The organism is Pantoea sp. X-Soil-MYKO-1785 (assembly GCF_059730675.1).
The window spans coordinates 4,063,821-4,121,491 of the sequence record NZ_AP036000.1; the positions used below are offsets into that span (position 1 = coordinate 4,063,821).

Consider the following 57,671-nt stretch of genomic DNA (forward strand, 5'->3'; position numbering starts at 1 on the left):
GGCGATATCCACCGGGCGGCCCAGCGTACGCGCCGCATCCAGCGCAGCGTGCACCTTCACAATCATGCCATCGGTAATAATCCCCTGGGCGATCAGCTGTTCAGCTTTGTCGGCGGTCATCTCTTCGATTCGCTGACCTTTGCCGTCGAGAATACCGCTGACGTCCGACAGCAAGACTAAATCAGCACCGAGGGTCGACGCCAGCGCGGTCGCAGCCTGATCGGCGTTGACGTTCATCAGTTCGCCGTCATCAGTAATCCCGATAGAACTAACCACCGGCATATAACCGGCGGCCAGCAGGGTTTTCATCAGCGCCGGGTTACCCGGCATAGCGTGACCCACGTGGCCCAGTTCTTCATCAAACGGGGTGACGTTAACCATGCCGGCATCGCCAAGACAGAGGCCAACCGCGTTGATGCCGGTTTTTTTCGCCCACGCCAGCAGGGTTTTGTTGGCGGTGCCGGCCAGCGCACCGGTAATAATGTCGATCTGATCGGCTGGCGTGACGCGCAGGCCGTTCTTTTTCTTCACCGGCAGCGCCAGCTTTTTCATCAGCTCATCCACCAGGCAACCGCCACCGTGGACAATAATCAGCGGACGCTGATGGGCGCTGCGATAGGTCAGCAGCGCATCAAACAGACGGGCCAGCGCTTCTTCGCTGTCTAACAGCACACCGCCCAGCTTGATAATCAATGGATTGGTCATGGTTTACTCGTCCGTTAAGTCAGTGACGTGGTTTCAGGGAAGCCAAAGCGGATGTTCAGACACTGGACGGCCTGCGACGCGGCACCTTTCAGCAGGTTATCTTCGGCGGCCACCACAATCAGATGCTCGTCCTGGACCTCGAAACCAATGTCGCAATAAGGCAGGCCCACCACCGCTTTCAGTGCCGGAACGCCCTGCTCGTAGAGCCGGACCAGTGGCTTATCGTGATACGCGCGCTGGAACACTGCCGCCACGTCTTCGCGGCTCACGCCCGGATTTAACCGGCAGGTTATCGTTGCCAGAATGCCGCGCGGGAAGTTGCCCAGATGCGGCGTGAAGATCACCGGCGTGCCAAGATGCGCCACGATTTCCGGATGATGACGATGGTTGAACAGACCGTAAGGCTGCAGGCTGACTTCGCAGAAGCTGGTGCCGACGCTGGCTTTACGCCCTGCGCCGCTTACGCCGCTGGTGGCGTTGATCACCGGCCACTGTGCCGTATTCAGCAGGTCTGCCTCTACCAGCGGTTTCAGCGCCAGCTGGGCCGCCGTCGGGTAACAACCCGGCACGGCCACCAGCTGCGCCTGCTTAATCTGCTGATGCTGATATTCCGCCAGGCCATACACCGCTTTATCCAGCCAGTCGCCATGCTGATGGGTGAAGCCGTAGAAGCGGGTATAAAACGCCGGGTCATTGACGCGAAAAGCACCGGACAGGTCGAATACCACACAACCGGCCTTAAGAAATTCCGGTGCCAGATCGTGGCTGACTTCATGGGCCGTCGCCAGAAAGACCGCATCCACTTTATCTGCCCATTCCGCCGCATGGCTCAACGGCTGCAGCGGCAGATCCACCACCCCTTTCAGCTGCGGATGCAGATCGGACAAGCGCTTACCCGCATCGGGACTTTGCGCCGAAACCGCTAAAGCGGTTATGTTGATATCTGGATGGCGATTCAGGAAGGTGGCGAGCTCTACGCCAGCGTAACCACTGGCACCCACGATCAGCGTATTCAACATCAGGCTGTAACCCTTTTTACAGTCACACGTTCCGGGTCGCGGCCTTGCCCCGTTGCCCACAATGTCGTTTGCAGCGATTTAAGGTTCACATGCAGACGACGTTAATGTATTTTTATTCACTATTAATGCATGAATATTGATACATCCTAACTCAAGGACCGTCAACAGTGAAGACAAAATTACCGCCTTTTATCGAACTCTACCGCCAGTTGATCGCCACACCGTCAATCAGCGCAACCGATGCCGCACTGGACCAGAGTAATGAAACTTTAATCAATTTGCTGGCTGGCTGGTTTCGCGACCTTGGCTTCAGCGTTGAAGTGCAGCCGGTGCCCGGCACCCGGCATAAATTTAATATGCTGGCCCGCACCGGTGACGGCGCAGGCGGGCTGTTATTAGCCGGTCATACTGACACCGTGCCGTTCGACGATGGCCGCTGGACCCGCGATCCCTTTACCCTGACCGAGCACGACAACAAGCTCTACGGCCTCGGCACCGCCGACATGAAAGGCTTCTTCGCCTTTATTCTCGATACGCTGCGGGATGTGGATGTGACAACGCTGAGCAAGCCGCTCTACATTCTCGCCACCGCTGATGAAGAGACCACCATGGCCGGCGCTAAATATTTTTCTGAATCGACGCAGCTGCGTCCGGATTGCGCCATCATTGGCGAACCGACCTCACTCAAGCCGGTTCGGGCGCACAAAGGGCACCTGTCAAACGCGATCCGTATTGAAGGTAAGTCGGGCCACTCCAGCGATCCGGCGCGTGGTGTTAACGCGATTGAACTGATGCATGAATCGATCACCCATCTGATGCAGTTGCGCAATACGCTGAAAGAGCGCTATCACCACGATGGCTTCGCCATTCCTTATCCCACCATGAACTTTGGCCATATTCACGGTGGCGATGCGGCTAACCGCATCTGCGCCTGCTGTGAACTGCATATGGATATCCGGCCGTTGCCAGGCTTATCGCTCAGCGATCTGGATGGACTGCTGAACGACGCGCTGGCACCGGTCAGTGCGCGCTGGCCTGGTCGTGTGACGGTCGCAGAGCTGCATCCGCCGATTCCCGGCTATGAATGTCCGGCGAACCATGAACTGGTCAGCGTGGTCGAGAAACTGCTCGGCACGCCAACCGAAGTGGTGAACTACTGCACCGAAGCGCCGTTTATTCAGCAGCTCTGCCCGACGCTGGTACTGGGTCCAGGCTCGATCAATCAGGCGCACCAGCCGGACGAATTTATTGATACCGCATTTATTAAGCCGACGCGGGCGCTTATCAGTCAGGTTGTGCAGCATTTTTGTCACTGATTAACAGCAAATGGGGCATTTCACTGTGATATCAGTAAAATGCCCGGTCATTCTGCGGGATTTAACAATAAGAATAACTTATCCCGCTCTGCTCTGAATAAATTCGATGAATTTCGGTTAGTTAGCCGCATGTTCGCGCCACTTTAACGCAATTGACGTGGACCGGTTTACGTGGCTAGATAAAAGACGATGTTATGCCCACCGGGTGACTATCCAGATATTTTCAGATTGCAGACAGGCGGCAACTGAGCAAATTCCCCGTACATTACCGGGAAGATAAAGTTGCTGCTATTTCTGCTGCCTGAAAAGGGTCGGGTATAGAAGTTTTTCAAGACGATAAGGGTGTCAGGGTCCAATGAACGAACAATATTCCGCAATGCGAAGTAATGTCAGTATGCTCGGCAAACTGCTCGGGGATACGATTAAGGATGCGCTGGGCGAGAACATCCTCGACCGGGTGGAAACCATCCGTAAGCTCTCCAAGTCATCCCGTGCAGGCAATGACACTCATCGTAAGGAACTGCTTAATACGCTGCAAAACCTCTCCAATGACGAGTTACTGCCGGTGGCCCGCGCATTTAGCCAGTTTCTCAACCTCACCAACGTGGCTGAGCAGTATCAGACCATTTCGCACAGCGGTGAAGGCGCAAACCATCCTGAACTGCTGAAAAAGACCTTCGAGACCCTGAAACAGCAGAAAAATATCAGCGAAGCCGCAATCCGCGAGGCGATTGAGTCGCTGTCGCTGGAGCTGGTGCTGACTGCGCACCCGACCGAAATCACCCGCCGCACGCTGATTCACAAGCTGGTGGAGGTCAATAGTTGCCTCAAGCAACTCGATCACAGTGACATTTCCGACTACGAACGTAACCAGATTATGCGCCGTCTGCGCCAGCTGGTGGCGCAGGCCTGGCACACCGATGAAATCCGCAAATATCGTCCGACCCCGATTGATGAAGCCAAATGGGGCTTTGCGGTGGTCGAAAACAGCTTATGGGAAGGCGTTCCGGCCTTTCTGCGCGAGCTGAACGAGCAGGTCGAAGACGCCTTCGGCATTAAGCTGCCGGTCGATTTCGTGCCGGTGCAGTTCACCTCATGGATGGGCGGCGATCGTGACGGCAACCCTAACGTCACGGCCGCCATTACCCGCCACGCGATGCAACTGAGCCGCTGGAAAGCGGCCGATCTGTTCCTGCGCGACATCGGCGTGCTGATCTCTGAGCTGTCGATGTCTGAGTGCAGCGAAGAAGTGCGCCGACTGAGCGGCGATCCGGACGCGCTGGAACCTTACCGGATGATCCTGAAACGTCTGCGCAGTCAGCTGATGACCACGCAGGCATTCCTTGAGCGTCGTCTGAAAGGCGAGCGTCTGCCGCGTCCGGCAGATCTGCTGGTCTCAAACGATCAGCTATGGGATCCGCTGTATGCCATTTATCAGTCGCTGCAGCAGTGCGGCATGGGCATCATCGCTAACGGCCAGCTGCTGGATACGCTGCGCCGCGTGAAATGCTTTGGCGTGCCGCTGGTGCGTATCGACCTGCGCCAGGAGAGCACCCGCCATACCGAAGCGATTGCGGAAGTGACCCGCTATCTCGGCCTCGGCGATTATGAAAGCTGGTCCGAAGCGGACAAACAGGCCTTCCTGATCCGCGAACTGAATTCAAAACGTCCACTGCTGCCGCGCAGCTGGGAACCCAGCGATGAGACGCGCGAAGTGCTGGAAACCTGCCGCGTTGCGGCTGAAGCCCCACAGGGCTCGATCGCCGCTTACGTGATCTCAATGGCGAAAACGCCGTCTGACGTGCTGGCGGTCCATCTGCTACTGAAAGAGGCGGGCATCAACTATGCCATGCCGGTGGCACCGCTGTTTGAAACGCTCGACGACCTGAATAATGCCAACGACGTGATGAGCCAGCTGCTGAGCATTGACTGGTATCGCGGCTTTATTCAGGGCAAACAGATGGTGATGATTGGCTATTCTGACTCGGCGAAAGATGCCGGCGTCATGGCTGCCAGCTGGGCGCAGTATCAGGCGCAGGATGCGCTGATCAAAACCTGTGAAAAGGCCGGGATTTCGCTGACCCTGTTCCACGGACGCGGCGGCACCATCGGCCGTGGCGGCGCACCGGCACATGCGGCTCTGCTGTCACAGCCACCGGGCAGCCTGCGTGGCGGCCTGCGCGTCACCGAACAGGGCGAGATGATTCGCTTCAAATATGGTTTGCCGGAAGTCACCATCGCCAGCCTGTCGCTCTATACCGGCGCGATTCTTGAAGCGAACCTGATGCCGCCACCGGAGCCGAAACGCGAATGGCGCGACATCATGGATCAGCTCTCTGCCGACTCCTGTGCGATGTATCGTGGCTATGTGCGTGAAAATGAAGATTTTGTACCCTACTTCCGTTCAGCGACGCCGGAGCAGGAGCTGGGCAAACTGCCGTTGGGTTCACGTCCGGCTAAACGTCGTCCGACCGGCGGCGTAGAGTCGCTGCGTGCGATTCCATGGATTTTCGCCTGGACGCAAAACCGTCTGATGCTCCCTGCCTGGCTGGGTGCTGGTGCGGCGCTGCAACAGGCGATGGCGGCGGGCCATCAGGATCAGCTGGAAGCGATGTGTCGCGACTGGCCGTTCTTCTCCACCCGCCTTGGCATGCTGGAGATGGTGTTCTCGAAAGCCGACCTGTGGCTGGCGGAATATTACGATCAGCGGCTGGTCGAAAAGTCACTCTGGCCGCTGGGCAAACAGCTGCGCGACCAGCTGGATGCGGACATCAAAGCAGTACTGACCATTGCTAACGACTCTCACCTGATGGCCGATCAGCCGTGGATTGCTGAGTCGATTGCGTTGCGTAACGTCTATACCGATCCTCTTAACGTGCTGCAGGCGGAACTGCTGCATCGTTCGCGCGCTCAGGAAGCCCGCGGTGATGAGCCGGATGCTCGCGTTGAGCAGGCATTAATGGTGACCATTGCGGGTGTGGCAGCCGGCATGCGCAATACCGGTTAAGCCGGTGCCGGCGTGGCACTCGCGCCGGGTAGTAATAATAAAAAAGTCGGGATAATCCCGACTTTTTTATTGGCTGAAGCGGACGAATCAGGCCGCCGCGGCGGCAGGACGCACCCCAAGGGTGTGGCAGATGGCATAGCTCATTTCGGCACGGTTCAGGGTGTAGAAGTGGAAATCTTTTACCCCTTCACGCGACAGAATCTTCACCATATCCATCGCGATGTTGGCGCCAACCATTTTGCGCGTCTCGGCGTCATCATCCAGCCCGGCAAACATCGCATTCATCCAGCCCGGCACGCGTACATTGGTCAGCGTGGCGAAGCGTTGCAGCTGTTTAAAGTTCGAGACCGGCAGAATACCGGGCACGATCTCTACGTCGATACCGGTCGACACGCAGCGATCGCGGAAGCGTAAATAGCTTTCGACGTCGAAAAAGAACTGGGTGATCGCCCGGTTCGCGCCTGCATCGATTTTGCGCTTCAGGTTAATCAGATCGGCCTGCGCGCTTTTGGCTTCCGGATGGACTTCCGGATAAGCCGCAACCGAAACATCAAAATCACCGACCTCTTTCAGCAGCGAGACCAGATCGCAGCCGTACATGTCTGGCTTACCGCCGCCTGGTGGCAGGTCACCGCGCAGCGCCACGATATGACGGATGCCGTTGTTCCAGTAATCCTGCGCGATGGTGCGTAACTCTTCCCGCGTGGCATCGACACAGGTCAGGTGTGGCGCGGCTTCCAGACCGGTACGATCTTTGATGCCTTTAATAATGCTGTGGGTACGATCGCGCTCGCCAGAGTTCGCGCCGTAGGTGACAGAGACGAATTTTGGTTTCAGGCTGCTCAGACGATCGATTGAGGACCACAGCGTCGCTTCCATTTCGCTGGTACGAGGCGGAAAGAATTCAAATGAGACGTTAATTTGCCCGTTCAGCTCGGCCAGGCTCTGGTTTAGCGCTTCGCGCTGATTGGCATGAAAGAAACTCATCCTGCATCCTCATCGATCACATCGGTTAACTGTTGACCTGCAAACATCCATACGTTTAGACGTCCAGATGTTCAAAATGACCGAATCCTTCTTCAGCGTCAACTAAAAAATGATCAACAACGGTGATAAATTTTCATTCAACCTGAAGGAAATTCATAATGGGCGAGGACGGAGAGAAAGCAGGCGCCGAAGCGCCTGAGAAGAAAGGATTACAGCAGTTGCGCCAGGCGATTGATATCTGACTGAATTGCGCCTGCGGTGACATCACGTCCCGCACCCGGACCGCGGATCACCAGCGGATTATCCCGGTACCAGCGGCTTTCAATGGCAAAAACGTTATCGCACGGCAACAACGCGGCGAGAGGATGCTCCGGACGCACGGCTTCGACACCGACGCGCGCTTTGCCGTTGCCATCAAAACGGGCAACGTAGCGCAGCAGCAGGCCCAGCTCCTGCGCGGCTTCCAGCCGTTGCAGCATCTGCTCATTCAGCTCTTCACCATTTTCAAAGAAATGGTCGATCGAACCCTGCTGGCAGTTATCCGGCACCAGCGATTCAACCCGAACCTGATCCGGCTCGATGTCATATCCCGCTTCACGCGCTAGAATCACCAGCTTACGCATCACGTCCTGTCCGGAGAGATCAACCCGCGGATCGGGCTCGGTTAAGCCCTGCTGCCACGCCTGGTCCACCAGCTCGGTGAACGGTACCGTGCCGTCAAACTGCAGGAACAGCCACGACAGCGTGCCAGAGAAGATGCCGCTGATCGCCAGGATAGTGTCGCCGCTGTCGCGCAGATCGCGCACCGTATAGTTAATCGGCAGGCCTGCACCCACTGTGGCGTTATATAACCAGTGACGGCCGGTTTTGGTAAACGCATCACGGATTTGCCGCCACGTCTGGCTGTCCGACGCACCCGCCACCTTATTGGCGCTGATGACGTGGAAACCGTGGCTGGCAAAATCAAGATACTGCTGCGCCAGCGGCGTACTGGCCGTGACGTCCAGTACCACTAAGTCGTCAAACGGGTGCGCCCGCATCCACAGAAACAGCGACTCTTCATCACGTTCCACCGCTTCATCATCAAAGAAGGCCAGCGCCCGGCTGGCGTCCAGTCCGTCATAGCTCAGCAGGCTGCGGCGGCTGTCCGCCACACCGGCCAGCACAAATTCAAATCCGGTGCGGGCCGACAGGTTTTCGTGGTCACGGGCGAACAGTTCCAGCCAGCGTGAACCGATATTACCTTTACCAAACAGCATCAGGCCGATGCGCTTTTCCGCCCGGAACAGCGACTGGTGTAATCCCTGAATCAGGTGCCGGGTCGGCCCGACGCGCAGCACCGCCACCACGCTGATGTGCTCTTCTGACTGCCAGATAAACTCAACCGGCTGGTCTTTTAACTGCTGCCAGAAACGGTGAGTATGCAGCGGATTGCGGGTGACGCCCGCGCCCACCAGCGCCACCAGCGCCAGCCCGTCACGCAGCTGCAGATGGCCCGGCAGACCGGCATCCTGCAGCAGCGAAAAGGCGCTGTTGACCACTTCAGAGGTATAGCAGAGCTGCAGCAGCTGCCGATCGGGATGCACGCCCATCGCCAGCGGACGCAGCTGGGCGCGTTTCAGCAGCAGATCGATCTCTTTATGCTGCAGGCTGAAATCGTGCTGTTCCGGCAGCTGAATCTCTATCAGGCAAACGTCATCGTGACTGGTGACGATACGGGCGCCGGTACCGGAAGCCAGTACGCGCTCAATACGGGTTGATCCCTGCTCCGGCTGGTAGCTGCAGCGCAGTTGCAGATCAATGTCGCTGCCCGAGACCGGCTGCAGCGTACGGGTATGCAGCACCGGCGCGGCCAGGCGCGCCAGTTCACTGGCTTCATCCAGCCTTAACAGCGGCAGCAGGCAGGCATCGGAAACCTTACGGGGATCGGCACTGTAAACGCCGGCCACATCGCTCCAGATGGTGACGCGACCGACGCCAGCCAGCGCGCCAATCTGCGTCGCCGAATAGTCGGAACCGTTACGTCCAAGCAGCACCGTTTCACCGGCGTCGTTACGGCTGATGAAGCCGGTCACTACGATGCGCTGGTGCGGATGCTGTGCCAGCAGAGTTTGCAGTAGCGGCCACGACTTGCCTTCATCCACCTGGGGTTGTGCCGCCCGTTCAGCACGCAGAAAATCGCGCGCGTCCAGCCAGCAGGCCTGCATATCACGCTGGCTCAGCACCGCCGCCATCAGACGGGCCGACCAGATTTCACCGTGCCCGACCACTTCGGCATACACCGCGTCGGTCAGCGTGCCATCCAGCAGGGCGGCCAGTTTTTCCAGATCGCGGATGAACGCTGAGACTAACGGTTCAGCGATCTCAGCAGGCAGCAGCGCGCTAATCAGCTCGCTTTGATAACGCCGTAAAGCCTGTTGCACCTGGTGCGCAGACAGCCGATCGCTCTGGCTGAGCTTAAGCCAGCTAATCAGCTGGTTGGTGGTCGAGCCTGCCGCTGACACCACCATCATGTCGCCCGGCTGGCTGTAGTCCGCCATAATGCTGGCTACACGCTGGTAGCAGCGCGCATCCGCCAGGCTACTGCCGCCAAATTTATGCAACTGCCTGATATCCGGCGTTCCCGCGCCTGCTGAAATCGTCATGCTTAATCCTCGGCTGCGATCCGGAATGCATTATCCAGATCGGCAATTAAATCTTCGTGATCTTCGATGCCGACAGAAACACGCAGCAGCGTGTCGGAGATGCCGGCGGCGGCCCGCGCTTCTGCCGACATTCCCGCATGCGTCATGGTCGCGGTGTGGGAAATCAGACTCTCCACCCCGCCCAGTGATTCCGCCAGCGTAAATAGCCGCAGCGCTTTCAGGAAGCGGCGCAGCAAAGCCTCATCACCGTCGACCTCGAAGCTCAGCATCGCGCCAAAGCCGCGCTGCTGGCGCGCGGCATACTCGTGTCCGGCGTTTTCCGGCAGCGAAGGATGATACAACTTTTTCACCAGTTTCTGTTGCTTCAGATAATCAACAATGGCTAATGCATTGCGCTGCGCGGCAGCCATGCGTGGCGCTAAAGTCCGGATACCGCGCAGCAGCAGATAGCTGTCAAATGCCGAACCGGTGACGCCAATATTGTTGGCCCACCACGCCAGGTCGGTCGCCAGCTGAGGATCTTTAGCGATGACCGTGCCCGCCACCACATCGGAATGACCGTTGAGGTATTTGGTGCAGGAGTGAATGACCAAATCCGCGCCCAGCGCCAGCGGATTCTGTAACGCCGGACTCATAAAGGTGTTATCCACCACGCTCAGGGCGCCGGCAGCGCGGGCATCCGCGCAAATAGCGCTGATGTCGACCACGCGCAACAGGGGATTGCTGGGGCTTTCAATCAGCACCAGCTTCGGCTTTTCATCCAGCGCCGCCTGCAGTGCATTCGGGTCACCCTGATCGACAAACTTCACCCGATAAGCGCCGCGCTTGCTCAGGCTGTCAAACAGCCGGTAGCTGCCGCCATAGCAGTCGTGTGGTGCCACCAGCAGATCGCCAGGCTTCAGAAACACCGTTGTCACCAGGTGAATCGCCGACATCCCGGTATTGGTTAATACCGCACCCGCCCCGCCTTCCAGTTCGGCCAGCGTCCGCTGCACTACATCACGGGTCGGATTGCCGCGACGTGAATAGTCATGTGCGCGTGGCTCATTGAAATCCAGGAAGTTATAGGTGCTGGAAAGGTGAATCGGTGGGACAACGCAGCCATATTGCTCGTCATCATTCAAACCGCTGCGGACTGCGATGGTTGCCTGTTTGCGCGTCATAGGGCTTATTGTTCCTGAAGTGTGAAATGTTGAGGCACAGGATATCACCCTCTAATTAGACGTCAATACATCTGGACATCTAAATGTCTTTGCGTATAGATTGAGCAGAAACGCAATAACCGCTAAAATTATGCGTCATCGCCTGGCGCTCAGCCGACAATTCAGACGCTGTGAGCGAAGAAAACCCGCCATATCAGGGGTCAGGCAGGGAAAAATCAGGCATAATTCGCTGATTTCCTCACTTTTAACGTTTATTAATTAAGGTATCCCATGGCTGAATGGAACGGCGAATATATCAGCCCGTACGCCGAGCACGGTAAGAAGAGCGAGCAGGTCAAGAAGATTACGGTTTCTATCCCATTGAGTGTGCTGAAGATTTTAACGGATGAGCGGACCCGTCGTCAGGTCAACAACCTGCGTCACGCCACCAACAGTGAGCTACTGTGTGAAGCGTTTTTGCATGCTTTTACCGGCCAGCCACTGCCAGATGATGTCGATCTGCGTAAAGAGCGCAGCGATGAGATTCCGGAAGAAGCGAAAAAAATCATGCGTGACATGGGTATCGATCCTGATACCTGGGAATATTAATCCGTCAGGCCTGTTTCGCTTAACATTGCTATGTTTCAGATGAGCAGACGCCACACAGCTGCTGCTCATCTGACCTTTCTGTGCGCTAATGCCTCTTTATCCTTCCTCCTCTGCGGTGATTTTTATCTCTGCCAGAATAATTTATTAAGATAATTATTAATATCCATTCTATTTTTAGCAGGGGAATTTCATTCCCGTATGAGAGTCTATTCAAGGCGTTAATGGAGGAATTACTATTGTTCCCGATTAGCTGACTCCGTAAGATTTCCGCAAAAGCAATTATTTGCAGGAAGCATGATGGCAGTCAAATGTATAACAAAAAAACCAAAGACATTCTTATTAATTATTAACCTGTTTTCTCTGGCGATCTTTTCCTTTTCTGACCGGGCGAGTGCAGCGCTGCCTGTGGCAGAAAAGAATAGCGAAACGCATGCATTTTTGCAGGATCAAATACGCAAAGAGAAATTAATCCCTAAACCGGGAAAAAGTGCGTCTGAACAAAAACGTATTAAGCATAAAGAGATCGCTTTTCCAGATGAATCGAACTGCTACACAATCGAGAAGGTTTATTTAAGTCCGGATAACGAAAAACTTAACCTTGAAAAATTAAAATATTTCACCTCGCAGGCAGAAGGTAAATGTCTGGGTATTGCGGGCATAAGTCTGCTGGCAAAAACATTGCAAAACGAAATCATCAGGCTGGGATATATCACTACGCGGGTTGATTTACCTAATCAGAATCTGTCAGATCATGCATTAACCTTTGAAATCAATGCCGGTAAAATTGGCAATATCGTGGTTAATAAAGCAAGTGGCGATTATATCAATCTCAGAAACACCCTGCCGCTGAAAGCGGGCGACATTCTCGAACTTAGCGATCTCGAACAAGGTAGTTTTAACCTGCAGCGAGTTCCGGGCTCGAGGGTAAAGATTAATTTATTACCGGGCAGCAATAAAGGTGAAAGTGATATTTATATCCAGCGCGAGCAGGATAAATACTGGCAGGTGGGAGCATGGATCAATGATGCGGGTTCGGTTGCAACCGGCCGTTACCAGGCTGGAGGGGCACTTTATTTAAATAATTTGACGTCTTTAAGCGACACATTATATGTCTCCTATGGCCAGGACATTGCGCCGAGGCATACGGTAAAAGGGAACAGTAATAAATCAATAGGCTATTCCCTGCCATGGGGTTACTGGTGGCTCGATCTGTACGCCAGTCAGAGTCAGTATCAGCAATACATGACCGGTAACTGGGCCAACTGGCGGCTGAATAATAAAAACAGCTACTACAGCGCGCAACTTAATCGCCTGATCTCACGCACCGAGCATCAGACCACCACCGCTGGCCTGCAAATATTTAATACCGAATCACGCTATGCGCTCAATGATTTCAATCTCGCCAGCATGCATAAAAAAAATGCGGGATGGAAAGCCGTATTGCAACATCAGCTCAGTTACGATAATGCCAGCCTTGCGACCAGCCTGAGTTATCAAAAGAAGATGCCATGGTTTGGTAGTCATCAGACTGTTGAGCAGGAATATAAGCTTATTGATAACCAGGGCAGGATTGTCACCCTTGACCTGGAAGGCTCACTAAACTTTCCTTTTTACGGTAACTGGCTGAACTATTCACCCCATTTTAGCCTGCAGTATTCGCCCGATAACCTCTCTTCGCTTAACCGTTTTTCGCTGGCAAACCGCTGGACGGTGCGCGGCTTCGATGGCGAAAATTCGCTGCAGGATAATAAAGGATGGTTCTGGCGCAACGATATTAGCTGGATTGTCCCCGGCAAAGCCGTGCAACCTTATCTCGGTGTGGATGCAGGTCAGATTTATGGGCATTACAGTCAACAATATTACACAGGAAAAACGGTTATCGGCAGCGTTGTCGGTGTACGGGGTAAATACCGGCAAACTTACCTTGACCTTTTTTCCGGCACACCACTTAAAAAGCCACAGGGCTTTCACACCGATCCTCTTACGCTGGGTTTCTCTCTGCAATGGAAATACTGAGAAAACGAGGATTATTTTACATAACCACAGTACACAGCGTTAAAAACATCAATACTTTAAGGGATAAAAATGAAAAAGCATAAAATGAATCTATTATTTCTGGCGACTCTGGCCACGCTCAGCTGCCAGCCAGCCTTTGCTGCACTTGACAGTTACACCCATGCAAACGGTTCAACGGTGGTTAACATTAATAAAGCCGATGCAAATGGTCTTTCGCATAATATGTACCAGAGTTTCAATGTACCCTCTCAGGGCATGATCATTAACAACAGTACAACAGATTTAATCCGTGAAAGCGGTAATATTGCGCATAACAGTAATCTGGAAGGTCCTGCCAGCCTGATTCTTAATGAAGTCATTTCAAAAAACCCGTCTTTTCTCAACGGTTATATAGAAGTTGCTGGTCAAAAAGCGGATGTCATTATCGCCAACCCTAACGGCATTAGCTGTTCTGGCTGTGGCTTTATTAATACCGGTCGGGCCACGCTCACCACCGGCACGCCAAAATTCTCTGACGGCGTATTAACCGGCTTTAAAGTAGAACAAGGTTCGATTAATGTTAGTGGTAATGGCCTGAAAGGAGCCGACTATACCGATCTGCTGGCACAAAAAATTAATGTTATGGGGCAGATTGAAACCAGCCAGTTGAACGCGATTGCAGGTAGCTATGATTACGATATCGTGTCGGGACAGGTAACTGTAAACGGAAACAGCCAGCGTTACGATAACAGTATCGATGTAAGCGCGCTGGGAGGCGTAACGGCGGGGGTTATTCAACTGCAAACCACTGAGGCGGGAGCAGGAGTAAATAATAGTGGCATACTTAACGCCAACAGCCTTTATATTTCGTCTAATGGGGCGTTAACTAATAATGGCACCGTTGAAAGTGGCCTTATCAGTGCGTCTGCCAGCAACGGAATGATAAATAAAGGTGATTTGTCTTCTGATCAGACAATATTAAAGATAAAAGGCGCGTTCCATAATGAGGGGGCGATTAAAATCACTGCTAATGCCACCATTGCGACAGTGGGAAATTTTTATAATAGCGAAAAGGCGACAATCAGTACCTCAGGCAATATAAAGATCGCTTCTTTATCGGGTGATATTGAGAATAGAGGTAAAATTACAGCGGAGAATAATCTGGTAATAGAGACAGGTTATGGCCCGGTTGACGGCGTAACCAAAGCCCTCTACCAAACCCAGGTGCTCAACTCAGGGTCATTGCAGGCAGGTGCAATCAGTGTGAATGCGGTTAAGGAAATAAACCTCCTGTCAGGCGGCGATGTCACCTCGCAAAGTCTGGCTTATCTTTCTGCTAAAAAGTTCTCTAATGCTGCAAATCTGACCGCTCAGAATGCCATTATTATGGCGGGAGAAGTCCGCAATGAAGGGGTTATGCAGACTACCGGTCTATTAAGTGTATCTGGTGATAAAGGAATCACTAATACCGGCACCCTGAAAGCAGAAACCTTAGCACTGGCAACCGATGAGAAAATCAGTAATTCATCCTGTGTATGGTGGATATTCTGTACTTCAGGCACCATGACGGCGGATAACATCATCATTAATGCGCCTAAGATTGCCAGTATCCGCGATCTGGATGGTAACTATATGACACCATCACTTGAACTGAATAAACCTGTGGCGCCCTCAGTACCGGGCACCGGTCTGTAATAAAAGCATGCGCCTGTAAGCAAACGACATAAAAAAACCCAGCCGAAGCTGGGTTTTTTCTTGCCGCCGAACCCGCAGGTTCAGGTGCCTTTTAATCTTATTTTTTAGCGCCTGGCACGCTGAAACGCTTGTTAAAGCGGTCAACACGGCCACCAGTTGCCACTTCACGCTGCTTACCGGTGTAGAACGGGTGGCATTTACCACATACGTCCAGGTTCAGTTCGTGAGTCAGTGTCGAACGGGTGTGAATCTCGTTGCCGCAGGTACATTTGATAGTAACTGCTTCGTATTTCGGGTGAATACCTTGTTTCATGGGAAACCTCATATAAGGCCGTGTCGCTCTCCGTACCAGGTCGTAACCCGCACAGCACCACACGCGGTTGAACAATAAAGGGTGGACTCCGGCAAGATCTTTCTCACCGAAGGCGCAACATTATACAGCTAACTTCTGATTGCTGCAAATATATGCTGAGATACCCGCCACCGGGGCCAGCGTGTACACTATCTTCCCCCGATGATTGAGCCGGAAAGAGATTGCTATGCCCGTTGTTCAGGTTGCCCTGCCCGTCCCCTTGCCCCGTCTGTTTGACTATCTGCCCCCGGTCGGTGCGCAGCCGGTGATTGGCGGTCGCGTGAGCGTGCCGTTCGGCAACCGCAAAATGATCGGCATTGTCGTTGCGCTGCGTGACAACAGCGATCTGCCGGAAGCGCAACTGAAACGCGTTGCGGAGGTGCTGGACAGTGAATCACTCTATCCGCCGTCGTTGTGGCGCATCCTCAACTGGGCGGCCAGCTATTATCATTCCCCGCTCGGTGAAGTGCTGAGCCATGCGATACCGGTGCTGCTGCGTCAGGGTAAACCGGCGCAGGACAATCCATTATGGCAATGGGTGATCACCGAGCAGGGCCGCGCCACGGCACCCGAAAGCTTAAAACGCGCGCCGAAACAGCAGCAGGCGCTGGCCGCCCTGCGTCAGCGGCCGCTCTATCGTCATCAGGTCAGCGAACACGATCTGACGGATGCGGCAATGCAGGCGCTACGGGCTAAAGGTCTGTGTGAGCTGCATGAACATCAGCCGCAGATGCATGACTGGCGCACCACCTTCGCGATTAAAGGCGAACGCCTGCGGCTGAATACCGATCAGGCGATGGCGGTTGGCGCAATCCGGGCAGAAGATGAACAGTATGCCGCATGGCTGCTGGCGGGCATCACCGGCTCCGGCAAAACCGAGGTTTATCTCAGCGTGCTGGAAAATGTGTTGTCACGCGGCATGCAGGCGCTGGTGCTGGTACCCGAAATTGGCTTAACCCCGCAAACCATCGCCCGTTTCCGTGAGCGCTTCGATGCGCCGATCGATGTGCTCCACTCTGCCTTAAATGACAGTGAGCGGCTGGCGGTATGGCTGCGCGCGCGACGGGGCGAAACGGCCATCGTGATCGGCACCCGCTCGGCGCTGTTTACTCCGCTGGCGCGCCCCGGGGTGATCATTATTGATGAAGAGCACGACAGCTCCTATAAACAGCAGGAAGGCTGGCGCTACCAGGCACGCGATCTGGCGGTATTCCGCGCGCATGAAGAGAACATCCCGATAGTGATGGGATCGGCGACGCCGGCACTGGAGACGCTGCATAACGTCCGCAGCGGTAAATATCGTCAGCTCGACCTGACGAAACGCGCCGGTAATGCCCGACCGGCACTGCAACAGTTGATCGATCTGAAGGGCGTGCAGCTGACCGGCGGCCTGGCACCGGCGCTGATCGGCAAAATGCGCCAGCATCTGCAGGCTGACAATCAGGTGCTGCTGTTTCTGAATCGCCGTGGCTTTTCGCCGGCCCTGCTATGCCACGATTGTGGCTGGATTGCCGAATGTTCGCGCTGTGACCGCTACTACACGCTGCATCAGCACCACCGCCAGCTGCGCTGCCACCATTGCGACAGCCAGCGACCGCTGCCTAATCAGTGTCCGCAATGTGGCTCGACCCATTTGCTGCCGGTGGGTGTCGGTACTGAACAGCTGGAGCAGCAGCTCGGCTCGCTGTTTCCCGGCATCCCGGTATCGCGCATCGACCGCGATACCACCAGCCGCAAAGGTGCGCTGGAGCAGCATCTGGCCGATGTTCATCGCGGCGGCGCTCGCATACTGGTCGGTACCCAGATGCTGGCAAAAGGCCACCACTTCCCCGACGTCACGCTGGTCTCGCTGCTGGATGTGGATGGTGCGCTGTTCTCCGCTGATTTCCGTGCAGCTGAACGGTTTGCCCAGCTTTACACTCAGGTTGCCGGTCGCGCCGGTCGCGCCGGTAAACAGGGCGAAGTGCTGCTGCAGACCCACCATCCTGAACATCCGCTGTTGCAGACCCTGCTGCATAAAGGTTATTTCGCCTTTGCCCAGCAGGCGCTGCTGGAGCGCCAGGCGGTGTTCCTGCCGCCATGGAGCCGCCACGCGCTGTTCCGGGCGGAAGATATGGATAATCAGCAAGCGGCGGAATTCCTGCAGCAGCTGCGAAATCTGCTGGAGTCGAGCCCGCTCAATGACAGCGCGATGTGGTTTATGGGCCCCCTGCCTGCCCTGCAGCCAAAACGCAGCGGCCGCTGGCGCTGGCAGCTGCTGGTCCAGCATCCTTCGCGTCAGCGTCTGCAACAGTTACTGAGCAGTTCATTGCCGCTGGTTTCCACCCTGCCCGCCGCGCGCAAAGTAAAATGGACGCTGGATATCGATCCCACCGAGAGCTGATGCGCGTGACACTGCGAGCCAGATCGAAAAAAGTCGCATAAGTCACAATTTTTATGCAAATTAAGTAACAACCAGCCGGGCAATCGTTAACAATGTTGCCCGGCTTGCTTTTAGGTCAGGCAAAACAGAATTGAACGCGCCATAACGCGTCAGGAGCATGTGTTGGAGCAGAATCAACAACCGCCCGCCGCCACTATGAAAGACGTAGCGGAAAAAGCGGGCGTCTCGACCGCCACCGTTTCGCGTGCGCTGATGAACCCGGAGAAAGTCTCTGCCGCCACCCGGCAGAAAGTTGAGCAGGCGGTTGCGGCGGTGGGATATGCGCCGCATGGGCTGACCCGCAACGCGCGCCGCAACGATACCCAGACCATTCTGGTGATTGTTCCCGACATCTGCGATCCCTTCTTCAGCGAAATCATTCGCGGCGCCGAAGTCACGGCAGCCGAAGAGGGTTATCTGGTCCTGATTGGCGACTGCGCACACCAGAATCAGCAGGAAAGAACCTTTCTGAACCTGATGCTGACGCGGCAGATCGATGGCATGGTGCTGCTGGGATCCCAGCTCCCTTTTGATGCCAGCGTCGACGAACAGCGCAATCTGCCACCGATGGTGATGGCGAATGAGTTTGCGCCGGAAATGTCACTGCCCACCGTACACATCGACAACCTGACCGCCGCGTTTGAAGCAGTCAACCATCTGCTGCAGCTGGGACACCGGCAAATCGCCTGTATTGCCGGGCCGGAAGAGATGCCGCTCTGTCAGTATCGCCTGCAGGGTTATGTCCAGGCGATGCGCCGCAGCGGGTTAACCGTTGATCCCACCTATATTGTACGGGGCGATTTTACCTTTGAAGCGGGCGTGGCGGCGATGAAGCAGCTGCTGTCGCTGCCACAGCCGCCGCGCGCCCTGTTCTGCCACAGTGATATTATGGCGCTCGGGGCGATGAATCAGGCCAGACGCAGCGGACTGCGGATACCCGAAGATCTGTCGGTGGTCGGGTTTGATGATATTGAGCTGTCGCGTTACTGCGAGCCGCCGTTGACCACCGTGACGCAACCGCGTTATCAGATCGGCCGGGAAGCGATGTTACTGCTACTGGATGAGCTGCAGGGCAAACGCGTCAGCAGTGGATCGCGGCTGCTGGATGCCGGGCTAACCATTCGTGGCAGCACGGCGCCAGCAAAAAAGCGTGAAAAATAAGCGAAATCTGGCATTTTTTTCAGTAGATTCTTAAGGCGAACACTGCTGGTCAAAGTTCCGACCCTTAAGTAACATGGCGGACTCCTTGCCGGGCGCATAAGAACCATCGATTCGCCCATTTGGCACTATTTTTTGAAGGGTATCAGAACGAGAGTGGCACAAAAAGATTATGTAGGCCGCGGGCGTTCAACAGGGACGCGTCGCAAAAAAAGCCCCAGCCGTGGCAAGAAGAGTAAAGGCGGTTCGGGAACATCAAAATTGATGATTGTACTGGCGGTTGCGGTGTTGGTGACCTTTGCCGGTGGTTTATGGTTCCTGGCGCATCACAAGAAAGAGGACGTGCCGGTCATTACGGATCATAAAGCCAACGGTAATGGCTTACCGCCTAAGCCAGAAGAGCGCTGGAAGTACATCAAAGAGCTGGAAAATCGTCAGGTCACCGTGCCGACGCCTATCGAGCCCTCTTCAGGCGGCGAAGTGAAATCGCAGACTCAGCTGACCGACGAGCAACGCCAGTTGCTGGAGCAGATGCAGGCCGACATGCGTCAGCAGCCAACGCAGCTGAACGAAGTGCCGTGGAACGAGCAGACGCCGGCCCAGCGTCAGCAGACGCTGCAACATCAGCAGCAGTTGCAGCAACTGCAACGCCAACAGCAGCAGGTACAGCAGCAGCAACAACGCCAGCAGTTGCAGGCGCAGCAACAGCAGCAACGTCAGCAACAATTGCAGCAGCAACAACAGCGTCAGCAGCAGCAAAACGTACAGCGCCAGACGCAGCCTGCACCGATTACGCGTGAACCGGTGTCACAACCGAAACCGCAGGAAACCGCGAAAGCCAAACCCGCCGAGAAAGCCTCTTCTCAGCGCTGGATGGTGCAGTGTGGCTCCTTCAAAGGCACTGACCAGGCGGAATCGGTACGTGCTGGCTTAGCCTTCGAAGGTTTTGAAAGCCGGATTACTACCGGCGGCGGCTGGAATCGTGTGGTTATCGGCCCTTATAAAGACCGCGCCACCGCCGACAGCACTCTGAAACGCCTGCGCAGTTCCGGTCACTCCAGCTGTATTCCGCTCGCCGTCGGGGGTTGAAACCCGTCAAACCCGCCCCATATCTGTTTGCATGAACCTCCGCGCCCGGTGCGCGGAGCCTTTTTCCGAATGCAACAAGGGGTCTGCCCGTGACAACAATAGTAAGTGTACGACGCAACGGCCAGGTAGTGATTGGCGGTGATGGCCAGGCTACGCTCGGCAATACCGTGATGAAAGGCAACGTTAAAAAAGTGCGTCGTTTATACAACGATAAAGTGATCGCCGGGTTTGCTGGCGGCACTGCAGATGCCTTCACCCTGTTTGAACTCTTCGAACGTAAACTGGAAATGCATCAGGGTCACCTGGTGAAAGCCGCGGTTGAGCTGGCCAAAGACTGGCGTACTGACCGCATGCTGCGCCGCCTTGAAGCATTACTGGCGGTCGCCGATGAGTCAGCGTCGCTGATCATCAGCGGCAACGGTGATGTCATCCAGCCTGAAAATGATCTGATCGCCATCGGTTCCGGTGGTCCTTTCGCCCAGGCAGCCGCCCGTGCGCTGCTGGAAAATACTGAGATGGGTGCACGCGACATCGTTGAAAAATCGCTGAACATCGCGGGTGATATCTGCATCTACACTAACCATAACGTTAATTTCGAAGAATTACCGTCCAAGGCGTAAGGATTAAAACATGTCTGAGATGACTCCGCGCGAAATCGTCAGCGAGCTGAACCGTTTTATCATTGGCCAGGATAGCGCTAAGCGCGCCGTGGCTATCGCGCTGCGTAACCGCTGGCGCCGCATGCAGCTTGACGAAGAGCTGCGCCATGAAGTAACACCGAAAAACATTCTGATGATCGGTCCGACCGGTGTCGGTAAAACCGAGATCGCCCGTCGACTGGCTAAACTGGCGAATGCGCCATTTATTAAAGTTGAAGCGACCAAATTCACCGAAGTGGGTTACGTCGGTAAAGAAGTAGACTCGATCATCCGCGACCTGACCGACTCTGCGATTAAAATGGTCCGCAGTCAGGCGATTGAAAAGAACAAATACCGCGCCGAAGAGATGGCGGAAGAGCGCATCCTTGATGTGCTGATCCCACCGGCGAAAAATAACTGGGGCCAGCCAGAACAGGCACCCGAGCCATCAGCCGCCCGCCAGTCTTTCCGCAAAAAACTGCGTGAAGGCCAGCTGGACGACAAAGAAATTGAGATCGACCTGGCCGCCAGCGGTCCGGGTGTTGAGATCATGGCACCTCCAGGCATGGAAGAGATGACCAGCCAGCTGCAGTCGATGTTCCAGAACCTCGGCGGCCAGAAACAGAAGCCACGCAAGCTGAAGATTAAAGAAGCGATGAAGCTGCTGGTGGAAGAAGAAGCGGCCAAACTGGTCAATCCGGAAGAGCTGAAGCAGGAAGCGATTGAGGCGGTCGAGCAGCACGGTATCGTGTTTATCGATGAGATCGACAAAATCTGTAAGCGCGGCGGCCAGAATGCCGGCGGCCCGGATGTGTCACGTGAAGGGGTTCAGCGCGACCTGCTGCCGCTGGTTGAAGGCTGTACCGTTTCGACTAAACACGGCATGGTGAAAACTGACCACATTCTGTTTATCGCCTCTGGCGCTTTCCAGGTGGCCAGTCCGTCCGATCTGATCCCGGAACTGCAGGGCCGTCTGCCGATTCGTGTTGAACTACAGGCGCTGACCGTGAACGATTTCGAGCGCATTCTGACTGAACCGAACGCGTCGGTCACCGTGCAGTATAAAGCGTTGATGAACACCGAAGGCGTTAACATCGACTTCACCGCCGACGGTATCCGTCGTATCGCTGAAGCGGCCTGGCAGGTGAACGAGACCACCGAAAACATCGGTGCGCGTCGTCTGCATACCGTGCTGGAGCGTCTGATGGAAGATATCTCTTATGACGCCAGCGATCGCCACGGCGAGTCCGTCACCATTGATGCTGACTATGTCGGTAAACATCTGGATGAACTGGTGGCCGACGAAGACCTGAGCCGCTTTATCCTCTAATCGGGTCGATCACTACTTTTCTCAAGCCCAGCCATCCGGTTGGGCTTTTTTATGCATGCTCTTGATGCAACGCTGCTTTTTTCCACTGATGATTTTGCCAACAATCAGCATAAAGCGATATACTTACCGCTCCTGTGGCAAACAGACGAAACCCTTATGAAATACGATACATCTGAACTCTGCGATATCTACCATGAAGAAGTGAATGTTGTTGAACCGCTTTTTTCAAACTTTGGTGGGCGCACTTCATTCGGTGGTCAGATTACCACAGTGAAATGCTTTGAAGACAACGGCTTACTTTATGACCTGCTGGAAGAAAATGGCCGGGGCCGGGTGCTGGTGATTGACGGCGGCGGCTCGGTGCGTCGGGCGCTGGTCGATGCCCAGCTGGCGCGCCTGGCGGCCACTAACGAGTGGGAAGGCCTGGTGATTTACGGTTCAGTTCGTCAGGTTGATGAGCTGGAAGAGCTGGAGATCGGCATTCAGGCGATCGCGGCGATTCCGGCTGGTGCAGCGGGTGAAGGGATTGGTGAAAGCGATGTGCGCGTCAATTTTGGCGGCGTCACCTTCTTTTCCGGCGACCATCTCTATGCCGATAACACCGGTATTATCCTGTCAGAAGACGCGCTGGACCTCGAATAACGCCAGCCATGAAAAACGGGTGCCTGAGCACCCGTTTTCACGTCAGCTGAGGCTTCAAACCTCTTCCATTTTTCCCAGCAATGCACGCAGACGTTCCTGCCACACGTGTTGCTCTTCTTTCAGGTGCTGATTTTCACGCATCAGCGCATCGTGGTTGCCCGCGACTTGTTGCGCATCGTTACGCAGCGCGTTGTTCTGCTCTTTCAGCTCTTCGATTTCCATCTGCAACAGGGTGATGGTATCAATCGCCTGCTGTACTTTCGCTTCCAGTTTCTCAAACACTTCAAATGACATCTTTCTGACCTCTCCTAAATTCCTGCAAGGCGTTGATGATGCCAGCGTAAGCCAGCAACGTTGTCCCGATTGTATGTAGCCTCACCCCGCAAGTCCAGCAACGCGGGCGCGCCGGGCGCAGTCTGTAACACTTTTCAGCCAATCCCTAAGATTCCGCTGCGCTTAGCGCGGCTCTGCTTTTGCCGTCCGTATTGGCCGCGGCAGTAAGTGCCGAATGATGATTTAAGAAAGTCAGAATACGCGAAAACGCGCATTTTTATGACGCAGTACACAAAAAACGATTTCGCTATTTCTCGTTTATGTTCGTTAACGATAAATTTACATCAGCCCTACAATAAAGCTGGGTGACTCATGGACTGAGAACAAAAACTGATAAAATTTAACCTCGCTTCAGGAACAATTATTATGAGTCAGACAACTAACACGCTCAAAGGTCAGTGTATTGCCGAATTTCTGGGGACCGGCTTGATCATTTTCTTTGGTGCAGGCTGTGTAGCTGCGCTGAAACTCGCCGGTGCCGCCTTCGGACAGTGGGAAATCTGTATTATCTGGGGCCTGGGTGTTTCCATGGCTGCCTACCTTACTGCCGGCATTTCAGGTGCGCATCTGAATCCGGCTATCACCGTTGCGCTTTGCCTGTTCGCCAATTTTGAAGGGCGTAAAGTCGTTCCCTACATCGTGTCGCAGGTTGCCGGCGCTTTCTGCGCTGCCGCACTGGTGTACGGTCTCTACTACAGCCTGTTTATCGACTACGAGCAGAGTCATCAGATGGTACGCGGCACGGTTGAAAGTCTCGACCTGGCCGGCATCTTCTCTACCTACCCTAACCCGCACATCGGTGTTGGTCAGGCTTTCCTGGTTGAGATGGTGATCACTGCAGTATTAATGGCGGTCATTATGGGCCTGACGGATGACGGCAACGGCATTCCACGCGGTCCGCTGGCCCCCCTGCTGATCGGCCTGCTGGTAGCGATTATCGGCGGCGCGATGGGTCCACTGACCGGCTTCGCCCTGAACCCGGCTCGTGATTTCGGACCGAAGATCTTCGCATGGCTGGCAGGCTGGGGTAACGTGGCCTTTACCGGCGGTCGTGACATCCCTTACTTCCTCGTGCCGATTTTTGGCCCGCTGGTTGGTGCCTGCCTGGGAGCCGTGGCTTATCGCGTACTGATTGCCCGTTATCTGCCAGGTGCAGCTCAGGAACCGGCCAGTGTTCCAGCAGAAAAACCGGTTGCGCGCACTCAGCAGCGTAAAGCGTAAGTTTCACCTTTTATCATCAGGACAGAATTTATGACTACCACCGATAAAAAATATATTGTCGCGCTCGATCAGGGCACAACCAGTTCACGTGCGGTGATCCTCGATCACGACGCCAACATTGTGGCGGTATCGCAGCGTGAATTCACCCAGATCTACCCGAAAGCGGGCTGGGTTGAGCATGATCCGATGGATATCTGGGCGTCACAAAGCTCGACGCTGGTTGAAGTTCTGGCGCACGCCGACATTCGTTCCGATGAGATCGCAGCCATTGGTATCACCAACCAGCGTGAAACCGCCATCGTCTGGGACAAAGAGACCGGCAAGCCAATCTATAACGCCATCGTCTGGCAGGATCCACGTACCGCTGATTACTGCCACAAGCTGAAGAAAGAGGGTCTGGAAGAGTATATCCAGCACACCACCGGTCTGGTGATTAACCCGTACTTCTCCGGTACCAAAGTGAAGTGGATCCTTGACCATGTGGAAGGCGCGCGTGAGCGTGCAAAACGTGGCGAACTGCTGTTCGGTACCGTTGATACCTGGCTGGTATGGAAAATGACCCAGGGCCGGGTGCATATCACCGATTACACCAACGCCTCACGTACCATGATGTTCAACATCCACAAGCTGGAGTGGGATCAGCGTATGCTGGATATCCTTGATATCCCGCGTGAAATGCTGCCGGAAGTGAAATCATCGTCAGAAGTTTATGGCCAGACCAACATCGGCGGTAAAGGCGGTACGCGTATTCCTATCGCCGGGATTGCCGGTGATCAGCAGGCCGCGCTGTATGGCCAGCTGTGCGTTCAGCCTGGCATGGCGAAAAACACCTACGGTACCGGCTGCTTTATGCTGATGAACACCGGCACCGAAGCGGTTACCTCCACCCACGGCCTGCTGACCACCATCGCCTGCGGTCCACGCGGTGAAGTGAACTATGCGCTGGAAGGCGCGGTATTTATCGGCGGCGCCTCCATTCAGTGGCTGCGTGATGAGATGAAGCTGATCAGCGATGCGGCTGACTCTGAATACTTCGCTATGAAGGTGAAAGATACCAACGGCGTTTACATGGTACCGGCCTTTACCGGCCTGGGTGCGCCTTACTGGGATCCGTATGCCCGCGGCGCTATCTTCGGCCTGACGCGTGGTGCCAATGCCAACCACATCATCCGTGCGACGCTGGAGTCTATCGCCTATCAGACCCGCGATGTGCTGGAAGCGATGCAGAACGATGCCAATACTCGTCTGCAGGCGCTGCGCGTCGATGGGGGTGCAGTTGCCAATAACTTCCTGATGCAGTTCCAGTCTGACATTCTCGGCACCCGCGTTGAGCGGCCGGAAGTACGTGAAGTTACGGCGCTGGGTTCCGCCTATCTGGCAGGTCTGGCAGTCGGCTTCTGGCAGGATCTGGATGAAGTCCGCTCTAAAGCGGTGATTGAGCGTGAGTTCCGCCCAAGTCTGGAAACCACCGAGCGTAACTACCGTTATGCTGGCTGGAAGAAAGCCGTTGCCCGTGCGCAGGCATGGGAAGAACAAGAGTAAGATCAACGCCCGCGACCGTTGCTGTCGCGGGCCTTTTCCCCGCCGCACTCCCCCGCTGTGTTACACTGCCTGCCTGTTTTTTGTCAGGTAGATGCCATGAAACGAGAACTTGCGATTGAATTTTCCCGCGTAACCGAGGCTGCCGCGCTGGCAGGCTATCATTGGTTAGGACGCGGCGATAAAAATGCGGCCGATGGCGCCGCTGTCCATGCCATGCGCCACGTACTGAACTCGATTGAAATCGACGGTCAGATTGTGATCGGTGAAGGCGAAATTGATGAAGCGCCGATGCTCTACATCGGTGAAAAAGTCGGTACCGGGCGCGGCGATGCGGTCGATATCGCGGTCGATCCGATCGAGGGTACCCGCATGACCGCTCTCGGCCAGGCGAACGCCCTGGCGGTAATGGCCGTCGGCGACAAGGGCAGCTTTCTTCATGCACCCGATATGTACATGGAAAAGCTGATTGTCGGTCCGGCTGCGCGTGGGCAGATCAATCTCGACCTGCCGCTGGAAACTAACCTGCGAAATATTGCCGCGGCGATGAATAAACCGCTGGCACAGTTAACCGTGTCGATTCTGGCGAAGCCGCGGCATGACGCGGTCATCAGCGAGCTGCAACAGCTTGGCGTGCGGGTGTTTACCTTCCCGGATGGCGATGTTGCGGCCTCAATCCTGACCTGCATGCCGGACAGCGAAGTGGATGTGATGTATGGCATCGGCGGCGCACCGGAAGGTGTGGTTTCAGCGGCGGTGATCCGCGCGCTCGACGGCGATATGCAGGGCCGGTTACTGCCGCGCCATCAGGTTAAAGGCGACAGCGAAGAGAACCGGCGGCTGGGCGAACAGGAGCTACAGCGCTGTGCTGAGATGGGTATTGAAGCGGGTAAAGTGCTGCCGCTGGATGAGATGGCGCGCAACGACAATGTGGTGTTTGCCGCCACCGGCATTACCAGCGGCGACCTGCTGAAGGGCATCACGCGTCAGGGCAATATCGCCACCAGTGAAACCCTGCTGATTCGCGGTAAGTCACGCACCATTCGCCGCATCCAGTCGATTCACTACCTCGACCGTAAAGATCCGGCACTCCATCCGTTTATCCTGTAACCGGCTGGTTGCCGCGCTCCGGCTGACGTGAGAGCGGCAACCAACACAGCAGCATCACCAGCGCAGTAAAGAACATCAGCATCCCGAGGCTGAACTGATCGTGCTGCGGCATCAGCGCCGACAGCCACGCCACCAGACCGGATCCGAGATTCTGCATCCCGCCAATCAGTGCGCCCGCGCTGCCAGCCAGCCAAGCGTAAGGTTCCATTGCGCCCGAGGTTGCCAGCGGGAACAGCATGCCGGCACCAAAGAAAAACAGCGCCGCCGGCACCAGCAGCGTCCAGATATTCATCACGCCAAACCAGGCCGGGATCCACATCAGCACGCCAGCCAGCAGGCAGCTATTAACGCCCCACCACATCAGGCTGTGCCACGAGCCCTGCTCGCGTCCGGCGAACCAGGCACCGAAAAAGGCCGCCGGAATCGGCAAAATAAACAGAATGCTGACGGTCAGACTGTTCAGGCCGAGGACGCCGCCCAGCAGTACGCCACAGCTCGATTCAAACACCGCAATCCCCGCCAGCGCGCCAATCAGCAGCACAAGGTAGCGGACGAAACTGGCGTCGCTGAGCAAACGGACATAGCGCTTAAAGAACGGCGTCACTTCCGCACTGTAAGGGCGGGTTTCCGGCAGCCAGCGCGCCATAGAGGCGGTGACGGCCAGGCACAGCAGCAGCAGGAAGGCGAAACAGGCGTGCCAGCCAAACAGCTGGGTCAGCAGAGCGCCAATCACCGGTGCCAGCAGCGGGCTGACCAGAATCCCCATATTAAGCAGGCTGTTGGCCCGGCGCAGCGCGTGTCCCTCGTAGAGATCGCGCGGCATGGTACGGGCCATTACGCCCGCAACGCCGGTTCCCAGTCCCTGCACCGCGCTGCCGAGCACCAGCATATTGAGTGACGAGGCCATCAATGCAGTGATCGCGCCGATCATGAAGATCATCATGCCCGCCAGGATCACCGGCCGGCGTCCGACGCTGTCCGACAGCGGACCGTAGATCAGCTGCGATCCGCCGTAGGTCATCAGATAGGCTGCCATCACTCGTTGCAATGCGCCATCACGTACGTTTAGCGCGTCAGCCATGGCGGCCATCGCGGGCACATAGATGGTCTGCGCCATCTGCCCGACGGCTACCAGCACAATCAGCATCACCAGCAAGCGGCGATTTTCCAGTTTATTCATCATGTTCGTATAACGTATCTTTCTGAGAAAAGAGGCTAAAACAGCCGTTAACCGGCTGAGTGTTTCGATATGGCGTGAAAAATATCAGGATTAAATGACAAAGCGAGCGGCAGCATAAAAGGGCCGGACTTGCGCCCGTCAAGTTTATGAACCAGCTTGTAAAGGTAACGCAACAGTTTGTCGATTAGAGCTTTTGTCCGGGCGCAGGCTAGCAATCTCGCGGCGCAGTCGCGAAAATAGCCATCTGCCTGAATATTCAACAACCAGGGAGTGATTATGGCCGAGTGGGTCAATGCTCAAGTGAAGGAAGTCAAAAACTGGACGGATGCGCTGTTCAGCCTTCGGGTTCAGGCGCCAGTCGATCCGTTTATCGCCGGGCAGTTTGCCAAGCTGGCGCTAGAGATCGATGGCGAACGTGTCCAGCGTGCTTACTCCTACGTTAATGCGCCAAAAGATGACCTGCTGGAGTTCTATCTGGTCACGGTCCCGGAAGGCAAGCTCAGCCCGCATTTACAGGCGCTGCGCCCGGGCGATCAGGTAATGGTCACCAAAGAGGCGGCCGGTTTCTTCGTGCTGGATGAGGTTCCGGACTGTCGGACCTTATGGATGCTGGCGACCGGCACCGCCATCGGTCCTTATCTTTCTATGCTCCAGCAGGGCGAAGGCCTGGACCGGTTTGAAAATATCGTGCTGGTGCATGCGGCGCGTTATGCTGCCGACCTGAGTTTTTTGCCGCTGATGCAGCAGTTACAGCAGGTTTATCACGGCAAGCTGCATATCCAGACGGTGGTCAGCCGCGAACAGATCGCCGGTTCACTCACCGGTCGGGTGCCTGCGCTGATTGAAAATGGCGAACTGGAACGCGCAGTGGGATTACCGCTCGATGCCGACAGCAGCCACGTGATGCTGTGCGGCAACCCGCAGATGGTGCGTGATACCCAGCAATTGCTTAAGGAGACGCGCGAGATGCGCAAACACCTGAAGCGCAAACCGGGCCACATCACCAGCGAACATTACTGGTGAGCCGCCTGCCAGTAACGCACAGGCTGCGCCGCGGCACCAAACCGGTTATCGCCGGCGGTGCCGCGAAACACGCCGATATCGAGTAGCAGTCCAGCCAGTATCACAAATGGAATGGCCCGTCCCACCAGCCACGGCAGGATGCCGTTTAACATGCTCCAGTTTCCCGCCACCAACAACCAGGCTGCAATCAGTAAAAATCCCCAGTAGCCGCGACGATTACGATCGTGCAGACGCTTTACCAGCACCGCGCTGGCGGGCCACAGCAGGCATACCACGCCGAATGCGGCCATTTGCGTATCCAGCCACTCATTCGCCGCTAAAACGAATAATAAGGTGGTCGTCAACAGCCAGACCGCCTGCCAGATCCAGAAGTCACGTCGCCCCAGCCGGCCACGATAAGAAAAACACCATTGTTGTAATGTCATGCATTATTGTCCCAGCAGAAATTAAAGCCGCCGCGCTTTTGACCTCGCGGATAAAAACCGTTCTAATTTGGGCATGAGTTTACTGGTTAGGGTCGACAAAATGAAGAATTTGCCTGGCGCACTGCTGTTATCGCTTGCGCTGACGGTTCCGGCATTTGCCGCCGATCCGCAACCGCAGGAGCGGGCCGACGCACCGCCCGCTGCGCCTTACCTGCTGGCGGGTGCGCCCACCTTTGACATGACAATCGGCCAGTTTCGCGAAAAGTACAATCTGGCGAATCCGGCTCTGCCGCTGCTGGAGTATCGTGCCATTGATAATCGCGGTGACAAAAGCAATCTGACGCGCGCCGCCAGCAAAATTAACGAAACCCTGTATGCCTCGACGGCACTGGAGCCGGGTACCGGAAAAATCAAAACTCTGCAGATTACCTGGCTGCCGCTGCCCGGTCCGGATCAGAGTGCGTCACAGGAGAAAGCGCTGGCCTATATGACCGCTTCGCTGCGGTTCTTCGTCCCGGGATTGAGCGCTGAAGAGGGGCGTAAAAAGCTGGATGAATTGCTGAAAGAAGGTAAGGGATCACCCTACTATGCTCACGTCGAAGGCGCGTTGCGTTTTGTGGTGGCTGACAACGGCGACAAGGGATTAACCTTTGCGATTGAACCGGTCAAACTGGCGCTCGCGACCCCCTGATGATGTGGGCAAAAATGACGAAAAGCAAAGCCATCGCCACATTTGATCTCTATACTGTCTGGCAGACAACGCTGCCAGCTGGCAGCGATTTTTCATGTATCGCGTTATGCGGAGGATAGAATGCGACATCCACTGGTTATGGGTAACTGGAAGTTGAATGGCAGCAAGCAGATGACAGCCGAACTGATCGACGGTCTGCGCAAGGAACTGTCCGGCGTTGATGGGTGTGGCGTAGCCATTGCACCGCCAACCGTCTATCTCGAGCAGGCGAAACATGCCATCTCTGGTAGCCACATCGCACTGGGTGCGCAGAACGTAGACGTTAACCTGTCTGGCGCCTTTACCGGTGAAGTTTCTGCCGAGATGCTGAAAGATATCGGTGCAAAATATATCATCATCGGTCACTCCGAACGCCGTACCTACCATAAAGAAAGCGACGAATTCATTGCGAAGAAATACGCGGTGCTGAAGTCTGTGGGTCTGGTACCGGTGCTGTGCATTGGCGAAACCGAAGCAGAAAACGAAGCGGGTAAAACTGAAGAAGTCTGCGCGCGTCAGCTGGATGCCGTGCTGGAAACGCAGGGTGCCGAAGCGTTCAAAGACGCGGTCATCGCTTACGAGCCAGTCTGGGCTATCGGTACCGGTAAATCAGCGACCCCTGCGCAGGCGCAGGCGGTGCATAAATTTATTCGTGATCATATCGCGAAGAAAGATGCGGCGATCGCTGAACAGGTCATCATTCAGTACGGCGGTTCAGTTAACGATAAAAATGCCGCTGAGCTGTTCACCCAGCCCGACATTGATGGCGCGCTGGTTGGCGGTGCGTCACTGAAAGCCGATGCGTTTGCCGTGATTGTTAAAGCGGCAGCAGCGGCGAAAAATGCCTAAGCGCTAATGCGCACCCTGAAGGCGGCTTATTAAGCCGCCTTTTTTATTGGCGCGATCAGCTGACATTGATGATCCTGCACCTCTTCCGCTGAACCACGGTTCAGCAGCAGCCAGTTGCGCTCAATCGCCATCAACACCAGCCGCCCGTCAGATAAAGGCGCCAGCGCCAGCCCATATTTCCCCATCGCCGTACGTGCCTGTGGCACCTCATCCGCCAGACGGATGAAAACGCTTTGCTGTGCCAGCTCTGCGGGCGACAGCGCGCGCAGCCAGTAGCGATGGTTACGCAGCGTGGTCGTCTGCCACCGTGCCGTAAGCTGCGGCATCAGCTGATCAAGCTGCTGACGCACATCCGGCCGTAAACAGGAGAGATGGATATGCAGCTGGTTCTGGCTGCGGCCGTACTGTGCGTTGATCGCCAGCGAAAGCACCCGATCGTCAATCGGCGCGCCATGCCGTTGCGCCAGTAACTGGCGTTCATGCCAGGCGAAAGAAAAATAGTTGGGCGTGGTGGTCTTCAACAGCTGCGGGCTTTCAATGCCACTGATTTTATCGAGTGGGATCAGCAGATATTGCAGCGGGCCGTTAATATCTTTCAGCGTGGCGTAGCGATGCTGCAGATCAACCCGCTGGCAGGGAGCCGGCTCGCCATGGCGCAGCTGATTGGGCAGGCACTTTTCGCTGACGATTTGCCACAGCGCATCGGCGTTTTTTTTGAAATGAAGGGCAGCGACCAGCATGCCCGCAATCACCAGTATCAGCAAAAACGCAATCAGAGCGACTGCGCGACGACGTGGCTGCATAACAACGCTTCCTGTGGGATTCAGCAGCCTGCATCCTCGCCTGGCGATCAGGGAATGTCACGGAGAATTCTGTGCGGGAGTAAGAAATGGTGATGAGCGGGGGAAGAACTGTGAAGCGGCCAGCACAGGGCGTGCTGGCCGCACCCGATTAGGGTTTCATGACCTGGTCGTAGCTGCCGCCATCGGCGAAGTGCGCTTTTTGTGCCTGGGTCCAGCCGCCGAATTTATCCTGAATGGTAAACAGCTTCACTGGCGCAAAGGTGCTGGCGAATTTTTTCGCTACTTCAGCATCACGCGGACGATAGTAGTTCTGTGCGGCGATGGTCTGGCCTTCTGGCGAGTAGAGATACTTGAGGTAGGCATCCGCCACCTTGCGTGTGCCCTTCTCATCCACTACTTTGTCGACGACCGATACGGTGGGTTCGGCCAGAATGGATTCGCTCGGGGTCACAATCTCAAACTTGTCTTTACCCAGCTTGTTAACCGCCAGATACGCTTCGTTTTCCCAGGCGATCAGCACATCACCGATACCGCGCTCAACAAAGGTATTGGTTGCGCCGCGCGCGCCGGAATCCTGCACTTCGACGTTTTTGAACAGCGCCCGGACGTAGGCCAGCGCTTTGGCCTGATCGCCGTTATTGTGGTCCAGTGCCCAGCCCCAGGCGGCCAGATAGTTCCAGCGTGCGCCACCCGAGGTTTTCGGGTTCGGGGTAATTACCGATACGCCCGGTTTGATCAGATCGCTCCAGTCATGAATGCCTTTGGGATTACCTTTGCGTACCAGGAAGACGATGGTCGAGGTGTAGGGTGCGGAGTTTTCGGGTAGGCGCTGAAGCCAGTTTTTGTCGATACGGCCACGCTCAGCAATCGCATCCACATCTGACTGCAACGCCAGAGTAACGACGTCGGCACGAATACCGTTGATGACCGAGGTAGCCTGCTTACCGGAACCGCCATGAGACTGACGGACCACAACGTTATCGCCGGTTTCCTGTTTGTAGTGCGCACTGAACGCTTTGTTGTATTGCTCATACAACTCGCGTGTCGGATCGTAGGAAACGTTTAATAACTGGATGTCTTTCGCCAGCACGCTGGTTGAGGCCAGCAACAGGGTAATTCCGATACTCCACTTGTTCATTACGCACTCTCCCAATATCGTTATGGGCTAAGCGTGACATAAACCATTACAGAGCTAAAAGAATTAAAAATAAGCTGTTATAACCATGCGGAATATACAGACAGGCAGGTTGGGCGTGCAATGCTGCACGCCCGGAGAAGAGATTAGTAGAGCTGTTTAGCGGTATCCAGCCAGTCGCGCTTGAACGGACGCTTCATATTTTCAATCGCGTCGATGATGTCGTGATGCACCATCTTCTCGTTTTGAATGCCGACGCAACGTCCGCCATAACCCTGCATCAGCAGCTCAATCGAGTAGGCACCCATGCGTGACGCCAGAATACGGTCATAAGCACAAGGCGCACCGCCACGCTGAATGTGACCCAGCACGGTTGAGCGGGTTTCGCGCTTGGTTTCGGTTTCGATGAAGCGCGCCAAATCGTCGATATCGCAGATATGTTCGGTAATCGCCACGATAGCGTGCTTTTTACCTTTGGCAATGCCAGCTTTGATTTCCGCCACCAGCTCTTCGCGGGTGTATGGGATCTCCGGCAACACGATGAATTCGCAGCCGCCGGCAATCGCCGCAGCCAGCGTCAGGTCACCGCAATAGCGGCCCATAACTTCAACAATCGAAATACGCTGATGTGATGATGAGGTATCACGCAGACGGTCAATCGCTTCTACCACGGTTTCCAGCGCGGTGAAATAGCCAATGGTGTAATCGGTACCGGCTACGTCGTTATCGATGGTGCCGGGTAAACCGATGCAGGGAAAGCCCATCTCGGTCAGGCGCTTAGCGCCCATATAAGAACCGTCACCACCAATAACCACCAGCGCATCGATGCCACGCTTTTTCATGTTTTCAATCGCGACCTGACGCACATCTTCATTACGGAATTCAGGAAAGCGTGCAGAACCGAGGAAGGTGCCGCCGCGGTTGATCATATCGGAGACGCTATAGCGATCGAGGTTGATCATGCGATCTTCATACAAACCCAGATAACCGTCATAGATCCCAAAAACTTCCAGTCCTTCACTCAGCGCGGAACGTACCACTCCACGAATAGCTGCGTTCATGCCTGGGGCGTCGCCGCCGCTGGTCAATACACCAATTTTTTTGATCATGACAACCTCTGGATTGTTCAAAACTAAGGGTTAATCCTGCCTGTCGATCGCTGCTGAACATCATTCTTGCGATTCGCGCGATACGTGATGGCAGATAGTATATCAAAGGCTTGCTGCTGAATTGATTCAGGTCAGACAACTTTTCACTATTTTTTGCAGCAATGTTAGCGTTACGTCATGCCTTTCGTATCAGTTTGATTCATTTAAGTTAAAAACCTAAAGAATCTTCTCTCTCGAACGGTACCACAGAACAGGGATCCTGATGGATAATTACGTCCGAACCGGGAAATTCTTTGCGTAATGCTTTCTCAACCTGGTCCGCAACACGGTGTGCCTGTACCAGCGGCAGCTGATCTTCTAACTCCAGATGCAGCTGGATAAATTTGGTAGGCCCGGACTGGCGGGTGCGCAGATCGTGTACTCCCTGAACCCGTGGCCACTGCGTCGCTATCGTCAGAATTCTCTGTCGTTCCTCTTCCGGCAGCGCCCGATCCAGCAGTGCCTGAACCGCCTCATATCCCATCCGCAGCGCGCTGTAGAGAATGAACACGCCAATACCCAGCGCAAACAGCGCGTCCGCCCGGGCAAAGCCATAGCCGCTCAGCACCAGCGCGATCAGGATAGCACCGTTCATAATCACATCTGACTGATAGTGCAGCATATCGGCCCGGATTGCCTGGCTGCGGGTTTTGCGCACCACCCAGCGTTGAAATGCCACCAGAATCAGGGTCGAGGTCAGTGCCACCACAGTGACCACAATGCCGACGCCGGGCGCATGGAGTACGTTGGGGGAAGCGAGATGTTGCAGACCGGTCAGAAACAGAAATAGCGCGGAGCCTGAGATAAACATGCTTTGCGCCAGCGCCGCCAGCGACTCCGCTTTGCCATGTCCGAAGGTGTGGTTTTCATCCGCCGGTTGCAGCGCATAACGCACCACCAGCAGGTTGGTCAGCGAGGCGGCGATATCGACCAGTGAATCGACCAGCGCAGCCAGCAAGCTCACTGAACCGGTGTACCACCAGGCGAAAATCTTCACGATTAACAGCGCAGACGCAAGGATAGTCGCGGCCAGTGCAGCACGCTTTACCAATCGGCCATATGAGGGTTGCATGCCAGGTTCCGTATGCAGCATCAAGGGTGATGCGCACCCAAATGAAAGAGTGGCTAAAGTTTAACACTGCTGTCAGCAGACCGCTTAATTGTGATCAAAGAGAGGAAGATCAGTCGGCGAGAGAACGTCATGATAAAAACAAGCCCCGACCACAGCAGGAGGACGGGGCAAAGTGCTTACTACATCAGTGCCAGCCTTATTTCATCTGCCAGCCGTGTCAGAGTGCAGGACAGCAATTACTTTTTGCCGCCTTTTTTCCCTGCTTCTGATGCTTTTTCACGATCGTTTTTGAAATTTCCGCCGCCGCTGTTCTGGCCGCCTTTTTTACCGGCTTCAGATGCTTTTTGCGGATTTTCTGCGAAATTACCTGAACCACCACGATGCTCTGCCATAACTTACTCCGTTAATAGATTCATTCAGGACGACATAATGTGGTTGTTGCTCCCTGAGACTTCGCGAAGACACTGCACTTCCCTGCAGTGACAGGATTAAGTGTAGAAGCTGGACCTGATCCAGCAAGCGCAACGCGGGGAACGCAGGCCGTTGAAAAGCCGGGTTAATCGGGCATAACTTGAAATAAAAGTTTTATATTTCAACGGATTACTAATTTAACCGCCGCGCAAATCGTTTCCGGTGCGCTTAAGCACAGTCATCATGCTTAAAGGCGCATAAACGGTGATGAGTGGTAGCTCAGGCTGGATAAGCGTTAATGAAAGGGCATTTTTATTGCGGAGTGAGTATTACTGTCAAAACAAAATAACCCGTAAAAAGATAAAAACCCCGCTTTTGCGAAGGCGCGTTTTACCCGTCAACAGGGAACTGAAGCCCAGTGTCTCTTCCTACCGACCACACTCTGATTACTTCATAAAGCTTGATGTCGCGTCATGAATTTCTTAAATGTGTGATTCAGAATAACGTGGCGTTAATCCCCTGATAAAAAAAACCCCCGCATCATGCGGGGGAAGACAGGGATGGTGTCTATGGCAAGGAAAACAGGGATACTATGTTACTGGTTACTGCTGGTACTACTCACTGCTTGCAGTGATGATGCTGACTGCAAATTCGATAAATGACGCAGCTCATTCAGTCGCTGCTGGTAGTTCTTCTGCAACGTGGCCTGCTGGGCCGGCGTTAGCAGATGAAACATTTGATTCTGTACACGCGCCATCTCGACCTGTTGTTCAACCTGAACTCTGGCGATGGTTTCCGCCTTCTCGCGGATGGCCGTTTCGTTAAATTTGTCTGCAGTCACTAACTCATGCAGAGCGGCGATATCATCAAGACGGACCGCCGGGCGTTCGTGTCGGGCCTGTTGCATCAGGTCACGCATCTGCTGACGCTGCTGTTCGGTCAACTCGATGCCCTCGAACATGTGGCTTTGTGGATTTTGCGTCATACTGCCTGTCGGCAATCCGCCATGATGCATCTCGTCAATCGTCGTCGTATCTTTTGCACCTGCGCTGGCGAGACTGAGAGCCATCGCTGAGGCAAGGACGACGGCGGTTAATGTGCGCATCGTTTACTCCAGTTCGTTCCGTTTTGCGATTCAACGAGAGCCAGTGTACGGCGATAGCTGCAAACATCCGTCAGGGGGTGTAAAACTACGTAAAGCGATGGATAGGTGCGCCAGGAACACGGTATTTTGCCTGCGGAGGGCTACAAAAATGAATAAAATCCTGTTGGTAGATGATGACCGCGAATTAACTTCGCTTTTAAAAGAACTGTTAGAAATGGAAGGGTTTGAAGTGGTGGTAGCCAGCGACGGTGAACAAGCGCTGAACGTGCTTGATAACTCCGTTGATCTGCTGTTACTGGATGTGATGATGCCGAAGAAGAACGGTATCGACACCCTGAAGGAGCTGCGACAGCAGCACCAGACACCGGTCATCATGCTGACCGCACGCGGTAGCGAGCTGGATCGCGTACTGGGTCTCGAACTGGGTGCGGATGACTACCTGCCTAAACCGTTTAACGATCGTGAGCTGGTGGCCCGTATCCGTGCCATTCTGCGCCGCTCTAACTGGAGTGAACAGCAACAGCAGCAGGACAACAGCTCACCGACGCTGGAAGTCGATTGCCTGCGGCTTAATCCGGGTCGCCAGGAGGCCAGCTTTGATGACGTGACGCTGGATCTGACCGGCACCGAATTCACCCTGCTCTATCTGCTGGCACAGCATCTGGGTCAGGTGGTGTCGCGTGAACATCTGAGCCAGGAAGTACTGGGTAAACGCCTGACGCCATTTGACCGGGCAATTGATATGCATATCTCTAACCTGCGCCGTAAGCTTCCTGAGCGTCGTGACGGTCACCCATGGTTTAAAACCTTACGCGGCCGGGGCTATCTGATGGTTTCGGCATCATGATTGGCAGTCTGACCACCCGCATCTTTGCCATCTTCTGGTTAACCCTGGCGTTGGTGTTGATGCTGGTGCTGATGGTCCCCAAACTCGATTCCCGACAGATGACCTCGCTGCTTGAAAGTGAACAGCGGCAGGGCATCATGATCGAGCAGCATGTTGAAGCCGAGCTGTCACAGGATCCGCCTAACGATCTGATGTGGTGGCGCCGGTTATTCCGTGCAGTAGAAAAATGGGCGCCGCCGGGTCAGCGGCTATTGTTAGTGACCAGCGAAGGCCGGGTAATCGGCGCGCAGCATAATGAAATGCAGGTTATTCGTAATTTTATCGGCCAGTCCGATAATGCGGATCATCCGCAGAAGAAGAAGTATGGTCGGGTTGAGCTGGTGGGGCCGTTTGCGGTTCGGGACGGTGAAGATAACTACCAGCTCTATATGATCCGTCCTGCCAACAGTTCCCAGCTCGATTTCATCAACCTGCTGTTTGATCGCCCCTTATTGCTGCTGATCGTAACAATGTTGATCAGTTCACCCCTGCTATTATGGCTGGCCTGGAGCCTGGCGCGTCCGGCCCGTAAGCTGAAATATGCTGCCGATGAAGTCGCCAGCGGTAACCTGCGTCAGCATCCGGAACTGGAGTCGGGCCCGCAGGAGTTCCTGGCTGCCGGCTCCAGCTTTAATCAGATGGTCAGTGCGCTGGAACGGATGATGACCGGTCAGCAACGTCTGCTGTCAGATATCAGCCATGAGCTGCGTACACCACTTACCCGACTGCAGCTGGCAACGGCGTTGCTGCGTCGTCGTCAGGGCGAGGGCAAAGAGCTGGAGCGCATTGAGATGGAAGCGCAGCGTCTGGATGGCATGATTAACGACCTGCTGGTGCTGTCGCGAACCCAGCATAAAAATGCGCTGGTCAGTGAGGCAATGAAGGCGAACCAGTTGTGGAACGGAGTGCTGGAAGATGCCCGCTTCGAAGCCGAGCAGATGGGCAAGAAGATGGACATCCCGTATCCGCCGGGTCCGTGGCCGCTCTACGGCAATCCGCACGCGCTGGAAAGTGCGCTGGAGAATATCGTGCGTAACGCGCTGCGCTATTCAAACAGCCACATCAGCGTCAGCTTCTCCGTCGATATCGCCGGCATTACGGTCCATGTCGATGATGATGGTCCTGGCGTCAGCCCGGAAGATCGCGAACAGATATTCCGGCCGTTTTATCGCACTGATGAAGCGCGCGATCGCGAATCGGGCGGCACCGGCCTTGGTCTGGCCATCGTCGAAACCGCCGTGCAGCAACATCGCGGCTGGGTTAAGGCCGATGACAGCCCGCTTGGCGGCCTGCGCCTGACGATCTGGTTGCCGCTCTACTCCTCCGGTCGACAATAATTTGCTATGCTTCGGCCCTCGTTATCGGGGGCCTTATGCTTAACATAGTGTTGTTTGAACCAGAAATCCCGCCGAATACCGGCAATATCATTCGCCTGTGCGCCAATACCGGCTTTCAGCTCCACCTGATTGAGCCGCTCGGTTTTGCCTGGGATGATAAACGCTTACGCCGCGCCGGACTGGATTATCACGAATTTACCGCCATCAAATTCCACGCAGACTATGCGTCATTTCTGGCGGCAGAGTCGCCCGCGCGGCTGTTTGCTTTGACCACTAAAGGCACGCCAGCGCACAGCGCGGTGCAGTATCAGGCCGGGGATTATTTGCTGTTTGGTCCGGAGAGCCGCGGACTGCCGGCTGAGATTTTGCAGGCCTTACCGCCACAGCAGAAGATTCGTATACCGATGCAGGCCGAAAGCCGCAGTATGAATCTGTCGAATGCGGTCTCGGTGGTGGTGTATGAAGCGTGGCGCCAGCTTGATTACGCTGGCGCACTGACTAAAGACTAGATGCCGTCGCCAAACTGAAAGCCCGCCAGGCTGCCATTGAAATGCTGATCCATATCCATTGACGGCTTATCACTGCCGGGCTTGCCGACGATACGCGCAGGCACGCCTGCGGCGGTGGTATGCGGCGGCACAGGCTGCAGGACCACCGAGCCGGCGCCGATTTTTGCTCCGCGTCCGACCTCAATGTTGCCGAGGATTTTCGCCCCGGCACCAATCATCACCCCTTCACGGATTTTTGGATGGCGATCGCCGCTGGTTTTGCCGGTCCCGCCAAGCGTAACCGACTGCAAAATTGAGACATCGTTCTCAACCACTGCCGTTTCGCCAATCACAATCCCGGTCGCATGGTCGAGCATGATGCCGTGACCGATGTTGGCGGCCGGATGGATATCAACCGCAAACGAGACGGAAATTTCATTCTGCAGGTAAACCGCCAGCGCACGACGTCCCTCGTTCCACAACCAGTGGCCGATACGGTACGCCTGTAAGGCGTGGAAGCCTTTAAGATAGAGCAGCGGCGTGGAGTATTTATCCACTGCCGGATCGCGCTGACGGACCGCCTGAATATCGTAAGCGGCTGACAGGATCATCGTAGGGTCTTCGCGATAGGCCTCTTCGACTATCTCACGGATAGCGATTGCCGGCATAATCGGGTTGGCCAGCTTATTAGCCAGCATATAACTCAAAGCACTACCGAGATTTTCATGCTTAAGCAATGTCGCGTGGTAAAAGCTGGCCAGCATCGGCTCACAATCAGCCAGGGCTCGCGCTTCTGCTTTGATATTATTCCAGACCAGTTCTAACTCATCAGACGACATTGCTGTTTTCTCCCGATAAAAAAAGCGCCTGAATGGGCGCTACAGGTGATGACGCTACGCTTCCTGCTTTAGCTATTGCTGTTTTCGTCCTTCCTTGTCCGCCCCAGCAGGCTTAATGCTGCATCCCGCGCGGGTTTTTCGCAATACAGCACCTGATAAATCTGCTCGGTGATCGGCATTTCTACGCCGACTCGCGCGGCTAACGCTCTGACTTCCTTGGTATTTCGGTAGCCTTCTACAACTTGTCCGATAATGCGTTGTGCGCTATCTACATCCTCGCCCTGGCCCAGCATCATGCCAAAACGACGGTTGCGCGACTGATTATCGGTACAGGTCAGGACCAAATCACCCAATCCCGCCATGCCCATAAAGGTAGTGGGATCGGCACCTAGCGCCGCGCCGAGACGACTCATCTCCGCCAGCCCGCGCGTAATTAATGCGGTACGTGCATTGGCACCGAAACCGATGCCATCGGAGATACCGGCACCGATAGCAATTACGTTTTTAACCGCCCCGCCCAGCTGTACGCCGATAAAGTCAGGGTTGTTGTAAACGCGGAAACTTTTGCCGCAGTGCAGCTTCTGCTGCAAATCGTCAGCAAACCGGGCATCGGTCGCTGCCAGTGCAATCGCGGTCGGTAAACCTGCCGCCAGCTCTTTTGCAAAGGTCGGGCCGGAGATCACCGCCAGCGGTATCGCCTCGCCAACGATCTCACGCGCCACATCCTGCAGCAGACGTCCGGTCTCTTTTTCCAGCCCTTTGGTCGCCCAGACAATGCGCGAATCGGCGCGTAATTCCGGCTTGATCTGTTGCAGCACATCACCAAATACGTGACTCGGCACCACAATCAACAGATCGCGGCTGGCCGCAATGGCTTTCGCCAGGTCAGGCTCAAGAGAGAGATTATCGGGGAACGGCACATCGGGCAGGAAAGCGGTATTACAGCGGTCAGACTGAAGTTGCGCCAGGTGCGCCGGGTTATGTCCCCACAACAGCACCGGATGGCCGTTACGGGCCAGGGTAATCGCCAAAGCGGTGCCGTACGAGCCGGCACCGATGACGCTAATCGAAGCGTGAGTAGTCATCAGGCATCCTGATGTGGTTCGGCGCCTTCTTCACCTTGCTGCTGCTGCAGGTAGTTCATAAACAGCGCATCAAAGTTAACCGGCGCCAGGTTCAGCTGCGGGAAAGTACCACGTGAAACCAGGCTGGTAATGCATTCGCGTGCATACGGGAACAGGATATTCGGGCAGTAAGCACCCAGGCAATGGGCCAGCTGCGTGCCTTCGATACCGCTGATAGTGAAAATACCGGCCTGCTGAACTTCACACAGGAAAGCGGTCTCTTCACCGACGGTTGCGGTTACAGTCACACGCAGCACGACTTCATAAACTTCGTCAGCCAGTTGAGAAGATGCAGTATCCAGATCCAGTTTTACGTCCGGCTCCCACTCTTTCTGGAAAACCTGCGGCGCGTTAGGCGCTTCAAATGAGATATCTTTGGTGTATACGCGCTGAATCTGGAATTGCATTTCGTTAGTGTTGTGTTCTGACATGTGACCAGGTCCTATAAGTGAGAATGTCCGGCGTAAAATTACGCCTGCAGTAAAGGATCTAAACCTTCGCGATTATCGAGTGCAAATAAGTCGTCGCAGCCGCCAATGTGCTGCGCATCAATAAAAATCTGAGGCACGGTCGTCCGGCCGCTGCGCTTAATCATCTCTTCACGTTTCGCCATGTCCCCATCGATGGGAATCTCCTGGAACGATACGCCTTTTTGCGTTAACAGCGCCTTCGCCTGATGGCAATAAGGACAGGTCGCTTTGGTGTACATCTCAACGTTTGCCATGATTAGCACCTATGTAAGATTATTTACCGCGAATTAACGGCAGATTTTCACCGCTCCAGCCGCTGATGCCGTCTTTCAGCACTGACACCTGGGTAAAGCCAGCAGCACTCAGATGGGCAGCAGGATCGGCCGCGCTTTGTCCGGTCGCGCACACCACGATGATCGGCTGCGCTTTATGTTTTTCCAGTTCGCCTAAATTGCCTTTCTTAATCTCTGCGGCTGCTACATTCAGCGCACCTGAGATATGCCCTCTGCGAAAATCGTCGCGCGAACGCACGTCTACAACTACCGCGTCCTCTTTGTTAATCAGGCGGGTTGCTTCACCACGACTGATAGTTTTTACCTTAGAGAACATTCCTTTAACGGTAGTCACAATCACCAGAATGAGTAAAACAACCCATGCCAGACTGAGGATGGGGTGATTGCTTGCAAACTGCATAATTTCTTGCATGAGGGGTAACGACTCCAGACCGGGCTAATAAGCTAAAACAAGGGTTCTGAGTATACCTGCGCCACTTCTCATGTACAGATGCTAAGCGGTCAGAGTGGTAATTTGAGTAGCATTTTCCAAAAAAATCTGGCTAAAGCACAAAAATGGCGTAACGCTTAGGCAATGTCCTGTAAAAACCGGACATAACTGGAAAAGCAAATGCCGGAGCGGTTTGCTGGTAAGCGGCGGTTCATCGTGGAATAATCATTGGCCTATGAAGGGAAAAATAACCGTTTCGCACACAAGGACCCGTCGCAACGGCGATAACCTGCCGTTGTCCACACATCTGTCCACCCTATCCCTTAGCCTGCTTTGCGCGGGCGTACTGTTATTGCCGACCGCCGCGCGCAGTGCGGAAGACAGCAAATCCCAGCTGCAATCTATTCAGCAAAACATCGCTGAAAAAGAGAAAAGCGTTAAAGCGCAAAAGCTACAGCGCAGCAAGTTGCTGGATCAGTTGCAGAGTCAGGAAAAAATTATTGCGCAGGCCAGTCGTCAGCTGCGAGAAACCCGGAATAGCCTGACAGCATTGAATAATGACATCAGCCAGCTCGCCAGCTCGATCGCCCGGCTTGAAAAGCAGCAGACGCAACAGGAAAAGCTGCTTTCACAGCAGCTCGACGCCGCGTTTCGCCAGGGCCAGCATAATGGCCTGCAACTGCTGCTGGGCGGTGAAGAGAGCCAGCGCAGCGAACGCATTCTGGCCTATTTCGGTTACCTGAATGCCGCACGCCAGAAGAGTATTGAAGCGTTACAGCAGACGCGACAGGATTTGAGCCAGCAGCGGGCCTCGCTGGAGCAGAAGCAACAGCAGCAGAAAGGCCTGCTAGCCCAGCAGCAAAGCCAGCAGCAGAAACTGCAGCTGGCGAGCGCAGCACGTAAGAAAACCCTGACGGTACTGGAAAGCGCGCTGGAAAAAGATCAGGCCGATCTGGTGGAGATGCGCCAGAACGAAACCCGTCTGCAGGACAAAATCGCCCGGGCAGAACGTGAAGCACGGGAACGTGCTGCCCGCGAAGCGCGTGAAGCGGAAAAAGTGCGTCAGCGTCAGGCGCAGGCGAAAGCCAAAGGATCAAGTTATCAGCCGACCCAGAGTGAACGCGAGCTGGTCGCCCGAACCGGCGGCCTGGGTCGCGCCGGCGGTCAGGCCCTGTGGCCGGTACGCGGACGTATTGAGCATCGCTTTGGCGAACAGCTTCAGGGTGAGCTGCGCTGGAAAGGGCTGGTGATTGATGCGCGCGAAGGCACCGAGGTGAAAGCCATCGCCGACGGTCGCGTACTGATGGCCGACTGGTTACAGGGCTATGGTCTGGTGGTGGTACTGGAGCACGGTAAAGGCGACATGAGCCTGTATGGCTACAACCAAAGTGCGCTAGTGACCGTCGGCGCCCAGGTGAAAGCCGGTCAGCCGATTGCGCTGGTTGGTACCAGTGGCGGCCGTGGCACACCGTCGCTCTATTTTGAAATTCGACGTCAGGGACAGGCCGTCAACCCACTCCCGTGGTTAGGAAAATAAGTTTTGCTGCAACTTCGAAAAATCTCCGTACTGCTGAGCAGTTTGTTGCTCAGCTACGCTGCCCACGCCGGCAAACTCGCGATTGTGATTGATGATGTCGGTTATCGCCCGACCGAAGAAAACAAGGTTCTGCAGATGCCGCAGGCAATCTCGGTCGCGGTGCTGCCTAATGCGCCGCATGCGCATGAAATGGCCACCAAAGCCCATCAGAGTGGTCATGAGGTGTTGATCCATCTTCCGATGGCACCGCTCAGCAAGCAGCCGCTGGAGAAAGATACCTTAACGCCAGAGATGAGCAGTGAAGAGGTAGCACGCATCATGCGCAATGCGGTCAACAACGTGCCTTATGCGGTGGGTCTCAATAACCATATGGGCAGCAGAATGACCTCCAGCCTGCCCGGCATGCAAAAAGTGATGCAGGCGCTGAACCATTACAACCTCTATTTCCTGGATAGCATGACCATTGCGAACAGCCAGGCAGTGCCGGCGGCGCAGGGCACCCAGGTCAAGGTGCTGAAGCGCAGAGTTTTTCTGGATGACAGCCAGGATATTAACACCATTCGCCAGCAGTTCAGCCGCGCGGTAAAGCTGGCGCAGCGTGATGGCTACGCCATCGCCATTGGCCATCCGCATCCCAATACTGTCCGGGTGCTGCAACAGATGTTACCCACGCTGCCGGCTGAGATTACCTTAGTCCGTCCCAGCCAGTTGCTGAACGAGCCGCTGCATAATGGCACTCGCCCACCAGCCACATCGGTAGCGCCCACTAAGCCCGTTTCACCGCGCTTCCAGCCGCCTGGGCTGTGTAAGCCAAAACGGCCGCTGACACCGGTTCCGGCGACGCGAGCACTGGAAGTGGTAGGCGAAAGCGTGAGCCAGAGTCCGCTGTTTAAGCAGGTAAAAAGTCTGTTCTGAATTTGCTATGAATGCTAAGTATGCAGCTTAGCGTTCAATTCTACGCAGAAATTACTATAATCCCGGGTCGGGCCATGAGGTGCTGTGTGGAATATTGAGACGGATGACGATAAATAAACAAAAAATTCTGCTGCTGGATAACGGCAGAGAATGGGGAGGCGGCACCAACAGCATGCTGGAGCTGCTGAAGCGTATTGATCGTCAGAAATTTGATATCACCTGCTGCTTCTACCACAACTACGGACGCGGCAACGGTGAAACCATTGAGTCCGTACTGCTTGCACTGGATATTCCGGTATTCTTTATTCCGCAAATCAAACAACCGCGCTGGGCCAAAATCGTCAAAGAGGTGGCGCGTGCACTGCTGTTTTTCAATAAAAAACTTAAGAAGCGCGCCATCGATCTGATTGATGAGCGCTGGCGCATCATTCCCAACGCCAGCAAAATCAACTCGTTGTTACAGCTGGGCAACTACGACACGCTGTATATGAATAACCAGCCCAGTACCAATGTCGAAGGGTATCTGGCGGCGCGAGGCCTGAATGTGGCGGTGGTCCAGCACTGTCGTATCGATCCGCTGCTGGAGCCGCGGCTGGTTAAAATGGTTAATCAGGATTGCCAGGCGGTAATTGCGGTCTCCGAGGGCGTTAACGCCACGCTACGTAAGCACGGCGTGAAGGCAGATCGCTGTTTTACCGTCAGCAACGCTATTGATATCCACCAGCCGCTGCCCGACCGCCTTGAGGTGCGTCAGCGCTTTAAACTGGCTCCCGGTACCTTTGTGTTTGGCTCCATCGGTTCGCTGATATTACGTAAATCCAATCACCATACGTTGCAGGCGCTGGGCCGCTTCAAACGCGCGCATCCGGATGCTGACTGGAAAATGATCGTTGTTGGTGCCGGACCTGAATTACAGCACCTGCTGCAGCTGGCGACGGCGGAAAATATTCAGAATCACGTGGTGTTTACCGGCTTCCAGAATAATGCACTGGATTATCTCACCGCCTTCGATGCGTTTATTCTCGCGTCACGCAGTGAAGGTCTGCCACGGGTGGTGCTGGAAGCGATGCTGGTGAACACCGCCGTCGTCGGTTCGCGCGTGGTCGGTACTGCCGAATTGATCAGTCATGATGAAACCGGCTTGCTGTTTGATTACGGCAATGTGGTGCAACTGACCCAGCATCTTACTGCGCTGTGGCAGGATGCGGATTTACGTCAGCGACTGATCAATGCGGCAGGCAAGCGCGTGCGCGAACAATACGCTATTGAAACCTACGTCAGCGGCGTTGAAAATATTCTTCAGAGCGTCGTCAGAGAAAAACCCCATGCTTAATTTTTTAAATCCTCGCTATCGCCATATCCGGGCGCGCCATAACCTGCCCTACGATCAGGCGGACGTGCAGGGAGATGTGACGCTGACCTCGGTGGTAATCCCCTGCACCGGCGCGGATTACATTGAAGAAGCCCTGCTCAGCGCCACGTTTGCCGCACGCTTTGCGACGCAGATAGAAGAGATTGTTATCGTCAGCGATCAACCTGCGGCGGCCTTTGGTGAACTGCCGGCTAAAACCCGGGTGGCGACGCTGGACGTTCCGCATCGCGAGGAAAACTATCGCTATAAGCAGATCTATCGCAGCCGGTTGATCAAACTGCAGGCCCCCCTGCAGGCCAAAGGGGACGGCATTCTGATGATCGATTCTGACCTCAATCTACTGAAGATGCCTGACATCAGAATGAAGCCAGGCCATCTCTACTCCAGCTTCCGTCAGGGCAAAATGATTGCCAAACTGGAAGGCGCGCCAAAAGAGGTGATTCCCGCCTATTACCCGTCCAGCATCCGTCCTTACCTGGTTGATCACGTCAATGGCGCTTATCTGGCGGCGACGCGCGCGGTCTGGCAGCGTATTTCACCGCTGTGGCTGACGCTATTTAATGATACCTGGCATTTGATGAATGACAGCCAGCCACCGACCGATCAGCTGCCGCTGGCGGTGTTGCTGGACATGCTGGATCTGAGGACTGTTAATCTGGGTGAATGGGCCAACTGGCCGGTTTCGAAGAAAATAGGCGGTCAGTCAGCGGTGATACCGACTGAGGTGGTAGGTGCACACGGCGGCTTCCCGCTGTCGGAATGGCAAAAATACCTCCGCGATCCCCGCCAGCCGCTGATGTTTAAAGGCCAGGATTACACCCGCAAAGTGCGCTACCTGACCGATGAAGAGAAAAAGCAGGCGTAATAACGCGGCCGCATAACGGCCGCCATCTGCTTAATCCCAGTTGAGGATCACTTTGCCGGAACGTCCGGAACGCATCTCATCGAAGCCCTGCTGAAAATCATCAATCGCATAGCGATGGGTAATAATCGGCGTTAAGTCGAGTCCCGACTGGATCAGCGCCGCCATTTTATACCAGGTTTCAAACATCTCGCGACCGTAGATCCCCTTAATAAACAGCCCTTTGAAAATGACCAGGTTCCAGTCGATCGCCATTTCACCCGGCGGGATACCCAGCAGAGCGATCCGTCCACCGTGGTTCATCACCTCAAGCAGCGTGCGGAAGGCCGGCGGCGCGCCCGACATTTCCAGCCCGACATCAAATCCCTCGGTCATCCCCAGCGAATGCATCACCTCGCGCAGATCTTCTTTTGCCACATTAACCGCCCGGGTAACGCCCATTTTCTGCGCCAGCGCCAGCCGGTATTCATTGATGTCGGTAATCACCACGTTGCGCGCGCCAACGTGACGACAGACCGCCGCCGCCATAATGCCGATAGGACCGGCTCCGGAGATCAGCACGTCCTCACCGACCAGATCAAACGACAGCGCGGTATGCACCGCATTGCCGAACGGGTCAAAAATCGCCGCCAGCTCATCGGAAATGTTGTCAGGAATTTTGAAGGCATTGAATGCCGGGATCACCAGATATTCGGCAAAACAGCCCTGACGGTTAACGCCCACCCCGATGGTATTGCGGCACAGATGGGTGCGTCCGGCACGGCAGTTGCGGCAGTGGCCGCAGGTGATGTGGCCTTCGCCTGACACCCGGTCGCCAATAGAAAAACCTTTGACCTCCTGGCCGACCGCCACCACTTCCCCCACATATTCATGGCCAACAATCATCGGCACCGGGATGGTTTTGCGCGACCAGTCATCCCAGTTGTAGATGTGCACGTCGGTCCCGCAGATGGCCGTTTTACGGATTTTTATCAGCAGGTCGTTATGGCCCGGCTCAGGAACCGGCGCATCGGTCACCATCCAGATGCCCGCTTCTTTCTTCAGTTTGGCGAGTGCTTTCATGGTTAATTCCTCAGGCGATGACGCCCAGTTGTTTGCCGATTCGGGTAAAGGCCGCGACCGCGCGTTCCAGCTGCTGCTGGGTATGGGCAGCAGAAATCTGGGTGCGAATGCGCGCCTGGCCTTTGGGCACCACCGGATAGAAGAAACCGGTGACGTAGATGCCTTCCTGTTGCAGCAGACGGGCAAATTCCTGCGCCACGCTGGCTTCGCCAAGCATCACCGGGATTATGGCGTGATCGGCACCGGCGAGAGTAAAGCCAGCCGCGGCCATCTGCTCACGGAAGAAGCGGGCGTTATCCCACAGCCGCTGACGCAGGCCGTCGCCTTCGCTCAACAGATCAAGCACCCGCAGAGAGGCGGCAACAATTGCAGGCGCCAGTGAGTTGGAAAACAGATAAGGCCGTGAACGCTGACGCAGCCACTCAACCACTTCCGCTTTCGCTGCGGTGTAGCCGCCCGATGCGCCGCCCAGCGCTTTACCCAGCGTGCCGGTGATGATGTCGACACGGCCCATCACCTCGCAATACTCATGGGTTCCGCGTCCGGCATTGCCCACAAAACCCACCGCATGCGAATCATCCACCATCACCAGCGCCGAGAACTCGTCGGCCAGATCGCAGATCGCCGGCAGGTTAGCAATCACGCCATCCATTGAGAACACGCCATCGGTCGCGATCACAATGTGACGGGCACCGTTAGCACGCGCCTCCTGTAAACGCGCCCGCAGCTGTTCCATATCGTTATTGGCGTAGCGATAGCGCTGCGCTTTACACAGCCGGACCCCGTCAATGATTGAGGCATGATTCAGGGCGTCAGAAATGATGGCGTCCTGCGCATCAAACAGGGTCTCAAACAATCCGCCATTGGCGTCGAAACAGGAGGAGTAGAGGATCGCATCTTCCATTCCCAGAAATTCCGCCAGCCGTTTTTCCAGCAGTTTGTGGCTGTCCTGGGTGCCGCAGATGAAGCGCACTGATGCCATGCCAAATCCGTGCGAGTCCATCCCCTCTTTTGCCGCCTGGATCAGAGCGGGATGGTTGGCCAGCCCCAGGTAGTTGTTGGCGCAGAAGTTGATGACTGCCGGATCGCTGCCGACGGCGATTTCCGTTTGCTGAGCAGAGGTGATAATTCGCTCCTGTTTAAACAGGCCTTCCTGACGGGCAGTATCGAGTTGCTGACGAAGTTGTTGATAAAATTGCGCGGGCATTATTGCTCTCCTCAGATGGCAAAAATTTGGCACATCTTACTGAACAGCGAGCCTGACCACGATAAATCACCCAACAGAATGTCATTTTTGCAGCATAGTTCACGCCATGGCGGATACCGCACCAATCGTTACAGAGTCATCTGGCTGTCTGCACCCTGATGAAATGTTATGATGTGAAGTATTCGTGTGTGAAACCTCCTGTTTCACCCCACAACGTTGAAGGTAACAACATGATTATCGTAACTGGAGGCGCAGGAATGATTGGCAGCAACATCGTCAAAGCGCTGAACGATCGCGGTCACACCGACATTCTGGTGGTGGATAATCTGAAGGATGGCACCAAGTTTGCCAACTTAGTCGACCTGGATATTGTCGATTACATGGACAAAGAAGAGTTCCTGATGAGCGTGATCGCGGGCGATGATTTAGGCCCGATCGAAGCGGTGTTTCATCAGGGCGCCTGCTCTTCCACCACCGAGTGGGATGGCAAGTACATGATGGAGAACAACTATCAGTACTCCAAAGAGCTGCTGCACTTCTGTCTTGAGCGCGAAATCCCGTTCCTGTATGCCTCTTCAGCAGCCACCTATGGCGGCCGCAACGAGAATTTCATCGAAGAGCGCCAGTATGAGCAGCCGCTGAACGTCTATGGTTACTCGAAGATGCTGTTCGATCACTACGTCCGTCAGATGCTGCCGGAAGCGAACTCGCCGGTGTGCGGTTTCCGCTACTTTAACGTCTACGGACCGCGAGAAGGCCACAAAGGCAGCATGGCGAGCGTCGCTTTTCATCTCAATACCCAAATCAGCAACGATGAAAATCCAAAACTGTTTGAAGGCAGCGACGGTTTCAAACGCGATTTCATCCATGTAGATGACGTGGCTGCGGTGAACCTGTGGTGCTGGGAGAACGGCGTCTCCGGCATTTATAACTGTGGTACCGGCCGCGCAGAATCCTTCCAGGAAGTGGCCGATGCGGTCCTGAAATTCCATCAGAAAGGCCAGATTGAGTACATACCGTTCCCGGAAAAACTCAAAGGACGCTATCAGGCATACACCCAGGCCGATCTGACCCGGCTGCGTGCCGCAGGCTATGACAAGCCGTTCAAAACCGTGGCGCAGGGCGTCGCTGAATATATGGCCTGGCTTAACCGTAACGCATAAAGGAAGCTGCTCCGGCGATGAAAATTCTGGTAATCGGCCCGTCGTGGGTCGGCGATATGATGATGTCGCAAAGTCTCTATCGCACGCTCAAGGCCGAGCATCCCGATGCGGTGATTGATGTGATGGCACCGGCCTGGTGTCGTCCACTGCTGTCACGCATGCCGGAAGTGAATCAGGCGCTGGCGATGCCGCTTGGCCATGGTGCGCTGGAAATTGGTGAGCGACGCCGGTTAGGCAAAACGCTGCGCGCCAGCCACTATGACCGCGCCTATGTGTTGCCGAATTCGTTTAAGTCGGCACTGGTGCCGTTCTTCGCCGGGATCAAACGTCGCGTTGGCTGGCGCGGCGAAATGCGTTATGGCTTGCTGAACGATCTGCGGGTGCTGGATAAAGCGGCTTTCCCGCTGATGGTTGAACGCTACGTCGCGCTGGCCTATGACACGCCTGTGGCGTCGGCACAGCAGCTGCCGCAACCGCTGCTGTGGCCAAAGCTACAGGTCGAAGAGCAGGAAAAAATTCAGACCGCCGCGCAGTTTCAGCTGTCGGCGACGCGTCCAGTGATCGGTTTTTGTCCCGGCGCCGAATTTGGTCCGGCAAAACGCTGGCCGCACTATCACTACGCTGCACTGGCGCAGCAGCTGATCGCGGAAGGATTTCAGATTGTGCTGTTTGGCTCGGCAAAAGATCGGCCAACCGGTGAGGAAATTATCGCCGCACTGCCGGAAGCGGCCCGCGTCCACTGCCGTAATCTGGCCGGTGAGACTCAGCTGGAGCAGGCAGTGATTCTGCTGGCACAGTGCCGGGCAGTGGTCAGCAACGACTCCGGCCTGATGCATATCGCCGCCGCGCTGGACCGTCCGCTGGTCGCGCTCTATGGCCCAAGCAGCCCTGACTTTACGCCACCGCTGGCTCGCCAGGCGCGGGTTATTCGCCTGATTAGCGGCTATCACAAAGTGCGCAAAGGCGACGCCGAGCAGGGCTATCATCAGAGCCTGATCGACATACAACCCGAGCGCGTGCATCAGACTCTTACCGAATTACTCGACGCGCCGCAGGAGGTGCCATGCACGTCCTGATCGTTAAAACCTCATCAATGGGCGACGTGCTGCATTCGTTACCAGCGCTGACCGATGCGATGCACGCCATTCCTGGCATCCGTTTCGACTGGGTGGTGGAAGAGAACTTTGCTCAGATCCCCGGCTGGCATCCCGCAGTGGATAAGGTGCTACCGGTAGCGATTCGCCGCTGGCGCAAACACTGGTTTGGCAGCCAGCAGCGTGAAGAGCGCGTGCTGTTTAAGCGCGCGTTACAGGCACGTCAGTACGATATCGTGATTGATGCGCAGGGGCTGATCAAAAGCGCGGCGCTGGTGACGCGATTGTCAAAAGGCGTTAAGCATGGCCAGGATAGCCGCAGCGCGCGTGAACCGTTTGCCAGCTGGTGGTATGACGTGCGGCATGAGGTCAGTAAGCAACAGCACGCCGTCGAGCGGACGCGCGAACTGTTTGCTAAAAGTCTCGGCTATGAGAAACCGCACGGCCAGGGCGACTATGCGATTGCCGGACATTTCCTGCATCACCTGCCTGCCGATGCACAGCACTATCTGGTGTTTCTGCACGCCACGACGCGTGACAACAAGCACTGGCCAGAGTCGCACTGGCGGCAGCTGATTGAACGGGTGCAGCCGAGCGGATTGCGGATCAAGTTACCGTGGGGCGCAGAACATGAGCACCAGCGTGCGCAGCGCCTGGCCGAAGGATTTGAGCACGTCGATGTGCTGCCGAAACTGACGCTGGAGGCGATTGCCCGGCAGCTGGCTGGCGCGCGTGCGGTAGTATCAGTCGATACCGGATTAAGCCACCTGACCGCCGCGCTGGATCGCCCTAACCTGACGCTGTATGGACCGACCGATCCGGGCCTGATCGGTGGTTACGGTCAGAATCAACAGGCGCTGAGCGCCCCGAATCATAATCTGGCGGAGCTGACTGCCGACGCGGTGGCAGAAAAACTGCAGGCCGTTATTACGGAAAACAGGCCATGAACTATGTGTTGATCTACCTGCTGCTGGTGCCGTTTCGCACGCTGATGCGGCTGTTTTACCGGCCGACCGGGCGCAATTTAATCATTCAGACGGCAAAAATCGGTGATTTCATTAATATCACGCCGATGCTGCGCGCGCTGGGTCAGTCCGAATTGCTGATCAGTAAGGCGGTAGAACCGCTGGTGCGCCATGATGATACCGTCAGCCGCTATTTTCTGATTGAAGAGGCGAAGCGCAGCTTCTTTGCCAAGCTTAAACTGGCGTTCACCCTGATGAACCGCTACGACAATGTTTATCTGGTGCAGCCCAACAGCGTAAACCTGTTTTTTGCATCGCTGTGTAACGCGCCGAACAAACAGTTTTTGCGCACCTATGTGCGTAAGTCCTACCACGCGGTGTTCTATCGCAGCGCCAGCGGCATTGTGGATCATGCCAAGACCGATTTAACCCTCGACAGCTACCTGAAACTGATCAACCGGGAATACCGTTATACCGATTTCCCTAAGCACGCCACGTCGCCGCTGTGGCAGCCGCCCGCGCCGCCTGCTGCGCTGCTGGCTCCGCGTGAAGGGATTAAAATCGGTATCAGTATCTCCGCTGGCAACCGGGCAAAAACCATTCCCGCCAGCGTCTGGCAGCAGCTGATGGAAGCGCTGACCGACCTGCCCTGTACCTTTTATGTATTCGGGCCGCCTGCTGAACAGCCGTGGCTGGATGAATTGCTGAGCTTAACCGGCCCGAAAGAAAATATCGTGAGCCTGATTGGTGAGCTAAAACTGGAAGAGGTGCCCTGGGCCATCGCGCAGATGGATTTCTATATCTCATCTGACTCCGGCAATGCCTATATTGCCGATGCGCAGCAGGTACCGGTGATCATGCTTTATGGCCCTTGTGAAGTCAGGGAACAGCGTCCGGTCAACAATGTGCTGTTTGTCGGGCCCGATAATGTTGCTGCGTCGACATTCGTTTTTGCCACGCGTTTTCGCTTTGATCAGCCCGCTGAAAAATTATTTGGGCTGAATCACGATAAACTGACTAGAATACAAGCGTTTATTACTCATAATCTGGAATAGTGAAGCGTAATGGCAATTACCCCTGTTGCTGATGCTGTTCAGCAAAGTAAGCTCCTGGTCAACACGCTCTCTGATACGGATGCAAATCCGGTGCACGTTGCCTTTGGCATCAACCACGCCTATGCGCGTGGTCTGGGCATTACGTTATTTTCACTACTCAGCCATCATCCTGATACCGCTTTCCACGCCCATATCTTTTCAGACTCGCTAAGCGAGCAGGATGTCGAAAAATTACGTTCGCTGGCAACTGGTCATCGGCTGGCGATTACGCTGCACATTTTCAACAGTGCCTGGGTCGATCAGTTGCCGGCGGTCGGACGCTATCCAAAAAGCATCCATTATCGTTTTCTGATCCCCGAAACCGTGGCGCGCTTCAGCGATCGGGTGATCTACATCGACGCCGATACGCTGGTGGTGGGTGACTATTCGCCGTTATTCAGCCTGGATATTGCCGATTACACGCTGTGTGCCTGTAACGATACGCCACGGGCGCGTCAGAATCAGTGTCCGAAGCTCGGCCTGAAGGGCAACAACTACTTCAACTCCGGCTTTATGCTGATCAATATTCCACGCTGGATGGCGCGTCAGACCACGGCCCGCATTACCGAGGTGCTGGTCACCCGCGGAGCGGAGTTTGGCTTTCCCGATCAGGATGCATTGAACATTGTGCTGGAAGATGAGGTGCTGATCCTGCCGGAACGTTACAACCACATTTACGACATCATCGCGAACAAGGTGTGGCACCGCTTCCGGGTACCGGACGATACCGTGATGATTCATTACACCGGTAAATGCAAACCCTGGCATGCGTGGGGCGGCAGCGACCTCTCACTGCTCTATTACGACTATTACCAGCGCTCACCCTGGGCTTCACAGTCGCTTGATTTACCCAAACATTATAAAGAGATGAAGCGCTTCGCCCGGATCAAGTGGCATCAGAAACAGTACGCTGAAAGTTTCAGCTGGATGATGAACTACGTCCGGCACAAGTTTTTCGGTTAGCGCGGCGCGAAGATTTTTTGCTACCGGTTGTGTCACCTGACGTATCTGTGGCGTGACGGGCGGTGCGCCTGGCTTTTACAATTCCACGTTGCAGCCATCTTGCTTCAGGGAAAAGGGACTCTGCGTGCGTTTTTGTTAACAATTCCGGTGATTTACTTCAGCATGGGCGAAAGTCAGTTTTATAATCGTCAGTCACCCTATTTTATTTTGCTGGCCTGGACCTGGTTTATGATGATGAGGCAAACCCCTTTCGCGTTTCACTCTGCACAGGTGCAAACGTTGTCATGAGTGCTCTTCCCCTGTTGAGTATCATTACGCCTATGTACAACGCGGGCAGCATGTTTGATGAATTCATGCAGTCGCTGCTGGCGCAAACGCTGACGTCGCTGGAGATCATCATTGTCGATGACGGCTCAACCGACGGTTCCGGTGAGCGCGCCGACTATTACGCCCAACATCACTCCCACGTTCGGGTCATTCATCAGGAAAACGGCGGCGTCTCACGCGCGCGTAATGCTGGCCTGGCGGTCGCGCAGGGGAAGTATGTCACCTTTCCCGATGCCGATGACACCATGCAACCGGAGATGTACCAGACGCTGGTGACGCTGGCGGAACAGGACAATCTTGATGCGGCACAGTGCAATGCCGAATGGTATTTCAAACATAGCCAGCGGGTTAAGCCGCTGATTCCGCTGGACCGCCTGCGCAGTACCGGCGTGCTGAGCGGTCCCGACTGGCTGAATACCGCGTTAAAAACCCACCGCTACATGCATGTGGTGTGGCTGGGCATTTATCGTCGTGCGTTGATTGAACAGCATCAGTTGCTGTTTGAGCCAGGGCTGCACCATCAGGACATTCCGTGGACCACTGAATTCATGTTGCTGGCGAAACGCGTGCGTTATACCGATGCGGTGCTGTACCGCTACTACATGCATGACGCCTCGATCAGCAATCGCAAGCGCACCGGCCAGCGTAATGTCGAATACCAGCGTCACTATCTGAAGATTGCCGGTATGCTGGAAGCGCTGAATCGCCGCTACCGCGGCAAGGTAAAAATCTATCCATCGTTCCATTATCAGGTGACGCATGAAGCGCTCAGCGTCTGTCATAGCGTACGTCGGGAGCCGGATAGTGACGCACGCCGGGCGATTATCGCCGACCTGTTTGCCAGCCAGACGCATCGGCGAATGCTACGCAATGCCCGTGGGATTAAGCAGTGGTATCAGCTGCTGCTGTGGCTGAGTCGTCTCTATCGCTGGCGTTACAAATAACCCTTGAGGCTGGCTTTATCCTAAAAAGGGTTTGCCCTACAATCGGTTCACTAAAATTTGAGAACAATTGTTTATGGCCAGTCCGATCCCAGCAAACGTCTCTCCGCAAAATATATTGCTTATCAAGCTGCGCCATCATGGCGACATGCTACTGACGACGCCGGCGATCAACGCCCTTCGCCAGCGTTATCCGCAGGCCAGTATCGACGTGTTGCTCTATCAGGAAACGCGTCCGATGCTGGAAGCGCATCCGGATATCCGCCATCTGCACGTGATTGATCGTAAGTGGAAGCAGCAAGGCGGCTGGCGCAAGCTGGGCCATGAATATGCCTTGATTCGTGCGGTACGGGGATGTCATTACGACGTGGTGATTAATCTGGCCGATCAATGGCGTGCAGCCCTGATTACCCTGCTCTCCGCCGCGCCGATACGCATCGGCTTCGCGTTTAAAAAGCGTGACAACCTGCTCTGGCGGCTGTGTCATAACCAGCTGGTCCCGACCCTCAATCACAGCAAACTGCATACCGTGGAGCAGAATATGTCCGCGCTGGCTCCGCTCGGCATCAGCAGCGAGAGCGCGCGGGTTTCGATGCACTACAGTGAAGCCGATCGTCAACACGTGCTCGCCAGACTGGCGGAGAAGCAGATCGCCTCGCCGTTTATCGTGGTGCAGCCGACCTCCCGCTGGGGCTTTAAATGCTGGGAAGAGGAGAGCGTTGCCGCCACCATCGACCAGCTGGCGCAGCCAGAACGTCCGGTGGTGCTGACCGCCGGGCCGGATAAACACGAACTGGCGATGATCGAGCGCATTCAGGCGCTGTGCACCACGCAGTATGTGGTGTCGCTGGCTGGCCAGTTCACTCTGCCGCAGCTGGCGGCGCTGATCGATCATGCCCGGCTGTTTATTGGCGTCGACTCCGCCCCGATGCATATGGCGGCCGCGCTGAACACACCCTGTATTGCGCTGTTTGGCCCGACCAAGCTGCAGCACTGGCGGCCGTGGGGCGACAATAATCACGTCATCTGGGCGGGCGATTATGGTCCGCTGCCGTCACCGGACTCGATTGATACCAAAACTGACCAGCGTTACCTGTCGGCCATCCCGGTTAAGGATGTGGTCGCGGCGGCAAGGAGTTATCTGAATGAGTAAGTTACGGCTGGCGATTGTCCGGCAGAAATACCGCCCTGATGGCGGCGCCGAGCGTTTTATCTCGCGGGCGCTGGAAGCGCTGGGCAGCGAACAGCTGGATCTCAACATCATCACCCGCAGCTGGCAGGGCACGCCGAATCCTGACTGGCACCTGCACATCTGTAATCCACCCAAACTCGGACGGGTCTCTCGCGAACGTGGATTTGCCCGTGCGGCCCGCGCCTGCTGGGAACGGGAAAAGTTCGACATTGTGCAAAGCCATGAGCGCATCGCCGGTTGTGATATTTTTCGTGCCGGTGATGGTGTCCACCGCG

At 55.3% G+C, this 57,671-nt stretch carries 54 protein-coding genes (2 of these 54 cut by a window edge); 32 read left to right on the plus strand and 22 right to left on the minus strand.

The window, feature by feature from the left end:
- Window positions 1-705 carry the 5' portion of an acetylglutamate kinase gene (argB, locus tag AC6I8D_RS19290; RefSeq protein ID WP_497820606.1) on the minus strand. The gene continues 72 nt to the left of window position 1, outside the view, so 705 of the gene's 777 nt are visible here — the first part of the coding sequence; its start codon is at window positions 703-705; its stop codon lies off the left edge, out of view.
- 14 nt (window positions 706-719) lie between these two features.
- A complete protein-coding gene (argC, locus tag AC6I8D_RS19295; protein WP_497820607.1) occupies window positions 720-1,724 on the minus strand; it encodes an N-acetyl-gamma-glutamyl-phosphate reductase in 1,005 nt (334 codons plus the stop codon).
- A gap of 167 nt (window positions 1,725-1,891) precedes the next feature.
- On the opposite strand from argC, the gene argE reads away from it, so the two are divergent.
- Window positions 1,892-3,040, plus strand: a complete 1,149-nt coding sequence (gene argE, locus AC6I8D_RS19300; protein WP_497820608.1) for an acetylornithine deacetylase — start codon at window positions 1,892-1,894, stop codon at window positions 3,038-3,040.
- 355 nt (window positions 3,041-3,395) lie between these two features.
- Window positions 3,396-6,047, plus strand: a complete 2,652-nt coding sequence (gene ppc / locus AC6I8D_RS19305; protein WP_312057260.1) for a phosphoenolpyruvate carboxylase — start codon at window positions 3,396-3,398, stop codon at window positions 6,045-6,047.
- An 87-nt stretch (window positions 6,048-6,134) separates the two neighbouring features.
- Here the strand turns inward: ppc and metF are convergent, their stop codons facing one another.
- The 3 genes from metF to metB all read right to left on the minus strand — a co-directional run bounded on the left by metF (window position 6,135) and on the right by metB (window position 10,842).
- Window positions 6,135-7,034 (minus strand): methylenetetrahydrofolate reductase, encoded by a 900-nt coding sequence (metF, locus tag AC6I8D_RS19310; protein ID WP_312057259.1) that lies wholly within the window; start codon window positions 7,032-7,034, stop codon window positions 6,135-6,137.
- Between the two features lie 209 nt (window positions 7,035-7,243).
- The gene (locus AC6I8D_RS19315; RefSeq protein WP_312760519.1) at window positions 7,244-9,679 is read right to left on the minus strand and encodes a bifunctional aspartate kinase/homoserine dehydrogenase II; all 2,436 of its coding nucleotides are present in this window, start codon (window positions 9,677-9,679) and stop codon (window positions 7,244-7,246) included.
- 2 nt (window positions 9,680-9,681) lie between these two features.
- Window positions 9,682-10,842: a cystathionine gamma-synthase gene (gene metB, locus AC6I8D_RS19320; RefSeq protein ID WP_312760517.1), complete on the minus strand. Its 1,161-nt coding sequence runs from the start codon at window positions 10,840-10,842 to the stop codon at window positions 9,682-9,684.
- 270 nt (window positions 10,843-11,112) lie between these two features.
- On the opposite strand from metB, the gene metJ reads away from it, so the two are divergent.
- The 3 genes from metJ (at window position 11,113) to AC6I8D_RS19335 (ending at window position 15,120) form a co-directional block, all read left to right on the plus strand.
- A complete protein-coding gene (metJ, locus tag AC6I8D_RS19325) occupies window positions 11,113-11,430 on the plus strand; it encodes a met regulon transcriptional regulator MetJ (RefSeq protein ID WP_003851225.1) in 318 nt (105 codons plus the stop codon).
- A gap of 294 nt (window positions 11,431-11,724) precedes the next feature.
- Window positions 11,725-13,446, plus strand: a complete 1,722-nt coding sequence (locus AC6I8D_RS19330; protein WP_312760515.1) for a ShlB/FhaC/HecB family hemolysin secretion/activation protein — start codon at window positions 11,725-11,727, stop codon at window positions 13,444-13,446.
- Between the two features lie 69 nt (window positions 13,447-13,515).
- A complete protein-coding gene (locus AC6I8D_RS19335; RefSeq protein ID WP_497820609.1) occupies window positions 13,516-15,120 on the plus strand; it encodes a filamentous hemagglutinin N-terminal domain-containing protein in 1,605 nt (534 codons plus the stop codon).
- 97 nt (window positions 15,121-15,217) lie between these two features.
- Here AC6I8D_RS19335 and rpmE read toward each other — a convergent pair whose 3' ends face one another.
- On the minus strand, window positions 15,218-15,433 hold the full coding sequence (rpmE, locus tag AC6I8D_RS19340) for a 50S ribosomal protein L31 (protein ID WP_003851227.1): 216 nt from the start codon (window positions 15,431-15,433) through the stop codon (window positions 15,218-15,220).
- 226 nt (window positions 15,434-15,659) lie between these two features.
- On the opposite strand from rpmE, the gene priA reads away from it, so the two are divergent.
- The 6 genes from priA to rraA all read left to right on the plus strand — a co-directional run bounded on the left by priA (window position 15,660) and on the right by rraA (window position 22,751).
- Window positions 15,660-17,855, plus strand: coding sequence for a primosomal protein N' (gene priA / locus AC6I8D_RS19345; protein ID WP_497820610.1), 2,196 nt, complete (start codon window positions 15,660-15,662; stop codon window positions 17,853-17,855).
- Between the two features lie 162 nt (window positions 17,856-18,017).
- Window positions 18,018-19,055, plus strand: coding sequence for a DNA-binding transcriptional regulator CytR (cytR, locus tag AC6I8D_RS19350; protein ID WP_312055976.1), 1,038 nt, complete (start codon window positions 18,018-18,020; stop codon window positions 19,053-19,055).
- Window positions 19,056-19,208: 153 nt separating this feature from the next.
- Entirely contained in the window at window positions 19,209-20,141 is a 933-nt protein-coding gene (ftsN, locus tag AC6I8D_RS19355) for a cell division protein FtsN (RefSeq protein ID WP_312760510.1), read from the plus strand.
- Window positions 20,142-20,230: 89 nt separating this feature from the next.
- Window positions 20,231-20,761 (plus strand): ATP-dependent protease subunit HslV, encoded by a 531-nt coding sequence (hslV, locus tag AC6I8D_RS19360; RefSeq protein ID WP_031377651.1) that lies wholly within the window; start codon window positions 20,231-20,233, stop codon window positions 20,759-20,761.
- A 10-nt stretch (window positions 20,762-20,771) separates the two neighbouring features.
- Entirely contained in the window at window positions 20,772-22,109 is a 1,338-nt protein-coding gene (hslU, locus tag AC6I8D_RS19365) for an ATP-dependent protease ATPase subunit HslU (RefSeq protein ID WP_031377652.1), read from the plus strand.
- Window positions 22,110-22,265: 156 nt separating this feature from the next.
- Complete coding sequence (gene rraA / locus AC6I8D_RS19370) at window positions 22,266-22,751, plus strand: ribonuclease E activity regulator RraA (protein ID WP_009088032.1); 486 nt, start codon at window positions 22,266-22,268, stop codon at window positions 22,749-22,751.
- A 54-nt stretch (window positions 22,752-22,805) separates the two neighbouring features.
- Here the strand turns inward: rraA and zapB are convergent, their stop codons facing one another.
- Complete coding sequence (zapB, locus tag AC6I8D_RS19375) at window positions 22,806-23,045, minus strand: cell division protein ZapB (RefSeq protein WP_031375614.1); 240 nt, start codon at window positions 23,043-23,045, stop codon at window positions 22,806-22,808.
- Window positions 23,046-23,450: 405 nt separating this feature from the next.
- On the opposite strand from zapB, the gene AC6I8D_RS19380 reads away from it, so the two are divergent.
- The 3 genes from AC6I8D_RS19380 (at window position 23,451) to glpX (ending at window position 26,954) form a co-directional block, all read left to right on the plus strand.
- Entirely contained in the window at window positions 23,451-24,305 is an 855-nt protein-coding gene (locus tag AC6I8D_RS19380) for an MIP/aquaporin family protein (protein WP_312055974.1), read from the plus strand.
- A gap of 30 nt (window positions 24,306-24,335) precedes the next feature.
- On the plus strand, window positions 24,336-25,847 hold the full coding sequence (glpK, locus tag AC6I8D_RS19385; RefSeq protein ID WP_312055973.1) for a glycerol kinase GlpK: 1,512 nt from the start codon (window positions 24,336-24,338) through the stop codon (window positions 25,845-25,847).
- A 96-nt stretch (window positions 25,848-25,943) separates the two neighbouring features.
- Entirely contained in the window at window positions 25,944-26,954 is a 1,011-nt protein-coding gene (glpX, locus tag AC6I8D_RS19390; RefSeq protein ID WP_031375612.1) for a class II fructose-bisphosphatase, read from the plus strand.
- Here glpX and emrD read toward each other — a convergent pair.
- Window positions 26,944-28,137 (minus strand): multidrug efflux MFS transporter EmrD, encoded by a 1,194-nt coding sequence (gene emrD, locus AC6I8D_RS19395; RefSeq protein WP_312760504.1) that lies wholly within the window; start codon window positions 28,135-28,137, stop codon window positions 26,944-26,946. The genes glpX and emrD overlap by 11 nt on opposite strands.
- A 273-nt stretch (window positions 28,138-28,410) precedes the next feature.
- Here emrD and fpr point away from each other — a divergent pair, with 273 nt between their 5' ends.
- Window positions 28,411-29,157: a ferredoxin--NADP(+) reductase gene (gene fpr, locus AC6I8D_RS19400; protein WP_497820611.1), complete on the plus strand. Its 747-nt coding sequence runs from the start codon at window positions 28,411-28,413 to the stop codon at window positions 29,155-29,157.
- Here the strand turns inward: fpr and AC6I8D_RS19405 are convergent.
- Window positions 29,148-29,582 (minus strand): DUF805 domain-containing protein, encoded by a 435-nt coding sequence (locus AC6I8D_RS19405; protein ID WP_497820612.1) that lies wholly within the window; start codon window positions 29,580-29,582, stop codon window positions 29,148-29,150. The genes fpr and AC6I8D_RS19405 overlap by 10 nt on opposite strands.
- A 100-nt stretch (window positions 29,583-29,682) precedes the next feature.
- Here AC6I8D_RS19405 and AC6I8D_RS19410 point away from each other — a divergent pair, with 100 nt between their 5' ends.
- Both AC6I8D_RS19410 and tpiA read left to right on the plus strand, forming a co-directional pair.
- Window positions 29,683-30,273, plus strand: a complete 591-nt coding sequence (locus AC6I8D_RS19410) for a DUF1454 family protein (protein ID WP_312055969.1) — start codon at window positions 29,683-29,685, stop codon at window positions 30,271-30,273.
- A 120-nt stretch (window positions 30,274-30,393) separates the two neighbouring features.
- On the plus strand, window positions 30,394-31,161 hold the full coding sequence (gene tpiA / locus AC6I8D_RS19415; RefSeq protein ID WP_031375607.1) for a triose-phosphate isomerase: 768 nt from the start codon (window positions 30,394-30,396) through the stop codon (window positions 31,159-31,161).
- A 29-nt stretch (window positions 31,162-31,190) separates the two neighbouring features.
- Here the strand turns inward: tpiA and AC6I8D_RS19420 are convergent, their stop codons facing one another.
- The 6 genes from AC6I8D_RS19420 to cpxP all read right to left on the minus strand — a co-directional run bounded on the left by AC6I8D_RS19420 (window position 31,191) and on the right by cpxP (window position 36,835).
- The gene (locus AC6I8D_RS19420; RefSeq protein ID WP_312055968.1) at window positions 31,191-31,964 is read right to left on the minus strand and encodes a CDP-diacylglycerol diphosphatase; all 774 of its coding nucleotides are present in this window, start codon (window positions 31,962-31,964) and stop codon (window positions 31,191-31,193) included.
- Window positions 31,965-32,112: 148 nt separating this feature from the next.
- Window positions 32,113-33,102 (minus strand): sulfate ABC transporter substrate-binding protein, encoded by a 990-nt coding sequence (locus AC6I8D_RS19425; RefSeq protein WP_312055967.1) that lies wholly within the window; start codon window positions 33,100-33,102, stop codon window positions 32,113-32,115.
- A 143-nt stretch (window positions 33,103-33,245) separates the two neighbouring features.
- Complete coding sequence (pfkA, locus tag AC6I8D_RS19430; RefSeq protein ID WP_046289520.1) at window positions 33,246-34,208, minus strand: 6-phosphofructokinase; 963 nt, start codon at window positions 34,206-34,208, stop codon at window positions 33,246-33,248.
- A gap of 208 nt (window positions 34,209-34,416) precedes the next feature.
- Window positions 34,417-35,319, minus strand: coding sequence for a CDF family cation-efflux transporter FieF (gene fieF / locus AC6I8D_RS19435; RefSeq protein WP_312055966.1), 903 nt, complete (start codon window positions 35,317-35,319; stop codon window positions 34,417-34,419).
- A 236-nt stretch (window positions 35,320-35,555) separates the two neighbouring features.
- On the minus strand, window positions 35,556-35,711 hold the full coding sequence (locus AC6I8D_RS19440) for a con-10 family general stress protein (protein WP_031375603.1): 156 nt from the start codon (window positions 35,709-35,711) through the stop codon (window positions 35,556-35,558).
- A gap of 614 nt (window positions 35,712-36,325) precedes the next feature.
- On the minus strand, window positions 36,326-36,835 hold the full coding sequence (cpxP, locus tag AC6I8D_RS19445; protein WP_031375602.1) for a cell-envelope stress modulator CpxP: 510 nt from the start codon (window positions 36,833-36,835) through the stop codon (window positions 36,326-36,328).
- Window positions 36,836-36,983: 148 nt separating this feature from the next.
- On the opposite strand from cpxP, the gene cpxR reads away from it, so the two are divergent.
- The 3 genes from cpxR to trmL are packed head-to-tail and all read left to right on the plus strand — an operon-like array spanning window position 36,984 to window position 39,567.
- Window positions 36,984-37,682: an envelope stress response regulator transcription factor CpxR gene (gene cpxR / locus AC6I8D_RS19450; RefSeq protein ID WP_312055964.1), complete on the plus strand. Its 699-nt coding sequence runs from the start codon at window positions 36,984-36,986 to the stop codon at window positions 37,680-37,682.
- Window positions 37,679-39,058: an envelope stress sensor histidine kinase CpxA gene (gene cpxA, locus AC6I8D_RS19455; RefSeq protein ID WP_031375600.1), complete on the plus strand. Its 1,380-nt coding sequence runs from the start codon at window positions 37,679-37,681 to the stop codon at window positions 39,056-39,058. The genes cpxR and cpxA overlap by 4 nt, the downstream gene beginning before the upstream one ends.
- 35 nt (window positions 39,059-39,093) lie before the next feature.
- Complete coding sequence (trmL, locus tag AC6I8D_RS19460; RefSeq protein ID WP_312760496.1) at window positions 39,094-39,567, plus strand: tRNA (uridine(34)/cytosine(34)/5-carboxymethylaminomethyluridine(34)-2'-O)-methyltransferase TrmL; 474 nt, start codon at window positions 39,094-39,096, stop codon at window positions 39,565-39,567.
- Here trmL and cysE read toward each other — a convergent pair.
- The 5 genes from cysE to AC6I8D_RS19485 all read right to left on the minus strand — a co-directional run bounded on the left by cysE (window position 39,564) and on the right by AC6I8D_RS19485 (window position 42,684).
- Entirely contained in the window at window positions 39,564-40,385 is an 822-nt protein-coding gene (gene cysE / locus AC6I8D_RS19465; protein ID WP_046289519.1) for a serine O-acetyltransferase, read from the minus strand. The genes trmL and cysE overlap by 4 nt on opposite strands.
- 68 nt (window positions 40,386-40,453) lie before the next feature.
- Complete coding sequence (gene gpsA, locus AC6I8D_RS19470) at window positions 40,454-41,470, minus strand: NAD(P)H-dependent glycerol-3-phosphate dehydrogenase (protein WP_312055962.1); 1,017 nt, start codon at window positions 41,468-41,470, stop codon at window positions 40,454-40,456.
- Window positions 41,470-41,940: a protein-export chaperone SecB gene (secB, locus tag AC6I8D_RS19475; RefSeq protein ID WP_312055961.1), complete on the minus strand. Its 471-nt coding sequence runs from the start codon at window positions 41,938-41,940 to the stop codon at window positions 41,470-41,472. The genes gpsA and secB overlap by 1 nt, the downstream gene beginning before the upstream one ends.
- 38 nt (window positions 41,941-41,978) lie before the next feature.
- Window positions 41,979-42,233, minus strand: coding sequence for a glutaredoxin 3 (gene grxC, locus AC6I8D_RS19480; protein WP_312055960.1), 255 nt, complete (start codon window positions 42,231-42,233; stop codon window positions 41,979-41,981).
- A gap of 19 nt (window positions 42,234-42,252) precedes the next feature.
- Entirely contained in the window at window positions 42,253-42,684 is a 432-nt protein-coding gene (locus tag AC6I8D_RS19485; RefSeq protein WP_031375596.1) for a rhodanese-like domain-containing protein, read from the minus strand.
- A 253-nt stretch (window positions 42,685-42,937) separates the two neighbouring features.
- On the opposite strand from AC6I8D_RS19485, the gene envC reads away from it, so the two are divergent.
- From envC to AC6I8D_RS19505, 4 genes are all read left to right on the plus strand, one after another.
- Window positions 42,938-44,239: a murein hydrolase activator EnvC gene (envC, locus tag AC6I8D_RS19490; protein ID WP_497820613.1), complete on the plus strand. Its 1,302-nt coding sequence runs from the start codon at window positions 42,938-42,940 to the stop codon at window positions 44,237-44,239.
- A 3-nt stretch (window positions 44,240-44,242) separates the two neighbouring features.
- Complete coding sequence (locus AC6I8D_RS19495; RefSeq protein ID WP_497820614.1) at window positions 44,243-45,154, plus strand: divergent polysaccharide deacetylase family protein; 912 nt, start codon at window positions 44,243-44,245, stop codon at window positions 45,152-45,154.
- A 103-nt stretch (window positions 45,155-45,257) separates the two neighbouring features.
- Window positions 45,258-46,487 carry a glycosyltransferase gene (locus tag AC6I8D_RS19500; protein WP_497820615.1) on the plus strand — a complete coding sequence of 410 codons (1,230 nt, stop codon included), beginning with the start codon at window positions 45,258-45,260 and terminating at the stop codon, window positions 46,485-46,487.
- The gene (locus tag AC6I8D_RS19505; protein WP_497820616.1) at window positions 46,480-47,391 is read left to right on the plus strand and encodes a hypothetical protein; all 912 of its coding nucleotides are present in this window, start codon (window positions 46,480-46,482) and stop codon (window positions 47,389-47,391) included. The genes AC6I8D_RS19500 and AC6I8D_RS19505 overlap by 8 nt, the downstream gene beginning before the upstream one ends.
- A gap of 30 nt (window positions 47,392-47,421) precedes the next feature.
- Here the strand turns inward: AC6I8D_RS19505 and tdh are convergent, their stop codons facing one another.
- Window positions 47,422-48,450, minus strand: a complete 1,029-nt coding sequence (gene tdh / locus AC6I8D_RS19510) for an L-threonine 3-dehydrogenase (protein WP_069729266.1) — start codon at window positions 48,448-48,450, stop codon at window positions 47,422-47,424.
- A 10-nt stretch (window positions 48,451-48,460) separates the two neighbouring features.
- Entirely contained in the window at window positions 48,461-49,657 is a 1,197-nt protein-coding gene (locus AC6I8D_RS19515; protein WP_497820617.1) for a glycine C-acetyltransferase, read from the minus strand.
- A gap of 230 nt (window positions 49,658-49,887) precedes the next feature.
- Between AC6I8D_RS19515 and rfaD the strand changes: the two genes are divergently transcribed.
- The 8 genes from rfaD to AC6I8D_RS19555 all read left to right on the plus strand — a co-directional run.
- Entirely contained in the window at window positions 49,888-50,820 is a 933-nt protein-coding gene (rfaD, locus tag AC6I8D_RS19520) for an ADP-glyceromanno-heptose 6-epimerase (RefSeq protein WP_069729264.1), read from the plus strand.
- A 17-nt stretch (window positions 50,821-50,837) separates the two neighbouring features.
- Window positions 50,838-51,896 (plus strand): ADP-heptose--LPS heptosyltransferase RfaF, encoded by a 1,059-nt coding sequence (gene rfaF, locus AC6I8D_RS19525; protein WP_312055955.1) that lies wholly within the window; start codon window positions 50,838-50,840, stop codon window positions 51,894-51,896.
- The gene (rfaC, locus tag AC6I8D_RS19530) at window positions 51,884-52,861 is read left to right on the plus strand and encodes a lipopolysaccharide heptosyltransferase RfaC (RefSeq protein ID WP_312055954.1); all 978 of its coding nucleotides are present in this window, start codon (window positions 51,884-51,886) and stop codon (window positions 52,859-52,861) included. The genes rfaF and rfaC overlap by 13 nt, the downstream gene beginning before the upstream one ends.
- On the plus strand, window positions 52,858-53,934 hold the full coding sequence (locus tag AC6I8D_RS19535) for a glycosyltransferase family 9 protein (RefSeq protein WP_497820618.1): 1,077 nt from the start codon (window positions 52,858-52,860) through the stop codon (window positions 53,932-53,934). The genes rfaC and AC6I8D_RS19535 overlap by 4 nt, the downstream gene beginning before the upstream one ends.
- Before the next feature lie 9 nt (window positions 53,935-53,943).
- Window positions 53,944-54,936: a glycosyltransferase family 8 protein gene (locus tag AC6I8D_RS19540; protein ID WP_497820619.1), complete on the plus strand. Its 993-nt coding sequence runs from the start codon at window positions 53,944-53,946 to the stop codon at window positions 54,934-54,936.
- A gap of 221 nt (window positions 54,937-55,157) precedes the next feature.
- Window positions 55,158-56,207, plus strand: coding sequence for a glycosyltransferase (locus tag AC6I8D_RS19545; protein WP_409519834.1), 1,050 nt, complete (start codon window positions 55,158-55,160; stop codon window positions 56,205-56,207).
- A 73-nt stretch (window positions 56,208-56,280) separates the two neighbouring features.
- Window positions 56,281-57,357 (plus strand): putative lipopolysaccharide heptosyltransferase III, encoded by a 1,077-nt coding sequence (rfaQ, locus tag AC6I8D_RS19550; RefSeq protein WP_497820620.1) that lies wholly within the window; start codon window positions 56,281-56,283, stop codon window positions 57,355-57,357.
- Window positions 57,350-57,671: the 5' end (the start) of a glycosyltransferase family 4 protein gene (locus tag AC6I8D_RS19555; RefSeq protein WP_312760479.1), read on the plus strand. 812 nt of this gene lie beyond the right edge of the window; the window shows 322 of its 1,134 coding nt (coding positions 1-322); the start codon lies at window positions 57,350-57,352; the stop codon falls past the right edge of the window. Before rfaQ ends, AC6I8D_RS19555 begins: the two co-directional genes overlap by 8 nt.

Coding starts and splice junctions, on each gene's coding strand:
- rfaQ (WP_497820620.1), top strand. CDS start 56,281: ATGGCCAGTCCGATCCCAGCAAACGTCTCTCCGCAAAATATATTGCTT.
- AC6I8D_RS19330 (WP_312760515.1), top strand. CDS start 11,725: ATGATGGCAGTCAAATGTATAACAAAAAAACCAAAGACATTCTTATTA.
- AC6I8D_RS19440 (WP_031375603.1), bottom strand. CDS start 35,711: ATGGCAGAGCATCGTGGTGGTTCAGGTAATTTCGCAGAAAATCCGCAA.
- tdh (WP_069729266.1), bottom strand. CDS start 48,450: ATGAAAGCACTCGCCAAACTGAAGAAAGAAGCGGGCATCTGGATGGTG.
- rfaC (WP_312055954.1), top strand. CDS start 51,884: ATGCACGTCCTGATCGTTAAAACCTCATCAATGGGCGACGTGCTGCAT.
- argC (WP_497820607.1), bottom strand. CDS start 1,724: ATGTTGAATACGCTGATCGTGGGTGCCAGTGGTTACGCTGGCGTAGAG.
- pfkA (WP_046289520.1), bottom strand. CDS start 34,208: ATGATCAAAAAAATTGGTGTATTGACCAGCGGCGGCGACGCCCCAGGC.
- rfaF (WP_312055955.1), top strand. CDS start 50,838: ATGAAAATTCTGGTAATCGGCCCGTCGTGGGTCGGCGATATGATGATG.
- ppc (WP_312057260.1), top strand. CDS start 3,396: ATGAACGAACAATATTCCGCAATGCGAAGTAATGTCAGTATGCTCGGC.
- cpxR (WP_312055964.1), top strand. CDS start 36,984: ATGAATAAAATCCTGTTGGTAGATGATGACCGCGAATTAACTTCGCTT.
- AC6I8D_RS19420 (WP_312055968.1), bottom strand. CDS start 31,964: ATGCAGCCACGTCGTCGCGCAGTCGCTCTGATTGCGTTTTTGCTGATA.
- gpsA (WP_312055962.1), bottom strand. CDS start 41,470: ATGACTACTCACGCTTCGATTAGCGTCATCGGTGCCGGCTCGTACGGC.
- cysE (WP_046289519.1), bottom strand. CDS start 40,385: ATGTCGTCTGATGAGTTAGAACTGGTCTGGAATAATATCAAAGCAGAA.
- secB (WP_312055961.1), bottom strand. CDS start 41,940: ATGTCAGAACACAACACTAACGAAATGCAATTCCAGATTCAGCGCGTA.
- AC6I8D_RS19485 (WP_031375596.1), bottom strand. CDS start 42,684: ATGCAAGAAATTATGCAGTTTGCAAGCAATCACCCCATCCTCAGTCTG.
- tpiA (WP_031375607.1), top strand. CDS start 30,394: ATGCGACATCCACTGGTTATGGGTAACTGGAAGTTGAATGGCAGCAAG.
- hslU (WP_031377652.1), top strand. CDS start 20,772: ATGTCTGAGATGACTCCGCGCGAAATCGTCAGCGAGCTGAACCGTTTT.
- fpr (WP_497820611.1), top strand. CDS start 28,411: ATGGCCGAGTGGGTCAATGCTCAAGTGAAGGAAGTCAAAAACTGGACG.
- AC6I8D_RS19515 (WP_497820617.1), bottom strand. CDS start 49,657: ATGCCCGCGCAATTTTATCAACAACTTCGTCAGCAACTCGATACTGCC.
- AC6I8D_RS19535 (WP_497820618.1), top strand. CDS start 52,858: ATGAACTATGTGTTGATCTACCTGCTGCTGGTGCCGTTTCGCACGCTG.
- priA (WP_497820610.1), top strand. CDS start 15,660: ATGCCCGTTGTTCAGGTTGCCCTGCCCGTCCCCTTGCCCCGTCTGTTT.
- AC6I8D_RS19315 (WP_312760519.1), bottom strand. CDS start 9,679: ATGACGATTTCAGCAGGCGCGGGAACGCCGGATATCAGGCAGTTGCAT.
- rraA (WP_009088032.1), top strand. CDS start 22,266: ATGAAATACGATACATCTGAACTCTGCGATATCTACCATGAAGAAGTG.
- AC6I8D_RS19505 (WP_497820616.1), top strand. CDS start 46,480: ATGCTTAATTTTTTAAATCCTCGCTATCGCCATATCCGGGCGCGCCAT.
- envC (WP_497820613.1), top strand. CDS start 42,938: ATGAAGGGAAAAATAACCGTTTCGCACACAAGGACCCGTCGCAACGGC.
- metJ (WP_003851225.1), top strand. CDS start 11,113: ATGGCTGAATGGAACGGCGAATATATCAGCCCGTACGCCGAGCACGGT.
- cpxA (WP_031375600.1), top strand. CDS start 37,679: ATGATTGGCAGTCTGACCACCCGCATCTTTGCCATCTTCTGGTTAACC.
- glpX (WP_031375612.1), top strand. CDS start 25,944: ATGAAACGAGAACTTGCGATTGAATTTTCCCGCGTAACCGAGGCTGCC.
- AC6I8D_RS19335 (WP_497820609.1), top strand. CDS start 13,516: ATGAAAAAGCATAAAATGAATCTATTATTTCTGGCGACTCTGGCCACG.
- cpxP (WP_031375602.1), bottom strand. CDS start 36,835: ATGCGCACATTAACCGCCGTCGTCCTTGCCTCAGCGATGGCTCTCAGT.
- AC6I8D_RS19405 (WP_497820612.1), bottom strand. CDS start 29,582: ATGACATTACAACAATGGTGTTTTTCTTATCGTGGCCGGCTGGGGCGA.
- metF (WP_312057259.1), bottom strand. CDS start 7,034: ATGAGTTTCTTTCATGCCAATCAGCGCGAAGCGCTAAACCAGAGCCTG.
- AC6I8D_RS19425 (WP_312055967.1), bottom strand. CDS start 33,102: ATGAACAAGTGGAGTATCGGAATTACCCTGTTGCTGGCCTCAACCAGC.
- AC6I8D_RS19500 (WP_497820615.1), top strand. CDS start 45,258: ATGACGATAAATAAACAAAAAATTCTGCTGCTGGATAACGGCAGAGAA.
- zapB (WP_031375614.1), bottom strand. CDS start 23,045: ATGTCATTTGAAGTGTTTGAGAAACTGGAAGCGAAAGTACAGCAGGCG.
- rfaD (WP_069729264.1), top strand. CDS start 49,888: ATGATTATCGTAACTGGAGGCGCAGGAATGATTGGCAGCAACATCGTC.
- rpmE (WP_003851227.1), bottom strand. CDS start 15,433: ATGAAACAAGGTATTCACCCGAAATACGAAGCAGTTACTATCAAATGT.
- AC6I8D_RS19540 (WP_497820619.1), top strand. CDS start 53,944: ATGGCAATTACCCCTGTTGCTGATGCTGTTCAGCAAAGTAAGCTCCTG.
- trmL (WP_312760496.1), top strand. CDS start 39,094: ATGCTTAACATAGTGTTGTTTGAACCAGAAATCCCGCCGAATACCGGC.
- fieF (WP_312055966.1), bottom strand. CDS start 35,319: ATGCAACCCTCATATGGCCGATTGGTAAAGCGTGCTGCACTGGCCGCG.
- glpK (WP_312055973.1), top strand. CDS start 24,336: ATGACTACCACCGATAAAAAATATATTGTCGCGCTCGATCAGGGCACA.
- grxC (WP_312055960.1), bottom strand. CDS start 42,233: ATGGCAAACGTTGAGATGTACACCAAAGCGACCTGTCCTTATTGCCAT.
- AC6I8D_RS19380 (WP_312055974.1), top strand. CDS start 23,451: ATGAGTCAGACAACTAACACGCTCAAAGGTCAGTGTATTGCCGAATTT.
- AC6I8D_RS19410 (WP_312055969.1), top strand. CDS start 29,683: ATGAAGAATTTGCCTGGCGCACTGCTGTTATCGCTTGCGCTGACGGTT.
- emrD (WP_312760504.1), bottom strand. CDS start 28,137: ATGATGAATAAACTGGAAAATCGCCGCTTGCTGGTGATGCTGATTGTG.
- metB (WP_312760517.1), bottom strand. CDS start 10,842: ATGACGCGCAAACAGGCAACCATCGCAGTCCGCAGCGGTTTGAATGAT.